The organism is Halobacterium yunchengense, from assembly GCF_037031165.1.
In the GTDB taxonomy this organism is placed as follows: domain Archaea; phylum Halobacteriota; class Halobacteria; order Halobacteriales; family Halobacteriaceae; genus Halobacterium; species Halobacterium yunchengense.
In genome coordinates this window covers 112,787-169,386 of record NZ_JAYEZL010000004.1, presented here as the reverse complement: position 1 = coordinate 169,386, position 56,600 = coordinate 112,787, and the positions used below count along the sequence as shown (strand labels likewise).

The 56,600-nt window shown below is 68.9% G+C and carries 51 protein-coding genes, 1 tRNA gene and 1 pseudogene (2 of these 53 running past the window's edge); 32 read left to right on the top strand and 21 right to left on the bottom strand.

Annotated features, from left to right (window positions below):
• The 6 genes from thyX to U5911_RS12745 form a co-directional block, all read left to right on the top strand.
• Positions 1–568 carry the 3' portion of an FAD-dependent thymidylate synthase gene (thyX, locus tag U5911_RS12770; protein WP_336037344.1) on the top strand. Its footprint begins 176 nt before the window's first position, so 568 of the gene's 744 nt are visible here — the last part of the coding sequence; the start codon falls outside the window, past its left edge; its stop codon occupies positions 566–568.
• Between the two features lie 329 nt (positions 569–897).
• Complete coding sequence (locus tag U5911_RS12765; RefSeq protein ID WP_336037342.1) at positions 898–1,512, top strand: hypothetical protein; 615 nt, start codon at positions 898–900, stop codon at positions 1,510–1,512.
• A 354-nt stretch (positions 1,513–1,866) separates the two neighbouring features.
• Entirely contained in the window at positions 1,867–4,416 is a 2,550-nt protein-coding gene (locus U5911_RS12760; protein ID WP_336037341.1) for an efflux RND transporter permease subunit, read from the top strand.
• Positions 4,417–4,736: 320 nt separating this feature from the next.
• On the top strand, positions 4,737–5,735 hold the full coding sequence (locus U5911_RS12755; RefSeq protein WP_336037340.1) for a transcription initiation factor IIB: 999 nt from the start codon (positions 4,737–4,739) through the stop codon (positions 5,733–5,735).
• Between the two features lie 107 nt (positions 5,736–5,842).
• Positions 5,843–5,917, top strand: a tRNA-Glu gene (locus tag U5911_RS12750).
• An 82-nt stretch (positions 5,918–5,999) separates the two neighbouring features.
• Positions 6,000–6,512: a hypothetical protein gene (locus U5911_RS12745; protein ID WP_336037339.1), complete on the top strand. Its 513-nt coding sequence runs from the start codon at positions 6,000–6,002 to the stop codon at positions 6,510–6,512.
• A gap of 351 nt (positions 6,513–6,863) precedes the next feature.
• Here U5911_RS12745 and U5911_RS16820 read toward each other — a convergent pair whose 3' ends face one another.
• Both U5911_RS16820 and U5911_RS12740 read right to left on the bottom strand, forming a co-directional pair.
• A complete protein-coding gene (locus U5911_RS16820) occupies positions 6,864–6,989 on the bottom strand; it encodes a DUF7437 domain-containing protein (protein ID WP_418771539.1) in 126 nt (41 codons plus the stop codon).
• Entirely contained in the window at positions 6,989–7,327 is a 339-nt protein-coding gene (locus U5911_RS12740; RefSeq protein ID WP_336037338.1) for a hypothetical protein, read from the bottom strand. Before U5911_RS12740 ends, U5911_RS16820 begins: the two co-directional genes overlap by 1 nt.
• Positions 7,328–7,573: 246 nt before the next feature.
• Between U5911_RS12740 and U5911_RS12735 the strand changes: the two genes are divergently transcribed.
• Positions 7,574–9,220 (top strand): ATP-binding protein, encoded by a 1,647-nt coding sequence (locus U5911_RS12735; protein ID WP_336037337.1) that lies wholly within the window; start codon positions 7,574–7,576, stop codon positions 9,218–9,220.
• A gap of 98 nt (positions 9,221–9,318) precedes the next feature.
• Here U5911_RS12735 and U5911_RS12730 read toward each other — a convergent pair whose 3' ends face one another.
• The 3 genes from U5911_RS12730 to U5911_RS12720 all read right to left on the bottom strand — a co-directional run bounded on the left by U5911_RS12730 (position 9,319) and on the right by U5911_RS12720 (position 13,315).
• Positions 9,319–10,956 (bottom strand): ABC transporter permease, encoded by a 1,638-nt coding sequence (locus U5911_RS12730; protein WP_336037336.1) that lies wholly within the window; start codon positions 10,954–10,956, stop codon positions 9,319–9,321.
• Positions 10,943–11,833 carry an ABC transporter ATP-binding protein gene (locus U5911_RS12725; protein WP_336037335.1) on the bottom strand — a complete coding sequence of 297 codons (891 nt, stop codon included), beginning with the start codon at positions 11,831–11,833 and terminating at the stop codon, positions 10,943–10,945. The genes U5911_RS12730 and U5911_RS12725 overlap by 14 nt, the downstream gene beginning before the upstream one ends.
• A 186-nt stretch (positions 11,834–12,019) precedes the next feature.
• Complete coding sequence (locus U5911_RS12720; RefSeq protein ID WP_336037334.1) at positions 12,020–13,315, bottom strand: glycosyltransferase family 87 protein; 1,296 nt, start codon at positions 13,313–13,315, stop codon at positions 12,020–12,022.
• Between the two features lie 344 nt (positions 13,316–13,659).
• On the opposite strand from U5911_RS12720, the gene U5911_RS12715 reads away from it, so the two are divergent.
• Both U5911_RS12715 and U5911_RS12710 read left to right on the top strand, forming a co-directional pair.
• Positions 13,660–14,676, top strand: a complete 1,017-nt coding sequence (locus U5911_RS12715; protein ID WP_336037333.1) for a sensor histidine kinase — start codon at positions 13,660–13,662, stop codon at positions 14,674–14,676.
• A gap of 97 nt (positions 14,677–14,773) precedes the next feature.
• On the top strand, positions 14,774–16,306 hold the full coding sequence (locus tag U5911_RS12710) for a bacterio-opsin activator domain-containing protein (protein WP_336037332.1): 1,533 nt from the start codon (positions 14,774–14,776) through the stop codon (positions 16,304–16,306).
• A gap of 7 nt (positions 16,307–16,313) precedes the next feature.
• On the opposite strand, the gene U5911_RS12705 is transcribed toward U5911_RS12710, so the two are convergent.
• Positions 16,314–16,892, bottom strand: coding sequence for a response regulator (locus tag U5911_RS12705; RefSeq protein WP_336037331.1), 579 nt, complete (start codon positions 16,890–16,892; stop codon positions 16,314–16,316).
• A 154-nt stretch (positions 16,893–17,046) separates the two neighbouring features.
• On the opposite strand from U5911_RS12705, the gene U5911_RS12700 reads away from it, so the two are divergent.
• From U5911_RS12700 to U5911_RS12685, 4 genes are all read left to right on the top strand, one after another.
• The gene (locus U5911_RS12700; protein WP_336037330.1) at positions 17,047–17,397 is read left to right on the top strand and encodes an ArsR/SmtB family transcription factor; all 351 of its coding nucleotides are present in this window, start codon (positions 17,047–17,049) and stop codon (positions 17,395–17,397) included.
• Between the two features lie 138 nt (positions 17,398–17,535).
• Entirely contained in the window at positions 17,536–19,149 is a 1,614-nt protein-coding gene (locus U5911_RS12695; RefSeq protein WP_336037329.1) for a PAS domain-containing protein, read from the top strand.
• A complete protein-coding gene (locus U5911_RS12690; protein WP_336037328.1) occupies positions 19,146–20,786 on the top strand; it encodes a sensor histidine kinase in 1,641 nt (546 codons plus the stop codon). The genes U5911_RS12695 and U5911_RS12690 overlap by 4 nt, the downstream gene beginning before the upstream one ends.
• A gap of 394 nt (positions 20,787–21,180) precedes the next feature.
• A complete protein-coding gene (locus U5911_RS12685) occupies positions 21,181–22,530 on the top strand; it encodes a hypothetical protein (RefSeq protein ID WP_336037327.1) in 1,350 nt (449 codons plus the stop codon).
• A gap of 12 nt (positions 22,531–22,542) precedes the next feature.
• Here U5911_RS12685 and U5911_RS12680 read toward each other — a convergent pair whose 3' ends face one another.
• Positions 22,543–24,177: an ATP-binding protein gene (locus U5911_RS12680; protein ID WP_336037326.1), complete on the bottom strand. Its 1,635-nt coding sequence runs from the start codon at positions 24,175–24,177 to the stop codon at positions 22,543–22,545.
• 934 nt (positions 24,178–25,111) lie between these two features.
• Here U5911_RS12680 and U5911_RS12675 point away from each other — a divergent pair.
• Complete coding sequence (locus tag U5911_RS12675; RefSeq protein ID WP_336037325.1) at positions 25,112–26,011, top strand: hypothetical protein; 900 nt, start codon at positions 25,112–25,114, stop codon at positions 26,009–26,011.
• A gap of 168 nt (positions 26,012–26,179) precedes the next feature.
• Positions 26,180–26,368: pseudogene (locus U5911_RS12670) on the top strand (hypothetical protein); the annotation flags it as partial.
• A 275-nt stretch (positions 26,369–26,643) separates the two neighbouring features.
• On the opposite strand, the gene U5911_RS12665 reads toward U5911_RS12670, so the two are convergent.
• Entirely contained in the window at positions 26,644–27,639 is a 996-nt protein-coding gene (locus U5911_RS12665; protein WP_336037324.1) for a cytochrome d ubiquinol oxidase subunit II, read from the bottom strand.
• On the bottom strand, positions 27,632–29,080 hold the full coding sequence (locus U5911_RS12660; RefSeq protein WP_336037323.1) for a cytochrome ubiquinol oxidase subunit I: 1,449 nt from the start codon (positions 29,078–29,080) through the stop codon (positions 27,632–27,634). Before U5911_RS12660 ends, U5911_RS12665 begins: the two co-directional genes overlap by 8 nt.
• Positions 29,081–29,284: 204 nt before the next feature.
• On the opposite strand from U5911_RS12660, the gene U5911_RS12655 reads away from it, so the two are divergent.
• The 4 genes from U5911_RS12655 (at position 29,285) to U5911_RS12640 (ending at position 34,130) form a co-directional block, all read left to right on the top strand.
• Positions 29,285–30,016 carry a ZIP family metal transporter gene (locus U5911_RS12655; protein WP_336037322.1) on the top strand — a complete coding sequence of 244 codons (732 nt, stop codon included), beginning with the start codon at positions 29,285–29,287 and terminating at the stop codon, positions 30,014–30,016.
• A 285-nt stretch (positions 30,017–30,301) separates the two neighbouring features.
• Positions 30,302–31,870: an ABC1 kinase family protein gene (locus U5911_RS12650; RefSeq protein WP_336037321.1), complete on the top strand. Its 1,569-nt coding sequence runs from the start codon at positions 30,302–30,304 to the stop codon at positions 31,868–31,870.
• 208 nt (positions 31,871–32,078) lie between these two features.
• On the top strand, positions 32,079–33,434 hold the full coding sequence (locus U5911_RS12645; RefSeq protein WP_336037320.1) for an FAD-dependent oxidoreductase: 1,356 nt from the start codon (positions 32,079–32,081) through the stop codon (positions 33,432–33,434).
• Positions 33,435–33,599: 165 nt separating this feature from the next.
• A complete protein-coding gene (locus U5911_RS12640; RefSeq protein ID WP_336037319.1) occupies positions 33,600–34,130 on the top strand; it encodes a metal-dependent hydrolase in 531 nt (176 codons plus the stop codon).
• A 288-nt stretch (positions 34,131–34,418) separates the two neighbouring features.
• Here U5911_RS12640 and U5911_RS12635 read toward each other — a convergent pair whose 3' ends face one another.
• Positions 34,419–35,198 (bottom strand): helix-turn-helix transcriptional regulator, encoded by a 780-nt coding sequence (locus U5911_RS12635; RefSeq protein ID WP_336037318.1) that lies wholly within the window; start codon positions 35,196–35,198, stop codon positions 34,419–34,421.
• 139 nt (positions 35,199–35,337) lie between these two features.
• Here U5911_RS12635 and U5911_RS12630 point away from each other — a divergent pair, with 139 nt between their 5' ends.
• The 3 genes from U5911_RS12630 to U5911_RS12620 all read left to right on the top strand — a co-directional run bounded on the left by U5911_RS12630 (position 35,338) and on the right by U5911_RS12620 (position 37,288).
• Positions 35,338–35,718, top strand: coding sequence for a hypothetical protein (locus tag U5911_RS12630; protein ID WP_336037317.1), 381 nt, complete (start codon positions 35,338–35,340; stop codon positions 35,716–35,718).
• A 37-nt stretch (positions 35,719–35,755) separates the two neighbouring features.
• Complete coding sequence (locus U5911_RS12625) at positions 35,756–36,154, top strand: HIT family protein (RefSeq protein ID WP_418771538.1); 399 nt, start codon at positions 35,756–35,758, stop codon at positions 36,152–36,154.
• 255 nt (positions 36,155–36,409) lie between these two features.
• On the top strand, positions 36,410–37,288 hold the full coding sequence (locus U5911_RS12620) for a formyltransferase family protein (RefSeq protein ID WP_336037316.1): 879 nt from the start codon (positions 36,410–36,412) through the stop codon (positions 37,286–37,288).
• Positions 37,289–37,331: 43 nt separating this feature from the next.
• Here U5911_RS12620 and U5911_RS12615 read toward each other — a convergent pair whose 3' ends face one another.
• On the bottom strand, positions 37,332–38,144 hold the full coding sequence (locus U5911_RS12615; RefSeq protein WP_336037315.1) for an SDR family oxidoreductase: 813 nt from the start codon (positions 38,142–38,144) through the stop codon (positions 37,332–37,334).
• Positions 38,145–38,229: 85 nt separating this feature from the next.
• Here U5911_RS12615 and U5911_RS12610 point away from each other — a divergent pair, with 85 nt between their 5' ends.
• Positions 38,230–38,886, top strand: a complete 657-nt coding sequence (locus tag U5911_RS12610) for a helix-turn-helix domain-containing protein (RefSeq protein ID WP_336037313.1) — start codon at positions 38,230–38,232, stop codon at positions 38,884–38,886.
• Between the two features lie 117 nt (positions 38,887–39,003).
• Here U5911_RS12610 and U5911_RS12605 read toward each other — a convergent pair whose 3' ends face one another.
• Entirely contained in the window at positions 39,004–39,429 is a 426-nt protein-coding gene (locus U5911_RS12605; RefSeq protein ID WP_336037312.1) for an EamA family transporter, read from the bottom strand.
• A gap of 409 nt (positions 39,430–39,838) precedes the next feature.
• Here U5911_RS12605 and U5911_RS12600 point away from each other — a divergent pair, with 409 nt between their 5' ends.
• Positions 39,839–43,222 carry a PKD domain-containing protein gene (locus U5911_RS12600; protein WP_336037311.1) on the top strand — a complete coding sequence of 1,128 codons (3,384 nt, stop codon included), beginning with the start codon at positions 39,839–39,841 and terminating at the stop codon, positions 43,220–43,222.
• 137 nt (positions 43,223–43,359) lie between these two features.
• On the opposite strand, the gene U5911_RS12595 is transcribed toward U5911_RS12600, so the two are convergent.
• On the bottom strand, positions 43,360–43,698 hold the full coding sequence (locus U5911_RS12595; RefSeq protein ID WP_336037310.1) for a hypothetical protein: 339 nt from the start codon (positions 43,696–43,698) through the stop codon (positions 43,360–43,362).
• On the opposite strand from U5911_RS12595, the gene U5911_RS12590 reads away from it, so the two are divergent.
• Positions 43,691–44,017 (top strand): Ig-like domain-containing protein, encoded by a 327-nt coding sequence (locus U5911_RS12590; protein ID WP_336037309.1) that lies wholly within the window; start codon positions 43,691–43,693, stop codon positions 44,015–44,017. The two genes, U5911_RS12595 and U5911_RS12590, sit on opposite strands and share 8 nt — an antisense overlap.
• Before the next feature lie 145 nt (positions 44,018–44,162).
• On the opposite strand, the gene U5911_RS12585 is transcribed toward U5911_RS12590, so the two are convergent.
• Both U5911_RS12585 and U5911_RS12580 read right to left on the bottom strand, forming a co-directional pair.
• Positions 44,163–44,423 (bottom strand): UPF0058 family protein, encoded by a 261-nt coding sequence (locus tag U5911_RS12585; RefSeq protein ID WP_336037308.1) that lies wholly within the window; start codon positions 44,421–44,423, stop codon positions 44,163–44,165.
• A 286-nt stretch (positions 44,424–44,709) separates the two neighbouring features.
• Positions 44,710–46,233, bottom strand: coding sequence for a M23 family metallopeptidase (locus U5911_RS12580; RefSeq protein ID WP_336037307.1), 1,524 nt, complete (start codon positions 46,231–46,233; stop codon positions 44,710–44,712).
• 216 nt (positions 46,234–46,449) lie between these two features.
• On the opposite strand from U5911_RS12580, the gene U5911_RS12575 reads away from it, so the two are divergent.
• The 4 genes from U5911_RS12575 to U5911_RS12560 all read left to right on the top strand — a co-directional run bounded on the left by U5911_RS12575 (position 46,450) and on the right by U5911_RS12560 (position 49,880).
• Positions 46,450–46,968, top strand: a complete 519-nt coding sequence (locus U5911_RS12575) for a hypothetical protein (RefSeq protein ID WP_336037306.1) — start codon at positions 46,450–46,452, stop codon at positions 46,966–46,968.
• A 116-nt stretch (positions 46,969–47,084) separates the two neighbouring features.
• Positions 47,085–47,897: a helix-turn-helix transcriptional regulator gene (locus U5911_RS12570; RefSeq protein ID WP_336037305.1), complete on the top strand. Its 813-nt coding sequence runs from the start codon at positions 47,085–47,087 to the stop codon at positions 47,895–47,897.
• A gap of 206 nt (positions 47,898–48,103) precedes the next feature.
• Entirely contained in the window at positions 48,104–48,709 is a 606-nt protein-coding gene (locus U5911_RS12565) for an OsmC family protein (RefSeq protein WP_336037304.1), read from the top strand.
• A gap of 121 nt (positions 48,710–48,830) precedes the next feature.
• Positions 48,831–49,880, top strand: coding sequence for a hypothetical protein (locus U5911_RS12560; protein WP_336037303.1), 1,050 nt, complete (start codon positions 48,831–48,833; stop codon positions 49,878–49,880).
• A gap of 71 nt (positions 49,881–49,951) precedes the next feature.
• Here the strand turns inward: U5911_RS12560 and U5911_RS12555 are convergent, their stop codons facing one another.
• The 3 genes from U5911_RS12555 to U5911_RS12545 all read right to left on the bottom strand — a co-directional run bounded on the left by U5911_RS12555 (position 49,952) and on the right by U5911_RS12545 (position 51,014).
• The gene (locus U5911_RS12555; RefSeq protein WP_336037302.1) at positions 49,952–50,173 is read right to left on the bottom strand and encodes a hypothetical protein; all 222 of its coding nucleotides are present in this window, start codon (positions 50,171–50,173) and stop codon (positions 49,952–49,954) included.
• Between the two features lie 211 nt (positions 50,174–50,384).
• Entirely contained in the window at positions 50,385–50,660 is a 276-nt protein-coding gene (locus tag U5911_RS12550; RefSeq protein ID WP_336037301.1) for a DUF7521 family protein, read from the bottom strand.
• Between the two features lie 3 nt (positions 50,661–50,663).
• Positions 50,664–51,014 carry an ArsR/SmtB family transcription factor gene (locus U5911_RS12545; RefSeq protein ID WP_336037300.1) on the bottom strand — a complete coding sequence of 117 codons (351 nt, stop codon included), beginning with the start codon at positions 51,012–51,014 and terminating at the stop codon, positions 50,664–50,666.
• A gap of 113 nt (positions 51,015–51,127) precedes the next feature.
• On the opposite strand from U5911_RS12545, the gene U5911_RS12540 reads away from it, so the two are divergent.
• The gene (locus U5911_RS12540; protein ID WP_336037299.1) at positions 51,128–51,688 is read left to right on the top strand and encodes a DoxX family protein; all 561 of its coding nucleotides are present in this window, start codon (positions 51,128–51,130) and stop codon (positions 51,686–51,688) included.
• 28 nt (positions 51,689–51,716) lie between these two features.
• Entirely contained in the window at positions 51,717–52,130 is a 414-nt protein-coding gene (locus U5911_RS12535) for an SHOCT domain-containing protein (protein ID WP_336037298.1), read from the top strand.
• 60 nt (positions 52,131–52,190) lie between these two features.
• Here the strand turns inward: U5911_RS12535 and U5911_RS12530 are convergent, their stop codons facing one another.
• Together U5911_RS12530 and U5911_RS12525 are read right to left on the bottom strand one after the other, a co-directional pair.
• Entirely contained in the window at positions 52,191–52,640 is a 450-nt protein-coding gene (locus tag U5911_RS12530; protein WP_336037296.1) for a universal stress protein, read from the bottom strand.
• Between the two features lie 236 nt (positions 52,641–52,876).
• Positions 52,877–55,057 carry a heavy metal translocating P-type ATPase gene (locus U5911_RS12525; RefSeq protein WP_336037294.1) on the bottom strand — a complete coding sequence of 727 codons (2,181 nt, stop codon included), beginning with the start codon at positions 55,055–55,057 and terminating at the stop codon, positions 52,877–52,879.
• 391 nt (positions 55,058–55,448) lie between these two features.
• Here U5911_RS12525 and U5911_RS12520 point away from each other — a divergent pair, with 391 nt between their 5' ends.
• A complete protein-coding gene (locus tag U5911_RS12520) occupies positions 55,449–56,156 on the top strand; it encodes a DUF4396 domain-containing protein (protein WP_418771537.1) in 708 nt (235 codons plus the stop codon).
• 81 nt (positions 56,157–56,237) lie between these two features.
• On the opposite strand, the gene U5911_RS12515 is transcribed toward U5911_RS12520, so the two are convergent.
• Positions 56,238–56,600, bottom strand: the 3' portion of a protein-coding gene (locus U5911_RS12515) for a heavy metal translocating P-type ATPase (RefSeq protein ID WP_336037290.1). Its footprint extends 2,259 nt past the window's final position; 363 of the gene's 2,622 nt are visible here — the last part of the coding sequence; its start codon lies beyond the right edge, outside the window; its stop codon occupies positions 56,238–56,240.

Sequence of the window (56,600 nt, the reverse complement as noted above, 5' to 3'; positions counted from 1 at the left end):
GCGCGGGCACTACGGGCCGTTCGAGCACCCGAGCGCGACGTTCGCCATCGAGGGGGCGAGCCGGTCGTGTATGGCGCAGCTGACCCGGCACCGGCACGCGAGCTTCGACGTCCAGTCGATGCGGTACGTCTCCTTCGACGAGGTCGACCCGGCGGCCGTCGAGGACGGCGAGATGGTGGTGACGCCGCCGTCGGCGACGGACCCGGACTGGGTGGGGCGCAACCAGAGCGTCGAGGACGTCGACGAGGACGACGTCGCGCGCCGCGAGGCGGTGTTCCGGCGGTCGGTCCGGCGGTCCGTCGAGGACTACCAGGAGCTCCTGGAGCTCGGGATGCCGCCGGAGGACGCGCGGTTCGTGCTCCCCATCGGGACGGAGGTGAACATCGTGGTGACGCTGAATCCGCGGTCGCTGATGCACATCGCGGACATGCGCGCGGCGGCGGACGCCCAGTGGGAGATCCGCGAGCTCACCGAGCAGCTGCTGGACATCGCGGCGGAGTGGTGTCCGCTGACGTTCGAGTACTACGAGGCGGAGATGAAACACCGGAAGAACCGGCTCGCCCCCTGACCGCGGGACCGGCCGTGGGGGCCGCCGCGGTGACGGCCGGCAGGTACCGGTGGGCGTCCTTCGACGTGGTCGTCCTTCGACGTGGTCGTCCTTCGACGTGGTAGTCCTTCGACGGTCGAGGCGTCCGGTGGTATGGTCGTCTGAACGCGCGCTCGGAGCGGGGGCTGCGTTCGCAGGCGTCGGGGCGTCGACCTCGCATCGGCCGCGGCGGGCGCTGGACGAACGGTCGCTCACACGGCTGGCTTACTCGGCGGTAGGCCCGGTCCCGCGTCCGGGGGCCGCGTCCCGCCTCGCGCATAACAAAGTCCGACCGGCGCCGAGGAGTGGCCATGGTAGACAGACGCTCGCTGCTGAAGGCCGGCGCCGCTGGGCTCGCGGGAGTGGGACTGCTCGGGACTGCCAGCGGGAGCACCGTCTGGCGCCTGCTCGTCGTCAGGAATCCCGGCGACGAGAAACAGCGGGTCAGGGTCGTCGTGGACGGCCGCGTCGCGCTCGGCTCGGAGGCGAGCCGCGACGAGGACACCGCGCGCAACGAGGACGGCCGCGGGTTCATCGAGGCGGTGCTCGACCCGGGCGCCACCGACAGCTTCTGGGTGGACGGCGACGTCGAGCGCGTGCGGTGGACCGGGTCCGAGCCCGAACTCCGGTTGAACGGGCGGCGCCTCGACCTCGACGACTACGACGGCGGACCCGTCGACGGCGACGATGACGACGGTGACGACGATGACGAGGAGGAGTATCCGTCGCGCATCCAGTTCGTGGCGACGGGCGACGACCTGGAGGCGTTCTTCCGCGCGAGCGGACGCGTGGAGGACGGCGACACGCGCCAGGAGATCCGCGTCCGGCTCGAGGAGGGGCGCGTGCGGACGGTCCGGTACTCGGGGAACGTCCGCGAGCTCCGCGTGGCGAACGGCGAGGTGGACGTCGACGTCTCCCAGCAGTAGCGCGCTCGCGACGGCCGGTGCGTGCGACGTCCCGGCCGGCAACTCCTCGGATTTCTAATACTCTCGTAGCTGTCTGTTAGTCGGCAGCAAGACCTCCTGTGCCACGGTACTCGCTCCCACTGTCACGTCACGTACAGAACCTGTATTCTGGAAATACTTATCGGGAGACCTGTACACACGTGTTCGTGTGCCACCTCACAACCGTCAGCGCGCTCCCTCCGCGCGCACGAACTCCCGCACCCGCCCGCAGCGGTCCCCCGCTGACCCCTCCAGAGTCTACGGGCGCGAACCACGCACGCCCAGTCCCCGCTGGCGCCGCTCCTCGAGTGCCGGTCGCAGGCCGGTGACGCGGCCGTGATCCGCCGGACCCTCGAACGCGTCGTCGGCGTCGTCACCGCCCACAGCGCGCTCGTGCTCGTGCTCGGCCTGGTCGTCTCCGCCGGCGTCGTCGCCGGCGTCTCCCAGTTCCAGATGGAGAGCCAGGCCGCCAGCACCGACGCCGGCGGCGACACCACGGTCGCCCAGAAACAGGCGTACATCGAACAGCACTACGGCAACGACTCCGCCCGGGACGCCACCGCCGAAACCAGGGTGGTCTACCTCCGGGACGACGACGGCAACGTCCTCTCGAAGGACGCGCTCCTCGCGTCGCTGCGGTTCCAGCAGCGCGTCCTCGAGGCGGACGCCGTCAGCGAGGCGGCTGCGGACGACCGGCCCGTCGTCGGCGTCGCGAACGTCGTCGGCGCGCGCGCCGCCGGCGACCCCGACGCCGACCTCGACGACCAGGTCGCCGCGCTCGAGGACGCCTCCCCGAGCGAGGTCGAATCCCTCGTCGGCGAGACGCTCACCGAGGGGTCGCCGGCGCTCGAGTTGCTGCCCCGGGACTACGAGCCCGGGTCCAGCGAGGCGACCACGCGCCGCATCCTCGTCCGGTTCGACGCCCCCGCGGGCGACGACGGCGAGTCGGTCGCCGGGGTCGACGGCGAGTTCACGGACGCCCAGCGCGTCCTCTACGAGGCGGCCGACGCACAGGACGGCGCGGCGTACTTCACGCTCGGCGAGCACGCCCTCGACGACCTGAACGCGCAGATGCAGGAGAACTTCGTCACGCTCGTCGTGCCGGTCGCGCTCGCGGTCATCCTGCTCGTGCTCGCGTTCGCCTACCGCGACCTCGTCGACATCCTCGTCGGGTTCGCCGGCGTCGTCCTCTCCGTGCTGTGGATGTTCGGCATCCTCGGTTGGCTCCGGGTGCAGGCCGGCAACACCATGATCATCGGCGTGGTGCTCGTCGTCGGGCTCAGCGTCGACTACGGCCTCCACGTGTTCACGCGGTACCGCGAGGAACGCGGCCCCGACGAGGGCGTCCGCGAACCGATGACGCGGTCGCTGTCGGCGGTCGCCGTCGCGCTCGGCCTCGTCACGCTCACCACCGGCATCGGCTTCCTGTCGAACGCCGCCAACGAGCTGCCGAGCATCCGCAACCTCGCGGTGGCCATCACCCTCGGCGTCGTCTCGTCGTTCGTCATCTTCGTCACCGTCGTCCCCGCGCTCAAGGTGACTATCGACCGCGCGCTCGAGTACGTCGGTCTCGACCGCCGCAAGCAGCCCCTCGGGAAGGCCGGCCGCCTCGAGCGCGTCCTCGCCAGCGGCGTCACGCTCGCGAAGCGCGCCGCGCCCGTCGTCATCGTGCTCGCGCTCGTCGCCGGCGCCGCCGGCGGCGCCGCGTGGACGCAACTCGACCGCCAGGGCTTCCAGCAGCAGACCGACGAGGCCGCCGAGTGGAAACAGAACCTTCCCGGGCCGCTCGCGTGGGAGGTCCCCGAGTACAGCGAGCAGTCCGCGTTCGTCGCCGATCACTACCGCAGCCCCAGCGAGGCCGACCAGCGGCGGTCACAGCTCCTCGTCGAGGGCGAGGTAACCAGGGACGGCGCGCTCGACCCGCTCCAGGACGCCAAGCGGTCGCTGGCCGACGACGACGCGGTGTTCAGCCGCGGCGGCGACGCCGCCTTCCAGTCGCCGGTGACCGTGATGCGGGCCGTCGCCGCCGACGACGAGGCCTTCGCGGCGGTCCTCGAGGACGCGGACACCGACGGCGACGGCGTCCCCGAGCGCGACCTGGAAGCGGTCTACGACGCGCTGTACGCGGCCGCGCCCGAGGACGCCAGCCGGGTCGTCGAGCGGACGGACGGCGAGTACCGGTCGCTGCGCGTCGTCGTCCCCGTCGCGCAGAGCGCCACCTACGACGCCCAGAACGACGCGATGAAGGCGGCCGCGGACAGCGTCGACGCCGCGGACGGCCTCGAGGCGACCGGCGTCGGGCAGGGCCGTCTGTCGACGGCCGAGCTCTCCCGGATGGCCGACGGCATCCTCGAGACCCTGTTGCTCGCGCTCGCCGCCGTCACGGTCCTGCTGGTCGCGGTCTTCCGGTACACGCAGGGGTCGGCGACGCTCGGCGCGCTCACCGCGCTCCCCGTGGGGCTCGTCACCGCGTTCGTCGTCGGCGGCATGTACGTCCTCGAGATCCCGCTGACGCTTTTGACGGCGCTGCTGTTGAGCCTGGTCGTCGGGCTCGGCATCGACTACAGCATCCACGTCACGGACCGCTTCGTCCACGAGCGCCGCGCGGGCCGCGAGACCACGGGCGCGCTCCGCGAGGCCGTCACCGGGACGGGCGGCGCGCTCCTCGGGAGCACGCTGACCTCGACGGGCGCGTTCGCCACGCTGCTGTTGTTGCCCCACCCGCAGTTCCAGAGCTTCGGCGCGCTCGTGGTGCTCGCGCTCTCGCTGTCGTTCGTCGTGAGCGTCTTCGTGCTGCCGAGCCTCCTGTACGCGTACAGCGAGCGCGTCGGCCTGCCGCTGGCCGGCGAGTCCCGCCGGCAGTCGACCGCCGAGCCGCAGGACTGAGGCGACGCGCTCCGGCGCGCGCTCGCACGCGAGTGGCGTTCACCCGCCGCTGCTTCCCCTCGCCCTGGTAGTGTCCGCTGCAGCCGGCGTTCGTCCCGCTCGGATTCGCTGCGGCTGCCGTTCGCTCGGTCGGGGGCCGCCGTGGGTGTGACGTGACCGAGTACTGTATGTAGGTTCCGCCCAGTCCCCGGTACATACTTAAATGTAGCGCAAACTTTAAATAAATTCGGCGCTTACGTTTGGTTAGACTGGGTGCCCCGGGAGCCCACCGCGACCGCGAATTCCCGGCCCACCATCCACATTCCCGGCCCACCATCCACATGAGTACGACCACCCTCCGCACGTACGACAGCACCGCAACGACCACCGAACGAACCGACGCCACCGACGAACCCGCCACCGACGAACCCGCCACCCAGGACGCCACCCGAACGTGCCCCGAATGCGGCGGCGACCTCGCCCAACACGACGCCCGCGGCGAGACCGTCTGCACGGACTGCGGCCTCGTCGTCGACGAAGACGACATCGACCGCGGCCCCGAGTGGCGCGCCTTCGACGCCGCCGAACGAGACCAGAAGAGCCGCGTCGGCGCCCCCACCACCAACATGATGCACGACAAGGGCCTCTCGACGAACATCGGCTGGCAGGACAAGGACGCCTACGGCAACAGCCTCTCGACCGCCCAGCGCCGCAAGATGCAGCGCCTCCGCACCTGGAACGAGCGCTTCCGCACCCGCAACAGCAAGGAACGCAACCTCAAGCAGGCGCTCGCCGAGATCGAACGCATGGGCAGCGCCCTCGGCCTCCCCGACGACGTCCGCGAGACCGCGTCGGTCATCTACCGCCGCGCCCTCGGCGAGGACCTCCTCCCCGGCCGCAGCATCGAGGGCGTCGCCACCGCCGCCCTCTACGCCGCCGGCCGCCAGGCCGACCACCCCCGCAGCATCGGCGAAGTCGCGACCGTCAGCCGCGTCGACGACATGGAGTTCAAGCGCACGTACCGCTACCTCGTCCGCGAACTCGGCCTCGCCGTCCAGCCCGCCGACCCCGCCAGCTACGTCGCCCGCATCGCCAGCGACCTCGACCTCGAACCAGACGTCGAACGCCGCGCCCGCGACCTCCTCGCGGCCGCCGACGGCACCGGCGTCTACAACGGCAAGAGCCCGGTCGGCCTCGCCGCCGCCGCCATCTACGCCGCCGGCCGCCTCACCGGCACCCGCTACACGCAGGACGACGTCGCCGCCGCGGCCGACGTCAGCACCGTCACCATCCGGAACCGCTACACCGAACTCCTCGACGCCGCCGACGCCACGGCGTAACGAAACCCGGACGGAACGACGCGAACGCCCGGCCACGTCACTCCGTCGCAGTCCGGCGACGAGACGAAACCGTTATTTGTACCTCGCGGCTACGGTGGATTGCAAGGGCTCCGTTGGTGTAGTCCGGCCAATCATCTTGCCCTCTCACGGCAAGGACTTGGGTTCAAATCCCAAACGGAGCACTCACCCTGTACTCTGTGATTTCTAGTCGTGGGTATCGGCCTGCATTTCATTAGCATAGTAACTAAGTCCGTTCGAGGAACAGTGGTCGTCATGCGCCGTCGTGCCCTCCTCTCGGCCGCTGTTGGCGTGACCGTAGGTACCGCGGGTTGTCTCGGATCGATACGCGGTTCCAACCGTCAGGTGGCCCAGCTCGGCTGGTTCGGCGTCCACAACGCCGATCCAGAATCCAGCCATACCTTCACGCTCATCGTTGAGAGAGACGGCGACGTGGTTCACGAATCATCGCACGACGTCGATGCAGCTGAAGACCACGATCCCGGCGTCGCAAGTGCTGGTGCCGTCGCTGAGTGCACGTGGGGGGAAACGACCGGTGAGTACGCTGTTCGGGTTCGGAGGGACGGAGAGGAAGAGGCCGAGAAATCAATCAGTTCGTTCGCGGCAGAACGAGGAGCTGACTGCGTGGTTGCGGACGCCGAATACGAAAACTACGACGCCACCTCCGAGTTCCTCGACGGGAAGCGCCTCTCCATTTCCCTTCGAGAAGCCTGTGACAACGACGGCTACCTCAGACGGTGTTCCTTTACCCGAGGGTGACACACTCCGAGTCTCGGAGTACCGATCGGCGGATTCTGCTCCGAATCGAGGCTCGTTCGAGATACACGTCTCCTATTCCCCGAGCCATAGCAACAGTATCGACAGTTGAGAGTACGAGCAGCGGTCGGTCCGCAATCGCAGTCTCCGTTCCGTAGCTGCCCGACACGTCCGGATCGGATTCGACGGGTCGCCGCCTGACCCGATTGTCGAAAAACGATGCTGCGAGAACGGAACCTTCAGATACAGCGGTGCGGACCCTCACTCCCTCGCGTGTTGGTACGGCCCCGTCTCAACTGCCTGGTCGTGGACGTCCACGTCGAACGTGACGTTTCGCAGTGTCGGGTCGTCGGCTTACACCACGGGGATGATTCCTCCGATTGCTTGGGTGACTGCGATGCCCTCTACGGCAGACACATCGAGGCTGTCCGCGACGCCACGACGCGTCGTTTCGCCCTGCGTGTACGTGAGCGTAGCCATCACTGCCGGTACGAGGCCAGGTTCCCATGCCGGTCAACGAAGAGACCGATGTCTTCATCGACGTTGATTGCCCCGTAGACGGGGTCGGCATGCAGGAGTGGCGATCCACCTTCGTGCTCGCCATTTTCGGCTTCGACCCCCGGTTCCGCGAGCGTGTTTGCATACTTGTAGGCGGTGCTCTTGGCGAACCCTTGCCGGTCACGGGCGGTCGTGATCGTTGTCGGGGAGTTACCGGAGAAACGCGGGAGTGCCGCAATCACTTTGCCCGCGTCGACGAAGCGGTCGAACAAGCCGAACGCAACCGGTTCGAGCGGTTGGTGAGTGGGATGGTCCCGCACGTGTACCACCCAGAATCCGAACGAAGACGCGTTCGGGGTGATTTTCTGGGTGGGCAACCACCGCGAAGGAATCATGTGGGTGGGGATACCGCCGGCACCTATGGCGACGCCACCCGACGCGGCGGGACACCTGAACGCCTCGCAGTCGGTGGTCCAGCCGATCCGAGTCGAGCCGTCGACTGTCTCCGGCGTGCGTTCGCACGGTTCGGCGCTTCGCGCGTGTGAGAGTACCGGGGGTGAGACACCGTGCCTGCAGTCGACACAGCACTGAGCGTCGCGGTCGGCGTGGTCGCCGTTTCGCTGTTGTCGTGGACAAGTTGGACCGCGCTGCGCGCACGAGAGGAACACAGCGCCCTGTCGTTCACCGCCGTGACTGCCACCCTCGCGGTCTGGTCGATCGCGTCGCTCGGCCGCGCGGGATTCGGCGCGGAGAGCCTCCTGCCGTTTGCCGAGTTGGGTGCCGCGCTGTTCGTACCTGGCGCGTGGACGCTCTACGTGCTCAGTTACACGGGCCGGGGCGCGGGCTTGACGCGTCTCCGCATCGCCATGCTGGCTGGAATTGTACTCCCCGTCCTCGTCATCGGCGGCGTGATAGCGAGGGGTTCCTCCGAGTCGACAGTCGAGATCGTCACCGCGGCGATGAGCGGGCTCGAATTGTTGTACTTGCTCGTTCTCTCGGTGTACGCGACGTACCACCTAGGCCGTCTCGGCCGGAACCACGACCGTATCACGACCCAGCACGTCGTCGTGATGGTGTCCGCGGTCAGCGCGCCGTACGTGCTCGGTGTCGCGTGGCCGGCCGGAATTCCTCCGGGCGGCGTACCCATCGGTCTGGCAGTTTCGGGGTGTCTGCTCACCGTCGCGGTGCGGGCGTATCCGGTGCTCACTGCGTTCCCACGGACGACGTACGTGGCTCGATCGCGCGTCGTCGAATCGCTGCGGGAAGCCGTGGTCGTGCTGGATCGGGACGACTACATTCTGGACGCGAACCGGACTGCCGGGGACCTGTTCGGCGAATCGCCGGGTGAACTGATCGGGCGGCCGATCCGCGCGGTCGGTGATGACTTCGAGACCACTAGCTTCGAGATCGGTGTGACCGAGGTGATTCCGCTCAGGTCGACTGCGGGCCGGCGGCAGTTCCAGTACAGCGTCTCCGCGATCGACGATACGTCGCGGGCGTCCCCGGGCACCGGGAGGCCGGTGGCGAAGGCAGTGCTGTTCCGCGATGTGACCGACCAGCGGTCACGGGAGCAGCGACTGTCGGTGCTACACCGCGTGCTCCGGCACAACGTCCGGAACAAACTCGACGTCGTACTCGCCTACGCCGACCAGGTCGAAGACCCGGAGGTGCGTGCCGGTATTCGGGACAGTGCGAACCGACTGGTCACACTCAGCACGAAGGCCCGTGAGGCCGAAGCGCTCATGTCAACGACGGGCGAGCAGTCGCGCGACGTGAACCTCGCCGCTGTCGCCCGGTCGGTCGCCGACGAGTACCGAGCGGAGTATCCCGGCAGCGACCTCGTCGTCGACGCCCCGGACGAGTGCGTGGTGTCCTCGCACGAGTCACTCCTGCGGGGCGTCGTCTCCGAACTGGTGGACAACGCGCTCGAGCACGGCGCAGATTCGTCGCCGCGCGTCGTCCTGCGGGTTCGCAAGGCGGACGCTGGCGCCGTCGAGATCTCGGTCGCCGACGACGGCCCGGGCATCCCGGAGCGGGAACGCCGAATGCTCGCCGAGGGCGTCGAAGCACAGCTCGAACACGGGCAGGGAATCGGGCTGTGGTTGGTGAACTGGGCGGTTCTCCAACTGGGCGGGGAGTTACGGTTCCGAGAGAACGAACCGACGGGGAGCGTCGTTACCGTCCGGCTCTACGACGAGCGCGACCGTTCGTGACGCGCGGGGTCCCACGCTCGGCTGATCGCTCGGGCGGCCAATCCGTTCCCGTGGGAGAACCCGCTCGGGGAGGGAGTCAGGTGTCGTGGGTGTGCCTGCTATTGGGTCTGGAGGTAGCGGTGAGCGGCCGCGCCGAGGAGCGCGGCGACGCCGACGCCGCCGAACAGCAGGGGCGTGGCGGTGCCGACGGTCTCGGTGGTGGCGCCGGCGAAGTCGAGCGGTCCGACGCCGTTCAGCGGCCCGAGGTACCAGAGCACGAGGTACGCGAGTTCGAAGGCGCGGCGCGTGCCGCTCCACAGTCCCGCGCACTGGGCGAGTGAGGGGATGAACAGCACGGCGCCAGCGAGCACGACGATGCCGCTGGCGCCCGCGTCCGCGATGGTCGGCCACAGCGGGGCGGCGAGGAATGCGGCGGTCACGACGGCGCCGGCGGCCCACTCTGCTGCCAATTGTCGCAGCGGCCGCTTCGAGGAGAGCACGAGCGGCGTGACGCCGTGGTGGACGGTCCGGTAGCCCATGCCGGACCACACGAACAGTGGCCAGACCGCGGCGATCGGGACGACGAACGTCGGGTCGACGGTGCCAGCGACGGCGGCTCCGGAGATGGCGACCGCGCCACCGTACCACCACCATTCGTGGCCTCGCAGCAGGAGTCGGAGTTCCTGGCCGAGGAGCCGGCCGAACCCGCCGGCGGCGCGGTCCGAGATCGGAGTGAGCGAACGGTTCTCGATCGACTGCACGCCGGTGTTCTCGGGCGTCGCCTCGCTCGAGAGCGACGGGAGTACTCGTTTGACGCGGTCCGTTAGTCGATGTCGCCCCGTCCCGGTGTCGCCAGCGAACCGCCGGTAGGGAACGGTCGCTGCGAGGACGGCGCCGCCGGCGACGAGCAGCATGCCGAGGCGGCTCGCGAAGAACCAGTTCGGCCACGGACTGCCCGTCCAGTGGTACCGAACGATCTCGGTAGAGGCGACGCCCGTGCCGTAGTTGGCGATGGGTGGGCCGCTGTACGTCGGTGCGACCGTGAGCAACGCGTCGACTGTCATTTCACCGGCCGCAATGAGACCGACCAGGTCGCCGAGGCGGAGCCACAGCGGCACCGACCCTGACGCTGTGCTCGCGGTCGAGAGAATTGCGGTGAGGACAGTCATCGCGCCGAACAGGTACGCGATGTTGCCGAGCGTCCCGTCGAGTCTGCGCGTCGACTGGAACAGGACGGTGACGCCGGCCACCAGGCAGCCCAGCGGCAGTGCGACGAGGAACACGGCGCCGATGATCCAGACCGGGTCCGTCGGCCCGACGCCGTGGACGGCGTGATTGACGAGTGCGGCACAGCCGAACGTCGCCAGGAGGACGGCGACGAGCGCGACGTGACTCAGCCACTTCCCCGCGAGGTAGGCGGTGGCAGTGATCGGTGTGCTCGCGGTGAGTTCGTCGACCCCGGTCTCGGCGTCTCGCGCGATGGAGCCGCTGAGCACGTAGTAGCCGAAGAAGAGCAGTATCGTCGCCGCCATCACGCCGGTGGACAGCCCGACGTACGCCGCCGTCAGTTCGCCGTGGTAGTCGACCGCCTCGCCGGCGACCGTGCCCTCGTAGAAGAGGTCGAACGTCCCGACGTTGATCTGGTAGCCCGTGTACGCGAACGCCGCGAGCACCGCGAGGAGCCGCCGCGAGCGCGCTCGCTGCCGGAAATCCGCGAGCGCCACGTGGGCCGCCGTGGGCAGCCTACTGGGGGACATCCTGGGCGGGTGCGCGCTGGTCGATTCGGTCGAGGTACGCGTCCTCGAGCGTCGGGGTGACCGGCTCCGCGTCGGGTGCGGGCGGCTCGTCGGCGATGACCCTCACTTCGACGCCGTCCGGCCGCTGGACGGTGCTGGAGACCTGGTGTCGACGCCGGAGGGCAGCGAGTTCGTCGGCGGACACGCGGTACTCGAAGACGTGGCCGTCGGCTCGCTCGATGAGGGCCGCCGGGGTCGTGTGGGCGAGGAGTTCGCCGTCCTCGAGGAGCGCGACCTTGTTCGCCGTCGCTTCGATGTCCGGTACGATGTGCGTCGACAGCAACACGACGCGGTCGGCCGCCACGGACGTGAGGAGGTTCCGGACGTGAACGCGCTTCTCGGGGTCGAGTCCGACCGTCGGTTCGTCGACGACGAGCAGGTCCGGGTCGTTCACCAGCGCCTGCGCGATGCCGACGCTCTGACGCATGCCGCCGGAGAAGGTGCGGAGCTTCCGGTCCTGGTCGTGCTGCAGGCCGGTCAGCGCGAGGAGGTCGTCGATGCGGCCGGCGGCCTGCTTCCGGTCGAGGCCGCGCAGCGCGGCGACGTACTCCAGGAACTCCCGGGCGGTGAGGTCGGGGTAGACGCCGAAGTCCTGGGGGAGGTACCCGAGCACCTCCCGGACGGCGTTCGGCGACGCCGTGACGTCCGTCCCGTTCCAGTACGCCGCGCCGGTCGTCGGCTCCGAGACGGTCGTGATGACGCGCATCAGCGTCGACTTCCCCGCGCCGTTCGGTCCGAGGAGCCCGTGGATGCCCGCGTCCAGTTCGAGGGTGACATCGCGGACGCCCCAGACGCCGTCTGCGTACTCTTTCCCCACCGAGTCCAACTCCAGTACCATACGCCAACGCAGACGAGAGGCCGGTATAGTAGTTTGTAGGCGTTGCAGTCAGAGAAACGCGGCGTGAATATCGGGCTCGCCGACGCCGTCGTCCGTGGAGGGAGGACGACGGGCAGGGACGAGGCTCGTCAGGGCGGTTCGGGAGACGTCCGCGAACCGGTAGCCGGTGAGGGGGGCGCCAATTGCTCAGTCGTCGCTGACGGGTGAGGCGTCGACGCGGCTGGTCGGCTGGCCGCCGACGGCGCGATACACACACCAGCCGAGGATCGCCAGACAGCCGAGCAGCGGAGCAGACGCGACCGTGAGCAGTGACTCGGCGGCACTCGAAACCGGTGCGGCCACGACAGTGGGCACACTGGCGGCGGTCAGCACCGCGTCGACGTGCGCCGGCTGCACGGGGAAGGAGACGCCAGCAGTCCCGGCGAACAGCAGCCCGCGGCCGCGGCGTCCGCGGTCGAGGTAGAGCAGACAGACCAGCGGGAAGTAGAGGTAGACGACGTACAGCGCGTTCGACGCGGGAGACGCGAGCACCACGGCGAGGACGGCGACGAGGAACGTTACGAGACGGTCCGTCAGCGTTCGCGCTCGGAGCGCGACGAGACAGACTGCGGGCGCCAGCACCAGCACGGACGCGGGGACGTACAGCCCAGGGTCGAGGGCCGGCAGCAGCTGGGAGAGTGGCCGGGACAGCGACATCGCGAAGAAGTTCGGGGACACGGTGCCGGCGAACTCCTCGATGCGGCTGCGCGCCGCCAGCACCGCGACGTACCGGTGGTAGGCGTCGACGCCGAACAGTAGCACGCCCACAGTGAGGCCGAACAGTCCCGTGGCGATGGCGGCGGCGGTGGCGCGCCACGCGCGCCGCCAGAGCAGCCACGCGCCGAGCGCGGCGGGGAACACCTTCACGAGCGCTGCGACGCCGAGTGCGACGCCCGCCAGCGACTCGCGGTCGCACTCCAGGCCGACGAACGCCGACGCGAGCGCGAGGGCGACGAGCGCGTCCGCTTGGCCGAGGCCGAGCGCCGCGACGGCCGGCGCGCTCCCGACGCAGAAGCCGACGACGAGGAGTCGGTCGAGGCGGCGCAGTCGGCCGCGGCGGGATTCCACCGTCCGGACGGCGAGCGCCGCGACGCCGAGGGCGGCCGCGGCGTTCACGGCGGAGTGCGCGAGGAACGCCAGCTGCCAGCTGCCCAGGGCTGCCTGCGGGACGAAGAGGAGGACGGCGGGCGGCGGGTAGACGAACGTCACGCCCGCGAGTCCGGTGTCGATGCCGACGAACGGCTCGCCGGCGAGCGCCGCTGTCGCGGCGGCGTAGTAGGCGTGGAAGTCCCAGCCGAGGGAGGAAACGGTGGCGGGGTGCAGGAAGTACAGGGGGACCAATGCGCCGCCGGTGATGCACGCGAGCAGGAGTGCTCGCCGACCATCGAGGTGGAGGGTGGCGAGCGACGTGCGTAGCGAGCGCCACAGTTGGAGCGCGGACATCAACTCGAGGCGGGACGCGCACAGTCTTAGTGGGGGTTCGCCGGTTTCTCGGCGAGAAACGCCAGCAGAGTCCCACGGGGCCGGGGTATTGGGGGTGTTACTGAGCCAGAAGTCGAGGGGAATACTAAACCGGGGTCGTGCGCACAACCCTGTGGTATGGTGGCTGCCATCAGGACTGCGCCGCGGTGGGGCTGGGACGCTGGCCGAGCGAACGGCAGCCACAGTTATCCCGGTCGGGCCGGAAGAGTGGGGCAGACGGACAGCGCACGGACGACGCCGCGGACTGCTGGGCTCGCGGCCACGGCTGCGACGCCCGCGACTGCACGATCCGTCGAGGGCACGCGATGACAGACGACCACTCGGCTTCGATTCCGATGGCAGCGTTCCCGCAGCCCGTAGTGCGGTACGTCCTCGAGGACGACCGGCCGCTGGTCGCAGCGACGAACAGCGCCTTCGAGGACGCGTTCGGCGATGACGCGGTCGGGTCGGCGGTCGCGGACCTCCTCGACCAGGTGGGGGCCAGCGACCGGCGCGAGGACGGCACGGTCGCCGCGAGAGTCGCTCGCGGCGAGGACATCGACATCGTCGCGGACGGTGACGAGGAAAACCGGAGGTACCGCGTTCGCGTCGTCGACGCAGGCGACGACGGACGGTTCCTCGTGTTCTCGGCAGTCGGCGGTGAGGGGGGTGCGGTCGACCCGGTCGGCGTCGGCGAGGTTGCGAGCGTGCTCAGCCACGACCTCCGCAACCCCCTCGACGTCGCGAAAGCCCACCTGCGGGCGGCCGAGGAGACCGGGGACCGCGAACACTTCGACGCGGTGGCGGACGCCCACGATCGGATGACGGAGATCATTCGGGACGTGTTGACGCTCGCGCGCGGCGACGCCGCCGTCGAACCGGGAGAGGAGGTCGACTTGCGGGAGGTGGTGGCCGATGCCTGGCAGTCCGTCGACACGCAGTCCGCGGAGCTCAACGTGGCCGGTGAGCTCCCCGTCGTGTCGGCTGACGCGGGCCGCGTGCGGCGGCTGTTCGAGAACCTGTTCCGCAACGCGGTCGAGCACGGACGAACCGCGCGGCCGCCCGCTGCGGCGCGCGCGGCCGGCGAGGACGCGGCGGTCGTGACGGTCACTGTCGGCGCGCTGGACGAGGAGGGGTTCTACGTCGCGGACGACGGCCGTGGCGTCCCCAGCGGCGAACGCGAGGCGGTGTTCGCGCCGGGGTACACGCGGACGGAGGACGGCACCGGCCTGGGGCTGGCCATCGTCGAGCGGGTCGTCGACGCCCACGGCTGGGACCTCGAACTCACCGCCTCGGAGACCGGCGGCGCGCGCTTCGAGGTCCGGTGCGGTGTTGGCGCGTAGCGAGCGGAAGCCCACTGCGTCAGCGGTCGGAGGACCTCGAGTGGCCGCGGCGTAGACACCGACAGACCAAAGCGACTGGTCGTCGACCCCCGGAGACATGGACGAACAACTCCGGGGCGCGCCCGTCGGCGTGCTCGAGGTGACCACCGACGGCGTCGTTGAAGCCGTCAACGACACCGCCCGAGCGGTGCTCGGGGACGACGGTGTCCAGACCGGCGTTCCCGTCTCGGAGGCGTTCCCGCGGTCGGTCGAGGATTCGCTGCCGGGCGCCTTCGAGGAGGCGTCCGTCGCAGCGGCGTCGTTCGAGGAGTACTACCCGGAACTCGACAAGTGGCTCTCGGTATCCGTCGTCCCGGGGCGCGACACTGCCGCGGTGTACGTCGACGACGTCACGGAGCGGCAGCGGCGGGAGCAGGCGATGCAGCAGCTGCGCGCGGAGCGCGACCGGACGGCGGTCGTGGAGGAAGTGCTAGCTGATGTGCTCGCCGGATTAGTCGCCGCGCAGTCACGCGCAGCGATCGCGGAAACCATCTGCTCGACGCTCGGGGAGACTGACTTGTTCGCGTTCGCGTGGGTGGGCGAGCGGGCGGTCGACGGCGAGGACCTCGTGTCGCGGGCGGCGGCCGGCGACACCGGCGAGACGTTCGACGCGGTCCGCGAGGCGGTCGACAGCGACGCGCCGACACCGGAGGAGCGCGCCCTGGAGACGGGGGAGCTGCAGGTCGTCGAGCAGATCGCGGACGACCCGGGCGTCCCCGAGTGCGTGCGTCGCGCGGGGTTCGCCGACGGCGTGCAGTCGCTGCTGGCGATTCCGCTCGTGCACGGTTCGAGCGTGCACGGCGTGGTCGGCGTGTACGTGGGCGGTGTCGACTCCGTGTCCGACCGCGAGCGCGCGAGCTTCGAGACGCTCGGCGAGGTCGCCGGCTTCGCGGTCACGGCCGCGCGGAACCGTAGCCTGTTGCTTTCGGATACCGTAACGGAGGTGGCATTCGAAGTCGGGGACGACGCGGCGCTGGCGGCGGTGAGCGACGCGGTGGACGCGACGCTCACACTCGATGGTCTCGTCGCCGAGGACCGCGAGTCACTGCTGTGCTACGTCTCCGTGGACGGGGCGGCCGCGTCGGCGGTGGCGGCGGCCGCCCGGGAGACGGCTGGCGTCGCCGACTGCCGCGTCATCGGCCGCGGCAACGCCAGCGAGTCCGTGGAACTGGCGTGCCGGGCGGGGACGCCGCTATTGACGGTGTCGTCGCTGGGTGGGACAGTGCGGCGCGCGACGTACGACGACGGGGCGGGCCGCATCGTCGTGGAGCTGCCGCCGGACGGCGACGTGCGGCGGATGGCGGCCGAGATTACGCGTGACTTCGACGCGGAGGTCGCGGCGAAGCGCGAGCGCGAGCGGTCGGCGTCGACGAGCCGCGAGTTCCGCGACGAACTCGGCAGCCGACTGACTGACCGCCAGGAGACGGTGTTGCGCACCGCGTACCTTGCGGACTACTTCGAGTCGCCGCGGGGCAGCACCGCCGAGGAGGTCGCGGCGTCGCTGGACATCACGGGGTCGACGCTACTGCACCACCTCCGGGCAGGACAGCGGAAACTCCTGGACGTGTACTTCGCGGCTGACAGCCGATGAGAGTGGGTTAGAGTTCCTCGCGGCCGATGTCGTCGAAGGCGTCGATGACGTCGTCGTCCACGAGCAAGCGGCCCACGCGCTCGCGGAGCGTGTCGGCGCGCTCAGCGACGGCCCGGTAGCCGTCGTGGTCGTCGCGGGCCGCCGCGGTCGTCTCGGCTTCGATGATCGCGCGCTTGGACTGCGCGCTGAAGTACTCGCCGAGGAGGTCGTACGCGAGTACGCGGCGCTGCTGGTCGACCGCGGCGCGGACGTCCTCGCGGTCCACGGGCTTGCAGAGGTAGTCGTCGAACGGTAACTCGAGGACGTCGAAGTCGGGGTCGACGGCGGTGACCATGACGACGCGGCCGCGGAAGTCGCGGTCGTCGAGTTCCGCGAGGACGTCGTCACCGGACAGCCCTGGCATGTGGCGGTCGAGCAAGACCACGTCGATTGTGGACTCCTCGATGGTGGCGAGCGCGGCTTCGCCGTCGTAGGCGGTCTCGACGTCGCAGAAGCCGCGGAGGCGGAGCGCGTACGCGTCCGCGACTTCCTTCTCGTCGTCGACGACGAGCACGCGGACGTCGGTTGACTGGTTGGCCTGCGTCATGCTGTCCGGGCGCGTAGTTCGCCGTCGTATCCGGACCCCCATAACTGGTGGCCTTTCCCGCACCGTATGGGTCTGCATACCTAGACTGTCTGCTCGACTGTGGTCTGCATAGCTAGCATCAGAATCCACGGGGGCGTGGGTCCTCGCACGTAGTATGTCGACGCACGTGAAGCCCACTGGAACGTGTCCCCGAACGCGAACCGACGCCCCCGACCCCTCCACGGACGAACTCCTCGACCTCTTCGGCGACCAGTACACGCGCCGCGTCTTCGAGGCGGTCTCCGACGAACCGTGCTCCGGGCGCGAGGTCGCCGAAACCGCAGACATCTCCCGCGCGACCGCATACCGGCGGCTGAACGACCTCAAGGACGCCGGCCTCGTCACCAGCCAGATGATGGTCCGCAAGGACGGAAACCACTGGGAGCGATACGAGGCCACAGTCACCGAACTCTCGGTGACCGTCGACGACGGCCGCATCGAAGCGACCGTCGGCCACGACGACTGACCGACCGATTCCGCTGCTGGCGGCGACTGTCCCCAAGGACAGACTACTTCTACCGGGAGCGACACCGTCCGGTACTCGAAGACCCGACCCGTCGATGACCGTCCGTCCACCAACCCCGCCCGGTGGTAACCACTCGCCGTGATTGCGGCGACGTCCTCCGGCCACCTCGCGGTCACGCTCTTCGCCGTACTGGCGAGTGCAGCGTTCGCACGGACGGCGCTCAGCCACCGCGAGAACCCGACGGTGCTACCCGTCGTCGGCTTCGCTACCGCGCTCCTCATCGGCGCCGTCGTCCACCTCGCAGTCGTCGACCTCACCCCGGTCCGGACCGCGCTCGGCGTCCAGTACTCGCCGACTGCGACCGTCGGCGGCTACTGGCTACTCGTCGCGTTCGACGTCACCGCCGTCGCCGCCAGCTGCTGGTTCCTGTTCGCCCTGCAGTACACCGGGTCCGTCGACGCGACGTCGCGCGGCCCCCTCACCGCCGTTGGCGTACTACTGGCCGCGCTGGGCGCATCCAACGCCGCCCTGGTATCGTCCGGGCCGACCGCAGGCCTCCACGCAGCAGACTTCAACGCGGTGCTCGGCCGAGCAACGTTCCTCGCCGCAGCGCTGGCACTCATCGGCGTGTTCCTCCTCCTCGAAACGACCGCCCGCCACAAAGCCTTCCCCACGGGCCAGACCGCCCTCCTCGTGGCCGCCGTCACCGCCGTGTCGACCCTGCCGTTCACAGCCACCACGCTCCGCGACCCGGTCGTCACGCCGGCCAGCGTCCTCGCCGCCAGCGTACTGTCCACGGCTGCCGTGACCCGATACCGCGTCTTCGAACGCCTGCCGGCAGCCACCGTCGTCGGCCGCGACCGCATCGTCGACGAGATGACCGAAGGCGTCGTGGTCGTCGACGTGGACGGTCGCGTTCGCGACCTCAACCCGGAAGCAGAACGCCTCTTCGACGTCGACCGGGCGACCGCCGTCGACCGCCCCCTCTCCGCGACTGCACCGTCGCTTCCCGCCCCCGACGCCGTCACAGCGGCCGACCGCCACACCGTCGACCTCGACACCGGCGCCGTCGTCACCGTAGCAGCCAGCAACGTCACCGACCCCACCGGCCGAACACTCGGCCATCTGCTCGTGTGCCGGGACGTAACCGACCGAACCCGCCGCGAGAACCGCCTCGCCGTCCTCACGCAACTGGTCGCGGGCGCGACCCGCGAACAGATGCAGGCCGTCATCGACGCCACCGACGCCGTCGACGACGGCACCCGCGACCCAGCGAGCGCGGGCGCAGACATTCACGCGACCGCAACAGACGCCGCGACGCTGGTCGCCCGCGTCCGAGACGTCGAACGCGCGCTCGCCGGCAACACGGCCGACCACGCTGAGACCGCGGACCTGCACGACCTGCTCGCCGACCTCGACGCCGTAAACGACAGTTCAGCGACCAACACCCCCCTACCGTCCCCAGTCGACCCGGCCGTACTGTCGGCCACCCTAGATACGCTCGCGGTCGGCATCGACACTGCTGACGCTCGCGTCACCGTCCGCAAGCACGCGACCCGCGACCACGCCCTCGTCGAACTCGCGCCGTTCGACGCGACCACAGACCAGTCGGTCGCCCACCAGGCACTTCGCATCGCCGAACTCGCCGCCGACCACGCCGACTGGACGATCCGACCCACCGACGGCGACACCGTCACCCTGCGACTCCCACTCGCCCCCGAGACACCCCGTACGGAGGAGGAGACCACATGAACGCGGCGCTCCCACTGGCCACCGTCGACGCGACGGCCACCGCCGCGTTCCTCGCGCTGGCCGCGCACGCCATTCGCCACCGGGACCGCCCCGGCGCCGCGAGCGCCGGCCTGCTGTGGGCCGCACTCACCGCCGCGACAGCCGCGCTCGCCGTGAACCGCGCCAACGCCCTCGGCGACCAGACCGCGCTCTGGCTGGTCGTCGCAGCCTGGATTGCCGCCGTCGCCGCCTGGACAGCGTTCGCGTGCTCGTACACCGGCCGCGGCCCAGCAGTGACGCGCCGCGCGGCCACGCTCGCAGCCTGCTGCGTCGCAATCACAGCGGCAGCCACCGTCTCCGCCGGCTCCGTCACCGGCCCACTCGGCGCGCTCCTGCGAGTGAGCACGTCCGTCCTCCAGACGACGGTCATCAGCGCCGGCCTGTTCGGCGTCTTCCTCGTCGTCCGCGCCGCAATCGCCGGCGACCTGCCCGCAGGGCTAGCCGGCGCGCTCTCGATCGGCGGTCTGGCCGTCTCCCTGTTGTTGTTCTCGATGAGCGTCGTGGACGCCGGGAACCCGTCGACGCTCCCCGCGGCCACCTCCGCTTACCTCGCCGTCGCAGCCACCGGCTACGTTGGCGCCACGCTCCGCTACGACCTCTTCGGCGGGACGCCCGGCGCGACGCCGCTCGCACGACGCGTCATCCTCGAAGAAATGACGGAGGCGGTGGTCGTCGTCGACCGAGAGCGACGGCTCGTGGACGCGAACCGCGCCGCCGAGGACGCGCTCGGCGTCACCGTCGCCAGCGACGCCGGCCAACCGGTCGCGGACGTCCTCGGATTCGAACCCGCTGCAGCCGCGGAGGGCACGACCCACGTCGACACCCCGACGGGACGGCGGACGGTCGCGGTCAGCGAGTCCCCGCTCACGAACGACCACGGCGACGAGGTGGGCACGTCCTACCGCCTCGCCGACGTCACCGACGTCGAGACCAGAAAGCAACGCCTGGAAGTGTTCGACCGCGTCCTGCGGCACAACCTCCGGAACGACCTCGACGCCGTCCGTGGCTTCGCCGGCGCGCTCGCCGACGACGCACCTGTCGACGGCGACGACGTCACCAGACGCATCCGGCAGACCGCGACCGGACTCGTCGACGTCGGCGATTCCGTGGCACGCGCGAACCACCTGATGACACGGGACCAGCGACGCGACGACCGCGTGGACGCCGTCGCGCTCGCCCGCGACGTCGCCGCCGACGTCCGGGAGCACGCCGACTGCGAACTCTCCGTCTCGGCATCGACGACCGGTATCGCGCTCCGGACTGACCGCGCGGTCCTCCGAACGGCGCTCCTCGAGGTGACCGAGAACGCCGTCGAACACAGCAATCAGCCACGACCGACGGCGACGATAGCGGTGTCCGCCAGCGAGGAGCGCGTCCGGTTCACCGTCCGCGACGACGGCCCAGGAATCCCCGAACGGGAGCGCGCGGTCCTCCTCGAGGGCGAAGAGACGCCGCTCGAGCACGGCTCCGGCGTCGGCTTGTGGCTCGTGTCCTGGGCCGTCACGCGCCTCGGCGGCCACCTCACGATTCACTGCGACGACGCAGGCAGCCAGGTCGTCGTCGACCTCCCCGGTCGAATCCACAGCGACCCCCTGTGACTCCGGGGCGGCGTCCGCCGGAATCGCCGCCGGACCCCCGGTCGAACGGGCGCGTTGCAGTCTCCGAAACAGGTGCTACCGTACTATATGGCACCGCGGACACGGTTCACGTGGCCCGCTCCGCCCCGAGCGGGTCCCCCGAGACCCGGGTCACCCCGGTCGACCACTCGGCCGCCCAGAACGTCCCCTTCCCGGGCGGCCGACCGTCGTAGCGCCGTCCCCCCTCATCCCGACCGGCGCGTGACTCGACCCACACCCCCCTCGTTCCCCCACAGTAACCCACCGATACCTAGAGGCCAGCCCCGAAAACGAAGCACCGACGGTGCTACGGCACACAGACGCCAGTTTCTTTGCTGGCTGCCCGAAAGCACCGACACACCAGACCCCGAAGCACATGACACGCCTCGACCGCCGCCGGTTCCTGAAACTCGGCACCGCCAGCGCCGCCTCGGCCCTCGGCGGCTGCCTGCACGGCGACGGCGGTGACGGACGCGACCCCACGTTCGCCGACTGGCTCCCCGCGGACGACGGCCCGCTGCTCGCCGCGTCCCTCGACCTCGCCGTGGCAGAGAAGACGTCCAGAATCGACCCGCTACTGCCGCTGTTGCTGCCGTCCAGCGACGACAACTCGCCGGGCGTCCTGCCGGACCTCTCAGCCCTCGACGACGTGGACGACCCCCTCCTCCGGTTCCCCCTCCGGACCGGCGGCCAGGTCGTGGCCGTCTCCACCCTCGCGCTCGCCGCCGCCGGCCTCGACTACGCGGTCGACCCCGCGACACCGACGACCGGCGTCACGCAGCTGTTCGCCGTCGACGGCGCCATCGTCGGCACCGGCGACCTCGACGTCGAACGAGCCGACGACGCGCTCACGTCTGGCACGCCGGGCGCGTTCGGCGACCTCCAGTTCGAGCGCGCCGGCGAAATCGGCGACTACGCCGCGTACGAAACGACAGAATCGAACGGCGACGTCGTGGCGCTCGGCGAAACCGCCGTCGTCGCGGCATCGACCCGCGAGCGGGCACGCACCGTCGTCGCGACGCACCGCGGCGACCACGACCGCGCCGTCGAGACCGACGACACACTCGGGGCACTCTCCGAGACCGCGGGCAGCGGCGACGTCGTCGTCGGGTGGCGCGATCAGGCCGATATCTCGGAGTTCTTCTGGCAGTCCCCCGACCTCGACCCGGCGAGCGAACTCCTCGCCGGCCAGGACGACCTACTCGCGTCGGTGACGTTCACGCCGAGCAGCGACGAAGTCACTGCCGAGTTCGCGCTCCAGAACGCAGACCTCAACGAGGACGGCCAGCGTCGCCTCGAAGACACACTCGGAGCGGCCGCCGTCGACGCGTCGGTGTCGGTAACCAGCGACGCGGTGTCGGCGACCGCGAGGTACACCGAGAACGCCCTGGACATCGAGTTCGTCGACCAGTCGGAGCCGGCGACGACGGCGAATCCACCCGAGGGAGACGACGTCCCGGAGGCGGTCGCGGACGCCGTCCCCGAGGACGCCTTCGAGTTCACGTACAACGCCGACGAGGGCGTCGTCCGCGTGGACTTCGTCGCGGAGTTCGACGTCGACGAGGTCACGGTCCGGGCCGTCGAAGCGGACAGCAGCACGTCGACAGAGACCCCCGATGGAGTGACGTTCCTCTCCGTTGTCGTCGACTCGGGTGGCGACGAGGTCGTCGTCACCGTCACCGTGGACGGGCAGACCGGCGTCGTCGCTCGCCACGACGTACCCTGACTGTCGACTGGCTCACGCGCCCCGGTCGGGGACGTCGATCTCCACCGTCGTCCCGTCCGCGGTATCGAACGACAGGTCGCCGTTGAGCTTCCTGACCGCCCACTTCAGTCGCCAGAGCCCGAGCCCGGTCCCGTGCTGGAGCGGCGTCTCGGTGCCGGCCGCCAGCGACGCGAGTTCGGAATCTGGAATTCCCGGCCCATCGTCGGCGACGGTGACCACGTACCCGTCCGCGGTCTCCGAGACGGCGACCGTGACCGTGGAGTCGGCGTGCTCGATGGCGTTCTCCACAGCGCTATCCAGCGCCCCACGCAGCGCCTCCCAGTCGGTGACCAGGGGCGCGACGTCAGGCGTTTCCACGGTCACGGTGACCGACTCGGCGTCGATGGACGCCACGTCTCGAACGGTCGCCGCGAGGTCACCGCTCGACTCACGGACCGGCCGGGAAACCAACTGGTCTGCCGCACGGGCTTTCGCACCGAGCGCCGCCAGTTCGCTGGCGGACGACTGGATGGCCCCCACGCGCTCGCCACTCACCCCGGCGTCGTCAGCGAGCGCCTCCGCGTTGCCCGCGATGACGTCCACGCGATTCATGAGGTTGTGCCGGAGGACGCGGTTCAGGACTTCCAATCGCTGTTTGCGGAGTTCGCGCTCGGTCACGTCCCGCAGACTCACCAACGACCCGAGCCGCCTGCCGTACTGGTCCGTGAACGCCGTCACCTGTGGGTCGAACTGGCGCTGGCCCGCGTTCGTCTCCCACGTCACCGTCTCCATCTCCGCGAGGTCCCCGACGGTCGTCCCCGTTAGCGACGAGAACGAGTCGCCGAGCGGTCCCGCAGGCGGAACGTCCAGCGTCTCGCTAGCCGCCTCGTTCAGCTTCACGACACGGTCGTCGCGGTCCATCACGAACACGAGGTCGTCCGTCTCTCGTGGAATCGCTCGCTCGCCGAGTGCGCCGCTCGCCGGCGTCGAGTCGAACAGCCGGTATCGGAATACGGCCAGTAGGAACGCACTCGCCGGCACGACAAACGCCAGCGCGAACATGGCGAGGACGACGGCATCACTGGACTCGCCGCTGAGCGTGCCCACTGAGTTGATGAACAGCAACGGCGCGAACCCGGCGACTGTCAGGACCACCCCCTGCGCAACCGAGAGGTGGCCGTACTGGTACGTCGTCCGTAGCAACAGATAGCTCGCGACGGCGACCAGCGCGAACATGTACAGCAGCGACAGCGTGCCGAACAGCTGACTGAGGACGCTGGCGTCGACGAAGCCCTGCTGGCGAACGAACAACAGCGCGTTGACGCCCAGAATCGGCGCGGCCAGCGCCAGAATCGTCCGCCACCGGAACTCGAGATGCCGGCCCGTGTACTGGAGCGCGAACACGAACCACGGCACCATCGCGAAAGCCCACATCACCAATCCGATCTCCGACCACAGCAGCAGCCTGGTCTCCAGGAAGAACTCGTCCCGCAGGAACGCCACCGCACTCAACGTGACCGCCCCGACACCGAAGATAGCGGCGACTGCCGCAAAAGCGGTCGATCCCGGCTCCTCCCACCGCCGATAACAAGAAGCGGCAAGCCAGCAGAACACGCTACCGGACAGCGCTGTCGCGGCGACGAACACGACACGCAGCGAAACCGCCATACGACTCCTCTCAGTTACAAGGCAAAAACAGCTGTCACTCGAAGACTGACGTCAAAATATGCCTAAATTGAGTGCCCGGAAGCAGATCCGACCACCGTCCACGTCCTGCTTCAAGTGGGATCGCGGACAGACACAGCGGGGTCTTTCGAGGAACCAGGCCGGGCCCCACAGTCTGCCACGGGGTCGCGTTTCGAGAACCCGTGTTGCGGGTACGCGAGTACTGCCACTCAGCAGATGCCCGGTAGCTACTGTATTTTTTTAAATGAAGACGATTCGAAGCGCTCGAAACTTGGACGACCAGGTCGCCCGGAGCGCCAGCGGTCCGACAATCGATGGCCTCGAACCTATTCGTTCAATCAGAGTCGTCGAGTCGACCGCGTAGGTTCGGTTCGCTGGTTGTCTGGACTGACGGTTTCCGTAGATGGCTCCGGACAATCGTGAGAGCAGGGGGCGCCGCTCGTGGCTGACGCCACACTGGATTCAGTTCGGCTTCCTGTCGGTTGCGGATGTTGCCGGCTCGCTGGGGACGTTTCTTTACTTGCGGGATATCACCAGCGGGGGGTCGTGGGTCAATTCGGTGGTTGAGTCGGTGTTTACTGGCGTCGGATTCCTGGTGTTGAATAGCGAGGGGTCGTCTAAAACGCAGGACTGGGCGGTTCGCCACTCACTCCGGGCACGCGAATGCCGACCCGCTGAAATATGGCTGCAGCCTTCGCGTCCGCCGGGAGTCAGCTGCTCTGAACACTGCTTCTCGATGAGTGTTGACCGTCAAATCTGTCCAGTTTCGAGGGCGTGAATCACTATTCGGACGTGTTACGTGACGTGATAGTACAGCCACACTAGAACTTTAAGTGATTGAAATTAATACAGTGGTTACAATGTTCGGAGGGACAGGCAGAGACGGGTCGGCGCCGTCGCACGAACCCGACCACCGGTGGAGGGAGAACTCATGGGCCTGAAAGGTGCGTTCTACAAGGGATTTACGGGAGCGTGGATGATACTCGTGTTGGGAGCGTGGGCCGCGATCGACCAGGGATACACAGAGCCCTGGTTGTCCTTCGCGGACGTCCCCGGTGGGTCGGTCGGGGGGATGGCCGTCGCGTTGGTGGCCATCCTCGGCGGGGCGGGTGTCATCGGCGCCTCCCAACAGCGACACGAATCCGGCGAGTGGCAGGCGGCGGGCCGGCAGGCGGGGTTCGAGCCGGCCGGTGACGGAACGCTGCCTGAGCTGACGGGTACGGTCGACGGTCGGGCCGTCACTGCCCGGTACGAACGGCGGAAACGGGGCGGTGGTGCCGAGGATGAGGTGCGGTGGGTCCCGTTCACGTCCGTCGAAGCGGAATTGTCCGGCCCCGTCGACGAGGGGGTGGTCGTCGGTCCCGTCGGCGGCGAACTCCACGTCGAGGATGGGGTCGGTACCATCGACTTCGAGGACGTGGCAGCGAGTGCTGCGACCGCGGACGGACTCGTCTCCACCGAGACGGAGGCCCTCGTCGCGTTGGGGATGTCGACGGCGGCCGCGGAGCATCTGGTCGACGGCGTGTCGGGGGACGCGATACGTGCGATCGGGGACCTGCAGGTCGTCTCCGCCGGCGACGCGTCCGGCGTGGTCGCTCGCTGGGCCGACGCTCGCAATGAGGAGCTCGAGGGTTCAATGGCCGAGTATCCGGTGGAGAACCTCGTCGAGCGCGTCCCGGGCGACGCGACGACGGTCACCGTCGAGACGAAGGCGGCGGTGAGAGACGGCGAGGACCTTCGGCGGTTCGCCGAGGGGGTCGTTGCCATCGCGGACACCTTCGAGGAATCGATCACTCCGGGCCAAGTTTCCAGGTAGCACGGGTCGGAAACTCCGTGTGATGGCCGGGACGGGCCTCGCCGCCGCCGTCGTCAAGGATGGCTCTCCGTTCGTCGGGGACGACTCGAGGGTGGAACACCAGTCAAGGCTCATCCTGGTCTGCGACATCCGTACCATCGGCGCCAGCGCGGTTCCATCGGGTGGGCCGACGGCGGCCTCCGGCGGGCGGCGCTCTCCGACGGCGACGTGTATCACGCGCCGACCGTCTTCCAGCTGAAAGCGATGCTCTACCACGCGGGGATTCTGGCGACGCGCGGCGCGGAACCCCACCGGCTCGACCCCGAGTCCGACGAGTGGACGCTCCGGCACCCCCTCGACGTGGCCCGGCGCGGTTGACCCGCCGGGGCCGATTCGATACCCACGAGTGGGACGACGGACGCAACGACGGGCCACCACGCGAGGGCGAGCGTCAGGTGGTTCCGACGCCGAAGTAGTCGTGCGATGCGGTCCACGCCGACCTTCGACGGGGTGCAACCACCGTCGAGGGGTGCTGTATCGTCGCGTCCAGTCACCCGAGCCGACAGTGGGCGGTTCTCAGAGCGGGCTCCGGTCGTGCAGTATCGAGGGCGTTCGCGGCGCTCGAAGCGCAGGACGGCGTCACTTGCCCGTGTTCAGCCACCGTAGCCTCCGCCTTCGACCGGGCCGCTGAACACGCCGTAGAGGAACTTGAAGTACCACAGCACCAGCAGTAACACCGGGAACCCGAGGACGGTCACGAGGTTCAGCGCCAGCGGCGAGACGACGGCTTCCCGGACCAGCAGCCCGGTCGGCGGGTAGATCGTCGGGTACAGCAACACTGCGACCAGGACCGTCAAGAGGGTGGGGAGTGCCAGCGCGCTCGCCAGCCAGGCCCGGTACCGGCCGCGTCTGGCCAGTTCGCTGCCGCCCAGGCCAGCGGCGACCGAGAGGGCGACGATCGCGGCGACGGGAAGCGAGAGCACCGCGTCGGCGGCGCCGCCCGCGTCGGTCACGACGACGGTTCCCAGGAGCACGACGACGCCGCCGAGGTACGCCAGCGTCGCGCCGATGCCGTACGTGCGCAGCTCTGCCGCCAGGTCGGGGTCGGTTTTGGCCGCGAGGAACGCCGCGCCGGTGACGACGGAGACGGCGACCAGGCCGACGCCAGTGAGCACCACGGGGAGGGTCGCGCCGCCGAACAGCCAGCGGCCGGCGAGCATCCCGAACAGCAGCGGCGCGAACAGGCTGCCGCCGACGAAGGCGTAGTCGGCGTAGCGCTTCCACTGCTCGTCGTCGCGCTGCTCGCGGAGCTCCGGGCCGAGCCCGCGGAACACCAGCGCGAGGACGAACCCGATCGCGAGCAGGTAGTTGTCCGCGAGGAGGCGGGAGTACACCCGCGGGAACGCCGCCAGCAGCATCGTCCCGAAGGCGACGAGCCACACCTCGTTGGCGTCCCAGACGGGGCCGAACGCCGCGAGGAACGTCTCCCGGTCGTGTTCGCCCGTCCGGGTCGCGTACAGCATCCCGATGCCGAAGTCGAAGCCGTCGAGGACGACGTACATCCCGAGCGCGAACAGCACGGCGCCGAACCAGATCTCGGGCAGCGACTCGACGAGGTAGGCGTCGACGGGCAACAGCGGGTCAGTCATCGTCGGTCACCTCCGGGATCGGGCCGCGCCAGCGGCCCTCGCCGGACTCCCGGACGCCGAGGGCCCTGAGTTCCCCGCGGATCAGCCACTTCAGGACGTAGAGGGCCGCCAGCACGAGGCCGACGTAGACGACGACGAACCCGGCCAGGGTCAGCGTCGCCTCCGTGCCGGTGAGCGTCGAGGAGACCGCCTCGCTGGTCCTGAGTTCGCCCTGGATGACCCACGGCTGGCGGCCGATCTCGGTGACGTACCAGCCGGTGAGCAACGCGGCGTAGCCGAACGGCGACGCGGCGATCACCGCCTGCAGGTAGCGCGTGCTCTCCGAGAGGCGTCCGCGGTACGCGAGGTACCCGCCCCACATCGCCAGCCCGATGAACAGGAACCCGAGCCCGACCATGAAGCGGAACGACCAGAAGACGAGTGCGACGGGCGGGTTCTCCTCGTACTCGTTCAGGCCGATGACTTCGGCGCCGAAGTCCCCGCCGCTGGCGAGGAACGACCCGACTGCGGGGAGGCTCACGGTGACGAGGTTGTCGGCGCGCGGGTCGGTGAGCGCGTCCAGGGACTTCGGGAACGCGAGCAGGTGGAGGTCGGCCTGCCCGGTATCGTAGTGGGCCTCCATCGCGGCGAACTTCTGCGGTTGGGTGTTCTCGACGTGGCGGCCGTAGGCGTCGCCGTGGACCGCCTGGAACGGTGCGGTGACGATCAGGATGACGACCGCCAGTCTTAGTGCGGTGTTCCAGGCCTCCGCGTCGGGTTTCTTCCAGACGATGTACGCCGAGACGCCCGCGACCAGGAGCGCGACCGAGATGACCGACGCGTTCATCATGTGGACGTACATCCAGGGCAGTCGCGGGGTGAGGAACGCGGCGACGGGGTCGGTGAGTCTGGCGACCTCCACGCCGTTGCGGGTGATCATCTCGTAGCCCCGTGGGGTCTGCATCCAGGCGTTGACGACCAGGATCCAGAACCCGGACAGCCAGGCGCCGACGCCGACGAGGACCGACGAGAGGACGTACGTCCGGTCGCCGACGCGGTCCCGGCCGTACAGCAACACGCCGAGGAAGACGGCCTCCAGGAAGAACGCCATCTTCGCTTCGAAGGCCAGCGGGCCGCCGATCAGCTCGCCGGCCGCCTCGGCGAACTGCGGGAAGTTCGTGCCGAACTGGAAGCTCATCGGGATGCCGGTGACCGTCCCCATCACGAAGCCGACGGCGAAGACCTTCACCCAGAACGAGCGCAGTCGCTCGTACCGCTCGTCGTTCGTCCGGACGTCTTTCCACGTGAAGTAGACGACGAACGGCGCGAGGCCGACCGAGAGGGCGGCGAAGAGGATGTGCACGGAGATCGTCCAGCCGAACTGCATGCGACTCGCGAGCTCCGGTGAGAGGAACGCCGCCCACGTCGGGTCGACGCCGCCCAGAAGTGTGAGGGGACCCATGCGAGTTTGCCTACGGCGCACAGGGTAATGAATCGTCCCCTCGGTTCTCGCGAGCGGGCGGCCGCCGTAACCGTATTTTATGGGTTCTCGGGCCGTATTCGGCCGTATGAGTCGGCTCGAGTGCCTCGAGGTGACGGGTTCGAGCGGTCTGCCCGCGGGTGAGAGCGAGCAAGCGATGCGCTCGACGGGCGGCGGGCGTCGGCGATGACGGCGCTCCCGGCGGAGTTCTACTGGATCGCGGCGTTCGCCGTCGTCGCGGCGGCGGTCAACAGCGTCGGGATCCTCGTGATCTTTCGCCGCCGAGCGTGGGCCGAACGGACGCTCCCGTTCCTGATGTGCTTCGCGGCGGGCGTGCTCGTCACCACGCCGTTGGTCCACGCCCTGCCGAACGCGGTGGCGAACAACGCGGACGCCGGCCTGGCCGCCCTGGGCGGGTTCCTCTTCATGTACCTGTCGAACCAGGTGATCAAGCGTCGCACCGGCGAGGAGACGCTCGCGTTCGGGGTGACTGCGGCGGAAGGGATCGGGATCCACTCGCTCGTCGACGGCGTCGTCTACACGGTCACGTTCAACGTCTCCCTCCTGACCGGTGTGCTCGCCGGAACCGGGCTCGTCGTCCACGAGTTCGCCGAGGGAGTCATCACCTTCCTGGTCCTGCTGCGGGGGGACGTGACGGAACGGACGGCGGCACTGTACGCGTTCTTCATCGCGGCGTTGACGACGCCGATCGGCGCCTTCGTCGCCTACCCGCTGGTCCGCGGACTGGGCCCGAGCCAGCTGGGTCTCATGCTGGGATTCGTCTCGGGCGTCCTGATCTACGTCTCCGCAGCACACCTGCTCCCCGAAGCGCAGACCTACGAGGAGGAACACTCGATGGTCGCCCTCCTGGCCGGCGTCGGCCTCGCGCTGTTCATCGTGTTCGCGCGAGGCGCGTGAACCGACACCGTGACTCTGCACCGATACTGCCGGCGGCGCCTCCCTCGGTGCGTATCGACTACTGCGACGACGGCTCGTCCGGTGCGCATCGACCCGGTACCGACGTGGCCGAACGCCGACGCGGCCGGTCCGAGGGCACTGGCAGACCGACCGGCACTGGTCGCCGGTCGGACCAGAGACGCGGAGACGAGACACGGCCACCCCTCCACTTACATATACCGCTCGGTCGAACACGGGGTACGTGTCGGCAGTTGATCGCTCCAGGCCCCCACGTTCGCCGATAGGATGAACGGCCTGTACCGGCGGTATCTGGTCGTCGTCGTCCGGTTTCTGCCGTTCGCGCTGGCGTTCCTCCGCGACAGGCGGCGGTTCGTGCTGTTCGGACCGCGACGCCGCGTCCCCGACGAGACGCACCGACAGCGGGCCGAACGGATGCGGGACGCGATGCTCGAACTCGGGCCGGCGTTCGTCAAGGTCGGGCAGGTGCTCTCGACGCGTCCCGACATCGTCCCACCGGTCTACGCCGACGTCTTCGGGACGCTCCAGGACGAAGTCCCCGAGGACGCCGGCGGCGACCCGAAGCGGGTCCTCGCCGAGGAACTCGGCGACGAACTCGACCAGTCCACACTCGAACCGGTCGCCGGCGGCTCGCTCGCGTACGTCTACACTGCCGAGTACCGGGGCGAGCGGATCGCACTGAAGGTGCGGCGACCCGGCCTGAAACCCGTCGTCCAGCGCGACCTCCGGGTCGTCCAGGGACTGGTCCCGCTGGTCGGGCTCTTCGCCAGCGAGCGACAGCAGTACTCGATCGAGAACGCCGCCGACGACTTCGAGGACATCATCCTGGACGAACTGGACTTCGACCGGGAGGGGGCGATCATGGCCGACATCGGGGAGAACTTCGCCGACGACGACCGGGTCCGCATCCCCGGCGTCTACGAGGACCTGTCCTCGGAGCGCGTCCTGGCGATGGAGTACCTCACCGGCCGGAAACTCACCGACGACGACGCCTTCGACGACGTCGACGTGACGCCACACGAGATGGCGACCCGCATCGTCGAGGTGTACCTTGAGATGGGGCTCGTCGACGGGGTGTTTCACGCCGACCCCCATCCCGGCAACCTCGCCGTCACTGCCGACGGCCGGCTGTTGCTGTTCGACTTCGGGATGAGCGAACGCCTCGCGGCCGGCGTCCAAGCGGACATCGTCGGGCTCTACCGGGCGCTCGTCCGCCGGGACGTCGACGACCTAGTCGACGCACTGATCGCCCTCGACGTCCTCGAGCCGCACGTCAATCGGTCCGAGGTCGGTCGCGTGCTCGAACTCGTCGTCGAGAACCTCGAGGGCCGAGCGGAGGTGACCTGGCGGTCGATCATCGCGGAGCTGACGACGATGCTCCGCGAGTTCCCGTTCCGGATCCCGCCGGACGTGATGTTGCTCATCCGGGTCGGGACCGTCGGAGAGGGCGTCTGCCGACAGCTCGACCCGGAGTTCGACTTCCTCGCCGCCGTGCGGGCGTTCCTCGTCGAGGAAGGCCTCATCGAGAGCGAACTCGACGCGCTCCTCGAGGAGACGTGGGCGGACGTCCGCCGATCGCTGCCCGCCCTGGCACGACTCCCGTCCCGGTTCGATTCGGCGCTGTACCGCCTCGAACGCGGCGAGCTCGTCGTCCGTACGGAGCCCGTGGACGGACCCAGGAGTGGCGACCCGAACCTCGGCTACGCGGTGCTCGCCAGCGCGCTCGCCGTGGCGGCAGCGATCCTGACGTTCCACGACCGCCCGTACGAACTCCCCGTCCTCGCCGCTGCGACCGGGTTCCTCCTCGTCTACCTCCTTCGGCGCCGGACGACGTGACGCCCCGACGCCGCAGGCACGCAGCCGAGGAACTCAGAACCGGTCGGCTCGACGGGGTCGGGTTTCGCTTCGCGCCCGCTCGAATGGCAGTCGCCGGGGCCGCTGCCGTCGTGTTGGCCCTGCTCCGGTGGTTGTTACGGTGTCGGCAATTCCACGTTGGTGAGAACGACATCCCGACTCTTAGCGGGTCGGTCGCGTACTCCGAGGTATGTCCGAGACGTTCGTCGTCGTCGGCGGGGACGCCGCTGGGATGAGTGCCGCGAGCAAAGCCAGACGCGAGGACCCGGACCTGGACGTCGTCGTCTTCGAGAAGGGCGACTGGGTGTCCTACGCCGCCTGCGGGATGCCCTACTACGTGAAAGGCGACGTCGACTCATTGGACGACCTCGTGCAGGTCACTCCCGACGAGTTCCGAACGGAGCGGGACATCGACCTGCGGACGAACCACGAAGTCGTCGGCATCGACCCCGAAGCACGGACGGTGACGGTCGCCGCGGACGACGACCGCTTCGAGCAGCCGTACGACCAGTTACTCGTTGCGACGGGCGCCCGTGCGATCGAACCGCCGTTCGACGGCATGGGCCTCGAGGGGGTCTTCACCATCCACGACATGGACGAGGCCGACGCGATCCACACGCACGTGACGGAGTCCCACCCCGAGACGGCGGCCATCGTCGGCGGCGGCTACGTGGGCATCGAGATGGCCGAGGCGCTCGCCAGCCGCGGGCTGGACGTCCACCTGTTCGAGATGCTCCCGCACGTGCTCCAGCCGTTCGGCGAGTCGGTCGCGGAGGTCGTCGAGGACCACCTCCGAGACCGGGGCGTCGAACTGCATCTGGACACACCCGTCGAGGGGTTCGGCGGCGAGGACAACGTCACCGCGGTCGACCTCGAGTCGGGGACGGTGCCGGCTGATATCGTCGTCGTCGGCGTCGGCGTCGAACCGAACGCCGAACTCGCCGCGGACGCCGGCATCGAGGTCGGCGAGACCGGTGCGATCGCCACCGACGAGTACGGCCGGACGAACTACGAGACCGTCTTCGCGGCGGGAGACTGTGCCGAGGCGACGAACGTTGTCACCGGCGAGCCCGACCACGTCCCCCTGGCACTGACCGCGAACCGCTCGGGGCGAGCCATCGGCCAGACGGTCACGGGAACGCCGACGCCGGTCGGTGGAACCGCCGGGACCGCGATCGTGAAAGCGTTCGACCTCGGCGCAGCACGGACGGGTATCCTCGACGAGTCGCGGGCCCGCGAGGCGGGATTCGATCCGGTCTCCGTCGAGATCACGGCGCCGACGCGCGCCCACTACTACCCCGGAGCCGAGGAGTTGACAGTCACGCTCGTCGCCGACCGCGATTCGGAGCGCGTTCTCGGAGCGAGCGTCGTCGGCCGCGAGGGCGTGAAACGGATCGACACCGTCGCGACTGCACTCCACTCCGGCCTGACCGTCCCAGACGTGGAGCAACTCGACCTGGCGTACGCACCGCCGTTCAGCCCCGTCTGGGACCCGGTCGCGACCGCAGCGAGGGTCCTCTCGGGCTCACTGGAACGGCCGGAGTGAGGACACGGCCTCCGCGCCGACGCCCTCCACGAAGCGCTCGCCGAGACCGCCCGGGACCTGGCGAACGGTCTGCCTCTTCGGGCGCCGGGACGGGCCACCACGAGACGCCGACGCTGGAACCGAACGAACTTTACCCGGCGTCGCTGTCTGCCCCGACGAACGCCAATGTGGCCGTGGGGACACCTCGGGCTCGGGTACTTGCTCGCGTTGCCGGTGCTGGGGCAGTACGACGTGGACGACGAGTACGTCGCCCTCGCCGTGCTCGCGCTCGGCACACAGCTCCCTGACGTGGTGGACAAGCCGCTGGCGTGGACGTTCGGCGTGATGCCGTACGGCCGGGCGATGATGCACTCGCTGGTGGTGTTCGCCGCCGCAGCGGTCGTCCTCACGGTGCTCTCGGTTCGCGTTCGGGTGCGAGTGCCGCTGCTAGTGGGCTGGGCGAGCCACATCGCGGGCGACGTTCTCTATCCGCTGGCCGAAGGCGCGGTCGGAGACGTGACGTTCCTGGCGTGGCCGCTGCTGGCGCTCCCCGAGCCGGCCGGCGATTACGGGCTCCTCTCGTACTTTCGGCACCTCGCGTTGACGGGGGAGACGGCGCTCGAGGTGTCGCTGTTCGTCCTGGCTGGCGTGGTCTTCCTCGTTCGAGAGCGCCGTTCGACGCAGCGGTCCGTGCTCTCGGTGGAGAACGCGGACTGACAGCAGCCCAGCCGTGGCCGTGGGTCCGGTCGTCCAAGCGCTCACAGCCGTTCTCGGTGCCGACGACCGCCCCGATGTGGACGTCGACGGTCTCATCGGAGACGTCACCGAAGCGACCGCCGAAGACCTCGCAGAGACACTGACCGGGGAACGGTTCTGGGGACCTGCAATGTCACGCTCCGCCTCGGCGCGAAGTTCGCACGTGACGCGTTCGACCGTGCGTCTACGCGTTGAGTGCTCGCATCGGCGGTGAGACCGCTCCGATCGGTCCGGTGGAACTCCAGGTGCTCAGACGATCCTCGTGGCGTGCTGTCTGTACTCGGTGTACTGGTCGGTCGCCCACTCGACCGCGTCGTCGGTGTCGTTGACGATGGCGCCGGGGACGCCGCCCTCGTTGTAGAACGTGATTCCGGCGGTCTGCGTTCCGGGGCGGTCCATCACCCAGAGGCCGTAGGGGATGGACGTCTCGGTTTCGTAGACGCGGACGGAGTCGTACGCGGTGAGCGCGTCGAACTCCTCGCGGTAATGCCGGTCGATCGTCTCGAAGAGGCTGGACTCCAGTACGACTTCGAACTCGAAGGGCCCCTCGTCGAGTCGGTCCAGGAACACCTCGAAGTACTCGCGGTAGACGACCGGCGCGGTGCCCACCATCTTCGTCGCGTCGGGCAGTAACTCCTGTGCTGGACGGAACGCGATGTCGGGCGTCTGTACGGACCGGTAGACGTCGGCGTCCAGGACGATGGCCTCGCTCACGGGGGCGTCAGACGGTAGCTCGGTCAGGATCGGGCGGACGGCCTGGAGCTGAGTAATTCGGTCGTGGTAGTCCTGGTGGCTCCGGTACAGGAGCTCGCCGAGGGTCGTGGCGCGGTACTGGCTCCCGTTCGGTGCCGTGCGTTCGATACAGTCGAGCTCGAGGAGGTCGTCGACCGCCCGGTCGACGGTCGAACGCGAGCAGTCGAGTTCGTCGACGAGCTCCGGTTTCGAGTGCGGTCCCGTCAGCAGGACGTCCAGCGTCTCGAAGCGGTTGAGGAGCACGTAGCGGGGGTCGTCCGTCGTTCTCGCAGGCATCCACTAGTCCGGTCGAAAATTCCCGCTGAAATAACTGCCCATCTGGAGAGCGGTACGGGGCGGTGGTTCGTTCACGGGGCGTGAATTCTCCCGCCAGGTGAACGTAAGGCGGGGGTCGCCGAACGACTCGCCGGACACGATGACTCGAAACCAGGGGGTGGCCGAGTGGGGCGACCCGTACCCGATCGTCGACGCGACCGAGCAGACGGCGGTTCCAGAGCGGCAGCGACGCGCGATCCTCGAGGCGGTCGTCGCCGCGTACGAGGACCAGCACACGACGACGCCGCTCGATGCAGGTTCCTCGTTCCGCATCGAGCGGATCACGCCGCTAGACGAGAACCCGGTTACCGAGTGCGAGTTCGAGGTCCAGCGATTCGTCCGTGGCACGCCCGCCGGCCGACACTCCGGGCACGCCAGTCTCACCGACGACGGCTGGCAAGCCAGCTACGAGAACCGCTCCTGGGGACGCGACCTCCTGGACAGCCTGCGGAGCGTACTACCAAGTACGTCCGCCGAGTAGAGTGCCAGCCATGTCCGAATGTGTGTTCTGCTCGATCGTGGCCGGTGACGCGCCGGCGGATCTCGTGTACGAAGGCGAGCAGGTGGTGGCGTTCCTCGACGCGGCGCCGGCCGCGCCGGGGCACACGCTCGTGGTCCCGAAGTCCCACCACGAGACGCTGCTGGACGTCCCGGACGACGTCGCCGGTCGATTGTTCCGGACTGCGAGGCGGGTGGCACAGTCGCTCGAGGCGAACTTCGACCACGGTGGCTTCAATCTCGTCCAGTCGAACGGAGCCGCCGCGGGCCAGGACGTGTTCCACGCACACGTCCACGTGATCCCACGCTCCGATGACGACGACGTGACACTGACGTGGGAACCCCGTGACCGCGACGCCCAGCCACAGAGAGCAATTGCGGCCAGCGTGCGCGAGGGCCTGGACGCCGGTTCTCGCTGAATCCGATCCCGGGGACACCGAACCCATGGGCCCACGACGCGAGTTCGGAGCGACGCCTCGGATACCCCGGTATATGGGCGGCATAACAATCCGTCTCGCGGGGGTTGTCACCCATCGAATGACCGAACTCGTGCCGCCCGAATCACGGGCTGCTGGCCGTGTCGCACTGCCAGGTTGGTACAATACGGCCCGGCCTCGGTCAGTGGCCACGACCTTCGGCTTTCGGACACACGTCACGAGCCCGAGTGAGACGTGATGGCTGGCGGTTCCCCCCAGTCGATGGCGGTGCTGGCGGAGCCGTACCTCACGGACTACGAGGTCGATTCGCTGACCCACGCGGTTCGGGCGACCGGAATCGACGTGCCCCTGGTCGTCGTCGACGACGCGACGGACGACGGCTACGACCCGGACCGCGTCGCCGAGGCGGTCAACAACCCGATCGGGCTGTCGACGCTCACCCTGTTCGCCGACGTCCTCGACCGGGAGCGCTGGTGGTCGCTCGTCGTCGCCGAGCGGAAACTCGCCGAGGAACTCGGCCTCTCGGAGACGGCCGAGCGCCGGATTCACGTCGAAGACGTCGCCGTCTTCGACGACGCCGACGTCCAGTACGTCGAACCGATACGTGACGGGGAGTGGAACGAGCTCCCGGCGCCGGTCGTCGACGACGTTGCACGCCGGGCGGACGTCGTCGTCCGCTACGGGTTCGGGCTGATCCAGGGCGACATCCTGACTGCGCCGCGGGACGGCGTGTTGAGCTTCCATCCAGCGGACATCCGCGAGTACCGCGGCCTCGGACCGCCGCAGGCGTACCTCGACGGCCGCACCACGATGGGCATCACCCTCCAGCGGCTCACCGAGGGCATCGACGACGGCGAGATCGTCGCCATCGACTACCAGGACGTCGGCGACTGTCGCACGCTCTGGGACGTCTACGACCGGCTCCGGGACGTCCAGCGGCGCCTGCTGGCCACCGGCATCGAGAACCTCCGGGACCCGGACGTCGACCCGATCCGGCCGGACGACCTCGGCGCGTATCACTCCATCTCGAATCGCCGCGAACCCGGGTTCGCGCTCCGGGTCCTCGGGAAGAACGTCAAGGGCTACCTGAGTCCCGACAATCGGGACGCCCCGTAACGGGACTCCGTGCGTCCCGCCCGAACAGGAGACCCAGACTCGCTCACTCGTGGTGAGCGCGTGGGTTCGCGTCGTCGCTCTGGTAGTGAGTGGTGAGCCAGTCCTGCCAGGTGGTGGTGCCGGCGGCGTGCCGGGGGCAGGTGGCGTGGCCGGCGGCGAATGCGCCGAGCGTTTCGCCGGGCAGTGGGAGCCGGACGATGGGTCGGCGGAGGCCGCGGGCGTCACGGTACGCTGCGGCGAGGTCGCGGACGGTGTGGACCCGGGGGCCGCCGATCGGGTCGAGACGGCCGCTGGCGGGTTCCGTGGCGTGGTCGACGATTCGCGCTGCGGCGTCGGTGACGTCGACGGGCTGGAGTTCCACGCTCGTCGGGAGCGGCCAGACGGGGAGTCTCGAGATGGCGTCCAGGAGGTCGGCGAGGAACGAGTGGAACTGGGTCGACCGGACGACCGTCGCGGGAGTGGCGCTCTCTGTGACTGCCGTTTCCGCGGTGCGTTTGTGCCGGTAGTAGGTGTAGGGGATGTCGTCGCAGCCGACGATCGAGGGGTAGACGAAGTGGTCGACGTCCGCGGCGGTGGCGGCGTCGAGGAGTCGTCGCGTGCCGTGGACGTCGACGGCTTCGGTGTCGCCGCGTGGGGCGGTCGCGGCGTGGACGACGACGTCGACCGGTTCGAGCGTGGACGCGAGCGGTGAGTCGTCGCGCAGGTCGAGTTTTCGCCAGCGGACGTCGGTCCCCTCCTGGCTCGAGGTGGGTGGGTTGCGGCTGGTGGCTGTGACGGTGTGGCCGGCGGCCGTCAGCCGCGAGCGGAGTGCCGTGCCGAGGGTGCCGGTGGCGCCCGTCACGAGGGTGTGGGGCATGCGTGGGTGTTGGGCCCGGTTGGCGGAGTGGGTGGTGCCGAGTCACCGCGGTGGGTTTAACTACTCGGTCGTGGAGTGATCGACTGTGAAACACGTTCGGGTGCGCGCCACGGCGCGGGGGCCTGCGAGTGAGATCCACCCGATGTACGGCGTGCTGACCGAGGCGCCGTTCGTCGAGCGCGCCACGGCCATCCAGTGGAACTACACCGGTGACGCGCTGGGCATCCTCCACTACGTGGTCGGCGACGCCGACGCGCTCGAACGCGCGATGCGGGACATCCCGGAGGTCGTCGGCTACGACGTGGAACGCGTCGACGACCGGTCCTGCTACGTGTACGTCCGCGACGCGACGACCGACGCGCTCCGAGCGCTGTTCGCCCCGATCTCCACCGGCGGGCTCGTCGTCGTGCCCCCCGTCGAGTACGAGCCCGACGGCACCGTCGTGTTCTCGCTGTTCGGGCCCGACGACGAACTCCAGACCGCCCTCGAGGACGTCGCGGTCCCGGTCGACGTGACCATCGAGGCAGTCGGCGGGCTCGCCGGGACGACGGCCGCCGCGGGCGCGCGGCTCACCGACCGGCAGCGCGAGGTCGTCGAGACGGCCGTCGACCTCGGGTACTACGACGTCCCACGGACCGCCGGTCAGGCGGACGTCGCCGCCGAACTCGACTGCGCGCCGAGTACCGTGGCCGAGCACCTGCGGAAAGCCGAAGCCCGGGTCCTCCGAGCACAGGTCGACTGAGCGGCGGAGTCGTGGCGCCCGCAGGGTCGCGCGGACGCCGGTGGCACTGAACTGAGCGGTCGAGAGCTGGCAGTCGAGGGGGACGCGAATCGAGGCTCTGCGAAGACGGAGGCCGAGTCACCTCGCGACGAGGACGACGGCCGCGCCCGCGAACAGGAGGCCCGCGACGCGTGTCACGTTGACCTCCTCGCCGAGCGCGAGCATTCCGATGACGGCCGCGACGACGAAGTACATGGCGCCGAGCGTCGAGACGACCGTCGTCGAGCCCCGCGAGAGGCCGACGTACATCGACACGAACCCGATTCCGGCGAACAGCCCCGCGAGGCTCGCGAGCACGCCGCCGCGTGGCGTGATCGTCAGCGAGGCGCCCGACCAGAGGACGAACCCGACTGCGAGGACTGTCGCGACGAGGTACGACACCGCGGCGGCCGTCTTCGGGTCCATCGTCTCCGAGGCGGCGTTCCCCAGGACGATCCAGACGCCCCACGAGACCATCGTCAGCGACCCGAACAGCACGGCGGACTCCACCTCGGGAACTCCCATTAGTGCGTACCTCCCACCGAGTCCGGGAAAAGACTCGGATTGTCGCAAGTCTGACCGGGCAGGACGGGCCCCAGGTGACAGCGTGGGCTACCTGCGGAGTGTCGATTGGCCGAAACACGGAACTAACGTAATTACCCAGTCGACATGCCACAGAACCGGTGGTCGGTTGTCGGTGAGTCACAGCGACACGGCCGTCTCGGTGTTGCGTTTCGTGCGAGTGCGGTTCTCGGAGCAGCTAACAATGCGTAACTCGACGGCCGCGTCGTCCCTTCGACCGACGCTCATTCCTCCTGGTGGCTGCCTGTCTGCCGACAGACGAACGCGCTGTGAAATCGGTTATATCCGGCCTACGATACCGGTTATATCCGGAATTACAATTCCCGTTTGCACTCTCTTCGTGGCCAGACTGATGTCATTTCCACACCGCCGGCGACTGCGAATAACGGCCGCCATACTCTGCACCCTCATTCTGCTCGTTAGCGCAACAGTCACAGCCCCAGGCGCGATCGATGCGGAGACGGAGACGGCGACTGCCGTCGAAACCAATCCGCAGCAACCGGACCGTGTCGCCCCACCGACGCTAATAGAGGAGGCATCGGCGAGCACCGGACAGTCGTCGGTAAACGCCTGCACAGTCATCGACGACCCCGGCCACTACCGCCTCACCCAGAACATCACAAACACCACCACAAGGAACTGTCTCGACGTCCAGGCGAGTGACGTCCACATCGACGGCGAGGGCCACACCATCGACGGCGGAGGTGCCACATCCTCCGTCGGCGTGTTCGTCGACGGCACGGACGACGACCTGACGAACGTCACGGTACGTAACGCGACGCTGACCGAGTGGGGCGTCGGCGTGGCCTACGAGAGCGTCTCCGACGGCCGAATCGCGAACAACACCGTCGCGGACGCGTCGGCTCACGGGATCGAGGTCGACGCTAGTCCCGGTACCGCCGTCGCCGAGAACGACGTCCTCGACGCCGACGGCCCCGGCATCACGGTCGAGGACGGGAGCGCCGAGTCCCGGCTCCGCGACAACACCGTCCACGGCGCGGACGGCGACGGCGTCGTCCTCGCCGGGACGGACACCGTCCCCGTCGTCGCGAACACGGTCGTCGAGAACGGCGACGCCGGCATCGGCGTCCATAACAGCACGAACGTCGCCCTCCTCGACAACGCCGTCGCCGAGAACGATGGACCCGACTTCGGCTACGACCCGGCCGACGCCAACCAGACGGGTTACGCCACCCTGATCAACGCGACGGGGGTTTCGAGTGCGGTCAAGGTGGAACATCGCGATCCGGTGACCGTTACGAACCGCATCGATCCGGAGGTTCATCGAGTCATCAAGGGGTGCTCCGCGACTCGTCTCGCGCCGAACTTCTACGAGAACGACTGGGAGGAGACCTGGTGGGGCAGCGAATCGGTTCTCGAAAACTATGCCAACAGCAATAAGATCTCGTCGGTCGGCTTGACCTCAGAGGAGACGGCCTTCCTCACTCAACTCACGTCGCTCATCAGCGACACGTGGTACAACATCGACCTGACCGGCCAGACCTTCTCGATGGAGTACTCGCCGGGCTGTCCGACCTCGGACGCGGACCTGACGGACTCGGGCTTCGAGGACTTCATACAGACGCTCGAAGAGTACACCGTGGAGAACATCAGCTACGAGTTCGATCCCGAGAACCCGCTGGAGATCATCGAGGTCCACGAGTACACCACCTACATCACCGAGCAGGAGGTGACCTACCGGGTGATCGCCGCGGTCGCCGAGACCGGGGGCCAGCCCGAGGCCTTCGCCGGGACTGACCAGACCGTCACCACGGGCGATACGGTCGTCCTCGACGGCACCAGAACGACCGACGCGGACGACTCCCTCGAGAATCTCACCTTCGAGTGGACGCAGGTCGACGGACCATCGGTCACCATCGAAAACGCCGACACGGCCGCCCCGAGTTTCACCGCACCGGACGTCGAAGAGCCCACGACGCTCAGCTTCCTGTTGAACGTGACCGATCCTGACGACCAGACGGACACTGACGTCGTGAACGTCACAGTCACTCAGACCCCATCCGAGAACCAGCCGCCGACGGCAGACGCCGGGCCGGACCAGACAGTCACCGAGGGCACCCCGGTCACCCTCGACGCGGTCGGTTCGAGTGACCCGAACGACCCGTTCGCGAACCTCACCTTCGAGTGGGAGCAGACGGCCGGCCCGTCGATGACGCTCGACGGTGCCGACACGTCCACGCTCGGATTCGACGCACCGGACATCGAAGAGCCGACGACACTCACCTTCCGGGTGACCGTCACTGATCCAGACGGCGCCTCCGACACCGACTTCGTGAACGTCACTGTCAATCCACGGCCCGACGAGAACCGACCACCAATCGCGGACGCGGGACCGGACAGTTCCGTCAGTGCGGGCGAAACCGTCACTCTTGACGCGACCGGGTCGCGCGACCCAAACCATGCGCTCAGCCAACTCGAGTTCGCCTGGGAACAACTCGAGGGGCCGCAAGTCCGGCTCGCGAACAACGATACATTCCTCGCGGCGTTCACTGCACCCGATGTCGAAAGCGAAACGACACTTCGGTTCCGGGTAACCGTCACTGATCCGGCGGGCGCGACGGCCACCGACGTCGTGACTGTTTCCGTCGACCCCGCAGATACTGAGAATCAGCCGCCAGTCGCTGTTGCTGGGCCGGACCAAACTGTCACCGCGGGCGACACCGTTACTCTCGACGGGACTGAGTCCAGCGATCCGGATGGTGCGTTCGAACAGCTCAACTTCACCTGGGAACGGGAAGGCGGCCCGGCGATCACGCTCGAGGACGCTGATACCGCGACACCGTCGTTTGTCGCGCCCGACGTCGACACCGAAACCTCACTTCGCTTTCGCGTGGCGGTGCTCGATCCAGACGGTGGCTTCGGGACCGACGTGGTAAACGTGACTGTCCACCCGGAGCAGGACGAGGCCCCCCGTGAGATCGCGTCATGTACGCGTATCACAGAAAGTGGCGACTACGAACTCACAGCGGACATCACGAACAGCAAGGAGACGTACTGCATCGAAATCACCGCCGAGGATGTCGAACTCGATGGGAACGACCATCTGGTCGACGGTGTGGGTACTGACAACACCGTCGGCATCTATCTGCCGGGCCTCAGTGGCGACGTCAACGTCACGAACGTCGAGGTGACTGACTGGGACGAGGGAATCCGGGCCGAAGGCCACGGAAACCAAGATGGGCACGTGATGGTCAGCGAGGTGCACGCCCACCACAACAAGGACGGAGTGAAAGCATATGACGTCGAGAAAGCGGTGGTCCGTGACAGCGAACTCCACCGGAATACGGACGACGGCGTTCACATTGCAGGCTCGACGAAACCCACGGTGGCGAACAACGAGATCCACAAGAACGAGGAGGATGGCGTCTACATGGCCTATTCGACGGATGGCAGCGTCGTTGCGAACGACATCTCGCGGAACGGTGACGACGGCATCGACGGACACGGGACCCGCGATCTGAGCTATCGGGAGAACAGAGTCACCAGAAATGGCGACGACGGAATCTACCTGCGGCATATTGACCAGAGTGACCAGAAGGTCGACGTCAAGGGCAACGTCATCAAACGGAACGAAGATGACGGCATCCACCTGAACAACGTCGAAAGCGTCTACGTCCGGGAGAATACGGTCTGTGCCAACGAGGACGGTGCCATCGTCGTGGCAGACACATCCGCGAGCGAGGTAACCCAGGTGGATAACGAGCTGTCGTGTTGACCACCACTCGCAGCCGCGTATTCGATTCCCAACGTGCAACCGACAAAGTGTGTCGACGGCGCCGAAAAAGCGCTCGTCCGTCCGTTCGATAAGTGCGAGTTGGGGATCCTCGGAGGTATTTCGGCCGATCCACGGCGTCAGGACGTTGAAACGACCGGGAAGCGAGTCTGCAAGCCAATCGGCTGGATCTCGGTGGGCCAGTCGTGATGGGCTTCTCTGGTCGAACCGATCGAATAGCCGGTCCGCGAGCCTATATAGCACTCATAGGATGGCTTAACTGAGAGCGACGACAGTCGTCCAGTCTGGATGCCCTCCACGGACCGACGTGCGTTCCTGGCCGGCACGGCGACCGTGCTTTCCGTCGTTAGCGGCTGTATTGCCCCGAGTTCGTCCTCGAATCCGACAGCAGCCGACTCGAAGCCACGGTCCGCCTCGAATCCGACAACGGACGACCCGAATCCCCACTGGGTGTACACCTATCTGAGTGAACGCGAGGAGACCCACGACGTAACGGTTACAATCACGAACGACGGTGGAGACGTCCTCTTCGAGAGAGAGTACCGGCTCTCAGATAGCAACGAGGCCGACGAGGACGCCACGTTTCCCGCGGCGACCGACCCCGAAACCGTCGTCGTGACCGTCGACGGAACACGGTTCAAGCGCGACTGGCCGGGCTTCGAGCAGCCCGAACTCCCGTGTAACGACGTCAACGAGGTGGGCGTCGAGATCTACGTCGAGAACGCACAGGACGGGGACCCGGAGATTCGACTCGAGGCGGACTGCCAGTCCGTCTAGCGCGGCCGTCGGACAGCCGAGCCACCGAACGGATCAACTCGACCACGAGTGAACACCGAAGTATGTCCCCCGCGACAGTGTTCGTCCTCCTCTGTTTCGCGATCGCGGCTGCCCCCCGAATCGAAGTAGTTCGCACCGGGCGGGGTTACGTCTCGTGGCCAGAGACGGGCGTCTCGGCGTGGGAATCCGTCTTCGAGGAGGTCTGTTCCGCGAGGTCTACAGTCAGGTCGCGTGCGAGCGCGCGAACCGCTTCGTCGTGCTCGGCCTTCTGGTGGGCGAGCGCCTGCGGGTGGACGCCGAGCTGGTCGTACGCCTCGCAGTCGACGGCGTGCCCGAGGTGCTGTTCGTACTCCTCGCGGACCAGCGCGAGGAGTTCGTGGAGGTAGACGAGTTCCATCTTTCTCATGGGTTCGAACGGTTGTGCTGGCCGAACCTCGGCTCGTCGCCACGGCTCGCTGTCCCCGTAGGACGGTGGCCGCCGGCTTTGTTATTCGCCGCCCGCCGCGACTTCGGGACAGATTACTCACCGGCCGCGAGAGCGGATTCGACGCGGTCGCTCGCCAGCGAGCACGCTGCGGACGCCGCGCGCCGCAAAGACGTGCTTACCGCTCGGTTCCGCGTGACGGGAACGAGACCGCCGAGAGGAGGGCGCACCGGACGCCACGCAGTGAGTTCACCGCCCGCGGCCGGGTTCATTCGGCGACGACTCCGGCCGGCCCGCGGTCGCGAGACAGCCGCACTCGCCCGTACTCCCAGACCGCAGCGAACACCAGGAAGCCCGCCGCGAACAGCGCCGGACCGAGGGTCAACGGGTGCAGGTCCGGGAGGCCGCTCGCAGACCCGAACGCGCCGACTAGACCCGCCGCCACACCCACTCCACCGACCGTCCAGACCGACTCGGCGCGCACCCCGTCGCCTCCGAGCAGGGTTCGGCCGGCCATCGACGCCGGCGCCAGCGCCGCCAGGCCCGCCAGACCGAGCGCGATCGTCGACAGCGACGGCACGACGAACCCGGCGAGGAGGGTGAGGAACCCCCCGATGGCGAGCCCGTTCGCGGCACGCGCGGCCAGCCGCACGCCACCGAGACCAGACGCGGGTACCGGCGTCGCACTCGCCGCGACCGCCTCGTTCGGTTCGGCTCGCTCGCTGGCCGCCGCTTCCCCGGTGTGGGTCACGCGCTGGCCGACGTGGACGTAGCGGCCGGGGCCGTCGTCGGGCGCCGTCCAGCCGGCCGCCGCGGCGGCGTCGACGCCCGGCGTCTCGGCGGCGACGTCGTCGAAGCGCACCGGGAGGCCGGCGGCGAGCTCGAACGTCGGGTGGTCCTGCACCTGGAAGTGGAGGTGGGGCTCCGAGGAGTTCCCGGAGTGCCCGCACCGGGCGACTCGCTCACCGCGCGCGACGCGTTCGCCGGGCGAGACTTCGATACTCCCCGGGACGAGGTGGACGAGACAGCTGTACTCGCCGTCGGCGTGCCGGATCGTGACCGCGTTCCCCGTCACGCTGCGCTTGCACGGGTGGGAGAGCCCGCCGGCGCGTCCGAGCTCCGGGTCGCCGTCGTGGACGTCGACGACGACGCCGTCGGCCGGCGCGAGGACGGGCTCGTCGTAGCAGTAGTACCGCTCGACGCTCGTGTCCGCGCCCGCCGGCCGGCTCCGTCCGTCGTCGTCGGTGACGACGAAGTCGTAGGCGTACCGCTGGGTCGCGGGGAACCACGAGTGCGAGTGGTCCTCGATCGGGCTCCCGTTGACGACCGTCCACGTCCCATCGACGGGCAGCCGGTAGCGCGCGGCCTGCGCGTACGAGTCGGGGTCCGGGAGCGAGCCGCGGTGTCTGAGCACGGCGACGAGACTCCCGAGGAGCTGCATCGCGTCCTGTCGCCCCATCACCGGGTTCAGGACGGACAGTCCCACGCCGAGGAGGACGGCGAGCTGGCCGCGCCACCCGTCGTCCATCTGGAGCCAGTCGCGCGGTCCCGGTTCGCGGTCCTCGAAGCCGACGGCCTGCCGCACGGACGCGACGAGCATCGCCGCGAACGGCCACAGCACGAACAGCCAGAACAGGTGGAACACCTGGAGGACGGCCAGGCGGGGGAACAGGTTGCCGAGGACGCCGACGAAGCCCAGCATCGCTAGCGAGAACGGACTGACCGACGAGAGGCGGGCGCGGAGCCGCGAGCCCAGCGAGGCGGAGTCGTCGTCGGAGGGCGAGTCGGTCATTGCGTGGCCGCACGGCGTCTCGCGAGGTAAACGTTCTGTCCGTCTGCCAGCACGGGTCAAGCAGAGAGAGGAGGGGGCGCGGCTCCGACCAGTCCGCTCCGCGACGCGCTCCTCGCCGGACCCGGTGTCGGGGCGCGCGTTCGCCCTCGCCGCGTGACCGCTGGTGTCGGAATGGAGCGCATTAAGTACCGGCGACCCGCAGTGTCTGGACGACCGATGCGAGAGCTCCTCGAGCCGGAGCGTCCCGTGCGAGGCGCGGAGTGGGTGTTCGCCGGGTTCGTCGCCACACTCCTGTGTGTGGACGTCCTCCTGCTGGTCGTGGCGCCGGCCGACGCTACCGCCGGGCTCGTGCGGGGACTGCTCGCGGTCGGCGCGTGGCTGGCAGTGCCGGCCGCAGTCGTTCTCGGCGTCGTCCACAGGCCGGTGTACGCGGTCGGCGGACTCCTGGCCGCACCAGTCGTCGCGGTGTACGCCGTCTCGGGGCTGTTGCTCCCGTGGAACCGGCTCGCGTTCTACGCGGGCCAGCAGGCACTCGACGCGCTCCTGGCCGTCCCGGTGTTCGGCGAGCGGCTGGCGACGCTCGCTCTCGGCGGCCCCGCCCTCTCCCAGCAGTCGCTGCGGCTCGCGTTCCGCTACCACTACGCGGTCGTCGGCGTCGGCGTCGCCGGTCTCGGGACCGCACTCGCAGCGGGTGCCTACGGCCGGTACGCCGCAAGCGGACCCGACCGGCAGTGACCGTCTCCGCCGGATGTCTCGACCGGCAGTGAGACTCGTCCGGAGAGACCGCAGTGCGGACGGCTGTCGCCGGATCGAGCCCGAATCGTTTTCACGCGCGTTCACGTAGCTGATCCATGGGACGTGACGACATACCACGTCCTGGTGGGGAGGCAGCCCTCGGCGACGTCGCGTACCTCGCGCGGTCCGACCACCGCGTTCCCGCACTCGTCGCGCTGACAGAGCGGCCGCGAAGCCGCTCCGAGCTCTGCGAGCTAACGGGCGTGTCGTCCTCGACTATCCGGCGGACGCTCGCCGAGTTCGAAGACCGGGTCTGGGTCCGCAGGGACGGCTACCAGTACACGGCCACGCGGCTGGGCGAGGTCGTCGCGTCGGGCGTGGAGGCGTTGCTCGAGCGAGTCGAGACCGAGCGGCAGCTCCGCGAGGTCTGGCACTGGCTCCCCGAGGAGTTCACGGACTACCCCCTCGAGACGTGGGCCGCGATGACCGTCACGTTCGCCGACCGCGACGTCCCCTACCGCCCGGTGAACCGGTTCCGGTCACTACTCGAGGAGACGACCGAACTCCGGTTCGTCCACCCGGAGATCTCGCTGATGGAGCCGTGCATCGACGTCCTCCACCACCGCCTCGACGAGGGCATGGACGTCGTGCTGGTCGACCGCCCGGAGAGCCACAGCTACTTCCGCTCGACGTACCCCGAGCGCAGTTCGGCGATGCTTCGCCAGGAGAACTTCACGGTCCTGGAACACGACGACCTCCCCGCGTGCGGCGTCGGGTCACTGGACGACCGCGCCGCCGTCAGCTGCTACGAGCAGGACAGCGGGACCGTCCACGCACTCATCGACACCGAAGACCCGTCTGTCCGCGACTGGGCGCGGACGGTCATCGACACGTACACGGCGGACGCACGGCCAATCGACCGAGCGTGACCGGCCCGGGCCGAGACGGGCCACTGCGTTCTGGAGCGCGGCGTCTTCGACACGGAACCCGGGTCGGCGGTCTACCCCTTCCACGCCGGCCGTTCAGGGTGTGGGAGACGTGCAGTGGCTGCGCGACCGGCAACGCCCGACGAACGGCCACGAAGTAACTACAGTACCGCCGCGACCGTACCGTCGCCCGCCGGGAGGCAAACACCATGAGCGACCACCAGCGAACCGCACACGGCGTGGACCTCGAGACACTCGAGGGGTTCGCCGAGCACGCGGCAGCGAACCCGGAGGCCGTCCAGCTCGGCCTCGAGGCGGCCGCCACCTACGAGGGGACGGCCGCGCACAGCCTCGCGAGAATCGACAGCTACGACCTCGGCGGCGAGACCATCGCACGCGACACCCGCGAGTACACCGTTCCGTACGGCGCCTGGAAGGAGGTCCTGGACGCCGGCGGCTGGGTCGGTGCGACCGACCGCCTCGAACCCATCGAGGCGGCGCTGTCCGCGCTCGCCGCCTGCATCAACGTCGGCATCACGATCAACGCCGCCGCGAACGACGTCGACGTCGACCACCTCCGGACGCGCGTCCGAACCGACTTCGACCCGGCGGTGCTGTTCAGCCTCGCCGACCTCGACGCCTCGGACTCGGTCTACCGGAACCTGACCGCGGACGTCGAGATCGAGGGCGAGGACGTCGACGAAAACCGGGTCGACGAGTGGGCGCGACGGGCACCCGTCTACACGCTCGTCTCGCTCGCCCAGGACGTCGAGATGACCGTCAGTACGCCCGCCGAAGTCGGCGGCGACGACTGACGGGACCCGCGACCCCGGCTCGTCGCCGTCCGGCGAGCGCGCCCCACCGCCGCGAGCCCACACTGGCACCGGACCGCGTTCCTGGCGGACATTTATCACGATCCGGTGCTCGCGGCAGGGTATGACGACGCGCACGGACGACACGTACCTCTGGCTCGACCGGTACGCGGCCAGACTCGGGTTCGAGCGGCTGTCGGCTCGCCTCCCCTGGGACGTCCCCCCGTCGTACCTCTACGGCGTCCTGTTGATCCTCGTCATCGACCCGGTCCTGAACGCGTGGGCGCACGCCAGCGGGTACCGGTCGGTCTTCCTCGACAACCCCTACTTCGTGCTCCAGCCGCTCGCGCTCGTCGCCTCGATCTACGCGTCCCGCTCGCTCGTCCAGTCCTACGACGACGTGATGACCGAGATGGCAGTCGAGGAGCGCACCGACAGCCCCGAGCGGCTCACCGAAATCGTCCCCGACTGGCTCCCGTGGGCGGTGTTCGCCGTCGGCGCGGGCTACCTGTACGTCTCCACGTTCGCCACCGGACTCGACGCCATCTACCGGACGGACGGCCCGGTCGGCGTATTCGCCGGCCTGGTCATCAATCCGCTCGTCTGGGTGCCGATCGCCGCACAGTTCCTCTCCGTGTACCTCTCCCTGGAGCTGCTCGCGCCGTACCGACTCGTGACCTCCGACGTCGGCATCCACTTCTACGACCCGGAGGGCCTCGGCGGCCTCCGGCCGATCGGCGAGCTCCTCAAGCAGGCGTACTACTTCATGATGCTCGGCCTGATCTGCTACGCACTGATCCTCTACCACCCGCTCGCGGAGGTCCAGGGGCTCGAACGCTCTCCCCTCACGGACGTCACCTTCACCGCGATCTGGGTCGTCACCATCGCCACCGTCGCCTTCGCCGTCTTCACGCTCCACCGGTTCATGCACAGGGAGAAACGGGCGGAACTCCAGGCCCTCGAGGCGGAACTCCGGTCGTACGTCGACAACCCCTGGGACGTCAAACACCGGACCGTCCCCGACGGCGACGCGGACCGCGTCGCGGAGCTCCAGCGCCGCATGGAGATCGTCAGCGGGACGAACGAGTACCCCGCCACGTTCAGCATCTGGTCACAGCTCCTCCTCGCCGTCGTCCTCCCCAAGGGCGTCCAGCTGTTCCTCTCCGGCCTCTGAAGCGCAGACGCTCCCCGCTCCGTCAGCGAGCGCCACAACGAGGGACGGTCCCGCTCGCGCGCCGGGTCGGCTCAGGGACCGCGTCGCCCTTCCTCGAGCTCGTCCGCGCGCTCGTTGAGCTCTCCGAGCGCACGGACGCGCTGGTCGTCCGACCCCCCGTGGGCCATCCGGACAGACAGGTCCAGTGGGGAGGGCACGAAGCGCCCGTCGTCGTCCGCCTCGCCGGAGTCGGACTCGGGGTCCTCGCCCCCGCCGAACAGGGCGAGGAAGACCTCCCAGACACTCCAGGCCATACTGCGTTCTACGGGGTACCGAGTGAAAAGTGCTCGTCCCGTGGCGGCGACTGCGTCGAGCCGTCCGTGGTCAGTGGTCACTCCGGCGGAACTCCGCAGCAGGGAACTGCGGTCCCTGCGGAGAGCCGGCCGCTTCGACGCGTAGTCGGTCCGTCCTGGCGTCGTCGTCCCATCAGCGGGCCGGGTCGCCGTCGCGCGCCGGAGTGCGTTCTCAGGGGTTCGGAGCGTAGAGCGCGTAGAGAATCGACACCATCCCCGCCGCCGTGACGAGCGCCGCGACGAACCCCGCCTCGAAGATCGACACCCGGAGGACCTCGTAGAGGAGGCCCTCGATGAGGCCGCCGATCCCGACCAGTGCGAAGCCCCCGGCGACGTACAGAAGCAGCCGCGTGCGGTGTCGCCGGTAGCCGCGGTAGGCCTGGTAGGCGACGACCAGCGCCAGCGCGGTCGTGAACAGCTTCCCGACGACGAACAGCGTGTGTTCCATAGGTCAGTCTCCCCGCATCTCCTCGAAGATGGTCGCGACACGGTCGGCGGGGTCCGGCCGCACCTCGATCTGGACGTCGAAGCCCGCCGCCCGGAGCCGGACGTCGACGCGTTCGAGTCGCGCCTCGTACTCGCTGTAGTGCCGGCCGCCCGGGTCGACGTGCGTGTACTCCTCGAGGAGCCCCTGCTCGACGAGGCGGTTGACGCGGCGGGAGACGGTCGGACGGGACATCCCGCAGGCCTCGCTGAGTTCCCTCGCTGACAGCCGGTCGGTCTTCGTCGCCACGAGGATGTCGCGTGCGTACTCGTCGTCGAGCGTCGCGAAGACCGCCGACGGGTCGGGCTCCCCGGTCACACTCCCCACTCGTCACCGGAGCGTAATATAGTCCGCCGGTTTTCTGTCCCGGAACGCCGGCTCGCTAGTATATCGTCCCGTTCGACGTACTGTTACTCGAAGGTGCAATAATTATGTCCACAATCGACTCAGGGATGAACCACCTCGAGAGCAAGCTCGGCGGGCTGACCGTCGGCGGGAAGGTCCACAGCCTCAGCGCGTGGTTCGTGCTCGCGCTCCGGCTCATGATGGGCTACGCGTTCGCGTACTCCGGGTTCACGAAGATCACCGGCGAGTTCGCCGCCGGCGGCTACCTCTCGAACGTCGCCGCGACGAACGGCAACCCCCTCGCGGGCATGTTCGCCTGGATGGGCAGCACGCCGTGGTTCGTCGAGTTCGCGAACGTCGCCGTGCCGTGGGGCGAGCTGTTCATCGGCCTCGGCCTGCTCGTCGGCGCGCTCGTCCGCCTCGCGGCGTTCTTCGGCGCGCTCATGATGGCGATGTTCTACTTCGGGAACTGGGACATGGCCCACGGGTTCATCAACGGCGACTTCGCGTACATGCTCGTGTTCCTGGCCGTGGCGGCCTTCGGCGCCGGCCGCATCCTCGGACTCGACGCGTACATCGAACAGTACGAGGTCGGCGGCGAGGCGCTCGTCGAGCGCTACCCCGTCCTCGAGTACGTCCTCGGCTAACCACGCCGAGTCTTTCGGGAGTACAACAATGCAGAATCCGATTCGAGGACGCGGGATTCGTTCGCTGGGAATCGTCGTCGCCGGAGCGCTGGCGCTGGCGGTCGGCGGCGGAGTGGCGCTGACTCACGCCGCCGTCCCCGGGCCGCCGATGTGGGGCTGGCACTCCGGGACGTGGCACGGCGGCCACGTCGGAATGTGGAACGGTGGCCACGTCGCCGGATGGGGCTGGGTGACGCTGCTGTTCGGCCTCCTCTGGATGGCCGTCCTGGTCGGCGTTCCCGTCCTCGCCGTCGCCTGGCTGGTCGGCCGGTCACGGCGACGGGACCGCGCCGAGGACTCAGCGGTCGCCGTCCTCCGGGAGCAGTACGCGCGCGGCGAGCTCGACGACGAGGAGTTCGAGCGCCGCCGGTCGCGGCTGCTGTCCGACGGCGGTCGGGACTGACAGCGTCGCCGTCACGCAGCGGCCGGGACTGACAGCGTCGCGTTCTACTAGCGTCGCGTTCTACTCGTCCACTTCGGTCTTCACGACGGCCGCCGTCCGGGGCGTCAACCGCAGCACGCGGTCGGTGACGCTCCCGAGCAGCGCGCGGTACTCGTCCGGCCGGCGCTTCGTCCCGAGCACGAGCAGGTCGGCGTCGCGCTCCTCCGCGTACCGCACGATCGTTTCGGCCGGACTGCCGTGCCGCATCGCCGTCTCGACGTCCACGCCGCGGTCCGTCGCGCGGCGCCGGAGGTCCGCGAGCGTCTCCTCGCCCTGTTCTTCGAGACCGTGTTCGGGGCCCTCGGCCTCGTCGACGTACTCGTCGCCGCTGTACGCAGTCACGACGGCCTCGTCGACGACGTAGAGCACGTCGAGGACGGCGTCGTGCGTTGCGGCCAGTTCGAGCGCGTGCGTCTCGGCGTCCGCAGACGCGACTGTGCCGTCCGTCGACAGCAGAATCCGGTCGTACATGCGTTCGGATTTCGCAGGACGCCACAATAAAACCGACTTCCCGGTGCCACCGGTCGAGTCCAACGCTACCGCGTGCCGGTGCGTGCGAGCGAACTCCCTGGCAGTACGTACGAGCGAACGCCCTGGCAGTACGTACGAGCGGGCTCGAGCGCTCTCGTCGTCATCACGTGGACGCGGACTATCGCCGGCGGCCTACTCGCGGATGGCCGGCTGCCTACTCGCGGAAGGCCGGCTGCCTACTCGCGGAAGCCGAGGAGCCGGAGGCCGTTCAGCGAGACGAGCACCGTCGACCCCTCGTGGCCGACGACGGCCAGCGGCAGGGGGATGCCCCGGAGCAGGATGGCGCCGACCATCAACGCGATGGCGCCGAACGCGATCGCGAGATTGACTTTCAGCGTCCGGCGCGTCCGGCGGCCGAGACCCAGCACGTACGGAATCTTCCCGAGGTCGTCGCCCATCAGCACGACGTCGGCCGTCTCGAGGGCGACGTCCGTGCCGGCGCCCCCCATCGCGATGCCGAGCGTCGCCGTCGCCAGCGCCGGCGCGTCGTTGACGCCGTCGCCGACCATCGCCACGTTCTCGTAGCGGTCGACCAGCGCCTCGATGGTCTCGACTTTCTCCTCCGGGAGCAGTTCCGCCTGCACCTCGTCGATGCCGACCTCGTCGGCGATCTGCTGTGCGACGCGCTCGTTGTCGCCGGTCAGCATGACGACGTGCTCGACGCCCAGCGACCGGAGCTCCGCGATCATCTCGGCGGCGCCCGGGCGGACCGTGTCGGTGAACGCGAGCCACCCCAGCACGGCGGCCTCGCCGTCGCGCTCGCGGACGACGAGGACGCTCGTCTTCCCCTCCGCCTCCAGGGTCTCGAGCCGGTCGAGGCCGGGTTCGAGGCCCTCGATCGACGCGTCCTCGAGGACGGACTGGACGTAACTGCGGTTCCCGATGTGGACGGTCGCGTCCTCGACGTCGGCGCGGACGCCCTTCCCGGCCACCGACTGGAACCGCCGCGCGTCGGGGACGGCCAGCGACCGCGCCTCGGCTTCCGCCACCGTCGCGCGAGCGAGGTGGTGCTCCGAGCGGGCCTGCACGGCGGCCGCCAGCGAGAGCATCCCGTCGGCGGACAGCGAGTCGTCGGCGAGGTCCTCGCGGACGAACACGTCCGTCAACTGCGTCTCGCCACGCGTGAGCGTCCCGGTCTTGTCGAACGCGACCGCGTCGACGTTCGCGGCCGCCTCCACGTGCTCGCCGCCCTTGAACAGGACGCCCTGCCGGCCGCCCGAGGCGATGGCCGACAGCACCGCCGCCGGCGTGGAGATGATGACCGCGCACGGCGACGCGGCGACCATCAGGGTCATCGCGCGGTAGAACGTGGGGGTGAACTCGCTCCCGAGCGCGAGCGGAACGGCGATGGCGACGACCGTGAGCGCGAACACGCCGAGGACGTAGGGCTGCTCGAGGCGGTCGATGAGTCGCTGCGTGGGGGCCTTCTCGCTCTGGGCGCGCTCGACCATGTGGATGAGGCGGCTGATCGCTGACTCGTGGGCCTGCCGCGTGACCTCGATCTCGAGGCTGCCGCTCTCGTTGATCGTCCCGCCGAACACCTCGTCGCCGGGTTCTTTCGGCACCGGGACGGACTCGCCGGTGAGCGACGCCTGGTCGACGGTCCCCTCGCCGGACGCGACGACGCCGTCGAGCGGAATCCGGTCGCCGGGACGGACGACGAACACGTCGCCCACGGCGACCTCGTCGATGGGCACAGTGACTGCCTCACCGTCCCGGAGGACCCGCGCCTCGTCCGGCCGCATCTCGACGAGCGACCTGATTGCACGGCGCGAGCGGCCGATGGCGTAGTGCTGGAGCGTGTTCGACAGCGAGAACAGGAACAGCAGCATCGCGCCCTCGAACGGCGCGCCGATGGAGAGCGCGCCGAGCGCCGCGACGATCATCAGGAGGTCGATGTCGACCCGGTAGTGCCTGAGCGTCTCGACGGCGCCCACGAGCCCGTACCAGCCGCCGAAGACGTACGCGACGGCGTACCCGGCCCACGCGAGCAGCCGAGGGCCGTCGAGCCACCCCGTCGCGAGACCGGTCACCATCCCGACCAGCGTCAGCGCGACGAACGCCGCCTCTCGCTGGAGATCCGAGCGAGTGCTCGCGTCGGCCGTCGCCTCGTCGGCGTCGTCCCGGACCGCGACGTTCCGCTCGCGGACCGCGTCCCGAATCGCGTCTTCGCCGGTGACGTCGCCGTCGTAGGTGACCCGCGCGGTCCCCGTCCGGAAGGAGACGTCGGCGTCGTGGACGCCGGAGAGGCCTTCGAGGTGCCGTTCGAGCGCTCGCGCGCCCGCCTCGCCGCGGCCACCGCGTCGCCCGACGCTGACAGTGCACGTCGAGCGAGCCGACGGTTCAGACGCGGCCACGAGTTCGATACCCTGGGAGTGTCATTGACGAGGGAATTCCGCGCGCGAACCCAATACTCTTCCGACCGGCATCTGGCGGACGACGACCCCTGCCGAGAACCACCCACTGCGGAACTCGACCCCTGCCGAGAACCACCCACTGCGGGACACGAGTCTGCCGGACGGCAGTCCGTCCTCTGACTCGAACCCCACGGTGCCCGGCCGACGCGCCCCGTCGAGGCCGTCGGCGTCGTCGCGTAGCGTCCCTCTTGGAGAGACCCGTGACGGACCGGGCTTTGGATTCCTAGCCACAACTGCAGAAAGGTCCCCTCCCGAATCGGGACGTGCGACGAGTCGTGGAGCGGCCGAGGCCGGCCCGCGGCCCCGGACTGGTCCACCTGTTCCACTGACCATGTCACGCCAGGGACTGCTCACACAGGTCGAACGCGCGCTCGCACCGGTACGCCACGCGATGAAACCGATCCTGTCGGACCCCCTCGTGATGGGCGTCTGGGCGGTGGTCGTCGCCGCGTCCGTCGGCACCCTCTGGTGGGACCTCCGGCAGCGGAACCGGGCGTTGCCGTCGCTGATGAAAGGCGTCTGGACGCTGGTCGTGCTCTACTCCGGCCCGTTCGGCCTCGCCGTCTACTGGTACTCGGGCCGGACCCAGATCAGCACCGACTCGCTGTGGCGGCGCGGGTTCCGCTCGACCGCCCACTGCTACTCGGGCTGTGGCGCCGGCGAGGTCCTCGGGTTCGCGCTGCTGGCGGGGCTGCTCGCCCTCGAGAGCACGCTCGTCGTCGCCGGCGGCACGTTCGCGCTCGCGTACCTGTTCGGGTACGCGCTCACCGTCGGTCCGCTGATGCAGGAGGGCGTCGGCTTCGGCGAGGCGATGCTGGACGCCCTCTACAGCGAGACGCCGAGCATCACCGTCATGGAGGTCACCGCGATCGGGACGGACCTGCTGATCGCCAGCGAGGCCCACATCTCCGAGCTGCTGTTCTGGGGCGCGCTGGTGTTCTCGCTGTCCGTCGGGTTCGTCTTCGCGTTCCCGGTCAACGCCGTCCTGGTGGGCTTCGGCGTGAAGGAGGGCATGAAGAACCCCGCCGAGATGGAGTAGCGTCCGGCCGCTCGACCGGTCGGCGCCCCCGTCAGCGGGGTCGCAAGTCGCCGACCGCGCCGCCGGGAATCGGCCGTCTCCTCACCGCAGCCGACCGAGGAGCCGGTAGTCGTGGTCTGGCGTGTACCGCCGGAACAGCAGGCTGTTCGACAGCACGGACACCGACGAGAACGCCATCGCCCCGGCGGCGAGCACGGGCTGGAGCAGGCCCAGGGAGGCCAGCGGGATCATCGCCGTGTTGTAGCCCAGCGCCCACACGAGGTTCTGCTTGATCTTCGCGAGCGTCGCGTCCGAGACGCGGATGGCCTTCACGACGTCGAGGGGGTCGTCTCGCATCAGCGTGACGTCCGCGGCCTCGATGGCGACGTCGGTGCCGGAGCCGATTGCCGTCCCGACGTACGCCACCGCCAGCGCGGGCGCGTCGTTGACGCCGTCGCCGACCAT

Excerpts from the sequence above, each read along its gene's own strand:
- U5911_RS12765 (WP_336037342.1), top strand. The coding sequence starts at position 898 with ATGGTAGACAGACGCTCGCTGCTGAAGGCCGGCGCCGCTGGGCTCGCG.
- U5911_RS12755 (WP_336037340.1), top strand. The coding sequence starts at position 4,737 with ATGAGTACGACCACCCTCCGCACGTACGACAGCACCGCAACGACCACC.
- U5911_RS16820 (WP_418771539.1), bottom strand. The coding sequence starts at position 6,989 with ATGGCTACGCTCACGTACACGCAGGGCGAAACGACGCGTCGTGGCGTC.
- U5911_RS12730 (WP_336037336.1), bottom strand. The coding sequence starts at position 10,956 with ATGTCCCCCAGTAGGCTGCCCACGGCGGCCCACGTGGCGCTCGCGGAT.
- U5911_RS12725 (WP_336037335.1), bottom strand. The coding sequence starts at position 11,833 with ATGGTACTGGAGTTGGACTCGGTGGGGAAAGAGTACGCAGACGGCGTC.
- U5911_RS12720 (WP_336037334.1), bottom strand. The coding sequence starts at position 13,315 with ATGTCCGCGCTCCAACTGTGGCGCTCGCTACGCACGTCGCTCGCCACC.
- U5911_RS12715 (WP_336037333.1), top strand. The coding sequence starts at position 13,660 with ATGACAGACGACCACTCGGCTTCGATTCCGATGGCAGCGTTCCCGCAG.
- U5911_RS12710 (WP_336037332.1), top strand. The coding sequence starts at position 14,774 with ATGGACGAACAACTCCGGGGCGCGCCCGTCGGCGTGCTCGAGGTGACC.
- U5911_RS12705 (WP_336037331.1), bottom strand. The coding sequence starts at position 16,892 with ATGACGCAGGCCAACCAGTCAACCGACGTCCGCGTGCTCGTCGTCGAC.
- U5911_RS12700 (WP_336037330.1), top strand. The coding sequence starts at position 17,047 with ATGTCGACGCACGTGAAGCCCACTGGAACGTGTCCCCGAACGCGAACC.
- U5911_RS12690 (WP_336037328.1), top strand. The coding sequence starts at position 19,146 with ATGAACGCGGCGCTCCCACTGGCCACCGTCGACGCGACGGCCACCGCC.
- U5911_RS12685 (WP_336037327.1), top strand. The coding sequence starts at position 21,181 with ATGACACGCCTCGACCGCCGCCGGTTCCTGAAACTCGGCACCGCCAGC.
- U5911_RS12680 (WP_336037326.1), bottom strand. The coding sequence starts at position 24,177 with ATGGCGGTTTCGCTGCGTGTCGTGTTCGTCGCCGCGACAGCGCTGTCC.
- U5911_RS12665 (WP_336037324.1), bottom strand. The coding sequence starts at position 27,639 with ATGACTGACCCGCTGTTGCCCGTCGACGCCTACCTCGTCGAGTCGCTG.
- U5911_RS12660 (WP_336037323.1), bottom strand. The coding sequence starts at position 29,080 with ATGGGTCCCCTCACACTTCTGGGCGGCGTCGACCCGACGTGGGCGGCG.
- U5911_RS12655 (WP_336037322.1), top strand. The coding sequence starts at position 29,285 with ATGACGGCGCTCCCGGCGGAGTTCTACTGGATCGCGGCGTTCGCCGTC.
- U5911_RS12650 (WP_336037321.1), top strand. The coding sequence starts at position 30,302 with ATGAACGGCCTGTACCGGCGGTATCTGGTCGTCGTCGTCCGGTTTCTG.
- U5911_RS12645 (WP_336037320.1), top strand. The coding sequence starts at position 32,079 with ATGTCCGAGACGTTCGTCGTCGTCGGCGGGGACGCCGCTGGGATGAGT.
- U5911_RS12640 (WP_336037319.1), top strand. The coding sequence starts at position 33,600 with ATGTGGCCGTGGGGACACCTCGGGCTCGGGTACTTGCTCGCGTTGCCG.
- U5911_RS12635 (WP_336037318.1), bottom strand. The coding sequence starts at position 35,198 with ATGCCTGCGAGAACGACGGACGACCCCCGCTACGTGCTCCTCAACCGC.
- U5911_RS12630 (WP_336037317.1), top strand. The coding sequence starts at position 35,338 with ATGACTCGAAACCAGGGGGTGGCCGAGTGGGGCGACCCGTACCCGATC.
- U5911_RS12620 (WP_336037316.1), top strand. The coding sequence starts at position 36,410 with ATGGCTGGCGGTTCCCCCCAGTCGATGGCGGTGCTGGCGGAGCCGTAC.
- U5911_RS12615 (WP_336037315.1), bottom strand. The coding sequence starts at position 38,144 with ATGCCCCACACCCTCGTGACGGGCGCCACCGGCACCCTCGGCACGGCA.
- U5911_RS12605 (WP_336037312.1), bottom strand. The coding sequence starts at position 39,429 with ATGGGAGTTCCCGAGGTGGAGTCCGCCGTGCTGTTCGGGTCGCTGACG.
- U5911_RS12600 (WP_336037311.1), top strand. The coding sequence starts at position 39,839 with ATGTCATTTCCACACCGCCGGCGACTGCGAATAACGGCCGCCATACTC.
- U5911_RS12585 (WP_336037308.1), bottom strand. The coding sequence starts at position 44,423 with ATGAGAAAGATGGAACTCGTCTACCTCCACGAACTCCTCGCGCTGGTC.
- U5911_RS12580 (WP_336037307.1), bottom strand. The coding sequence starts at position 46,233 with ATGACCGACTCGCCCTCCGACGACGACTCCGCCTCGCTGGGCTCGCGG.
- U5911_RS12575 (WP_336037306.1), top strand. The coding sequence starts at position 46,450 with ATGCGAGAGCTCCTCGAGCCGGAGCGTCCCGTGCGAGGCGCGGAGTGG.
- U5911_RS12570 (WP_336037305.1), top strand. The coding sequence starts at position 47,085 with ATGGGACGTGACGACATACCACGTCCTGGTGGGGAGGCAGCCCTCGGC.
- U5911_RS12565 (WP_336037304.1), top strand. The coding sequence starts at position 48,104 with ATGAGCGACCACCAGCGAACCGCACACGGCGTGGACCTCGAGACACTC.
- U5911_RS12560 (WP_336037303.1), top strand. The coding sequence starts at position 48,831 with ATGACGACGCGCACGGACGACACGTACCTCTGGCTCGACCGGTACGCG.
- U5911_RS12555 (WP_336037302.1), bottom strand. The coding sequence starts at position 50,173 with ATGGCCTGGAGTGTCTGGGAGGTCTTCCTCGCCCTGTTCGGCGGGGGC.
- U5911_RS12550 (WP_336037301.1), bottom strand. The coding sequence starts at position 50,660 with ATGGAACACACGCTGTTCGTCGTCGGGAAGCTGTTCACGACCGCGCTG.
- U5911_RS12540 (WP_336037299.1), top strand. The coding sequence starts at position 51,128 with ATGTCCACAATCGACTCAGGGATGAACCACCTCGAGAGCAAGCTCGGC.
- U5911_RS12535 (WP_336037298.1), top strand. The coding sequence starts at position 51,717 with ATGCAGAATCCGATTCGAGGACGCGGGATTCGTTCGCTGGGAATCGTC.
- U5911_RS12530 (WP_336037296.1), bottom strand. The coding sequence starts at position 52,640 with ATGTACGACCGGATTCTGCTGTCGACGGACGGCACAGTCGCGTCTGCG.
- U5911_RS12520 (WP_418771537.1), top strand. The coding sequence starts at position 55,449 with ATGTCACGCCAGGGACTGCTCACACAGGTCGAACGCGCGCTCGCACCG.